This is a genomic window from Streptomyces sp. NPDC002057 (assembly GCF_040296665.1).
Taxonomy (GTDB): domain Bacteria; phylum Actinomycetota; class Actinomycetes; order Streptomycetales; family Streptomycetaceae; genus Streptomyces.
Map to the genome: position 1 here is coordinate 1 of NZ_JBEOXR010000036.1, position 56,622 is coordinate 56,622.

Consider the following 56,622-nt stretch of genomic DNA (forward strand, 5'->3'; position numbering starts at 1 on the left):
GCCCGAGCGCATCCTCGTCGGAGGCTGGGCCGGACTCCAGCTCGGCACCCGCTTCCTGGAGACCGTGACCGGATACGCGAAGGAGTACGCCCTGAGGTACCCGGCGGCCCGGGTGGCCATCTCCCTGGGCACCCTGGGCCCCGACGCGGTGACGGTCGGGGCGGCGATCCTGCCGCTCGCCGACTTCTTCGCCCGGGGCGGGCGACGCGCCGAGGCGGAGGCGGACGAGGAGCAGCCCGCCTGGGCGTCGACCGTACGGGACCGGGGCGCGCCGCGCTGAGACGCGCGGGGGCCGTCCGTACGGCACCGGGCGCGCCGCACGGAAGGACGCGGGGCAGGACGGGGAAGCGAGGCCAGGGCGGGGAAGCGGGGGGCGCGCCGGGACGGCGCACCGGCCCCACCGCCCCCGTCAGGCGACCGAACCTATGCGTCCGATCGGCTCGCGCGGGCCGTCGTGGTGGATCGGGGTGTGGGCGCCGGTGAGCGAGCGGCCGGTGCCGCCCCGGCGGTTGGCGACGATCTCGGCGCCGATCGACAGCGCGGTCTCCTCGGGGGTGCGGGCGCCGAGGTCGAGGCCGATCGGGGAACGCAGGCGGGTCAGTTCGAGCTCGGTGACGCCGACCTCGCGGAGGCGCTTGTTGCGGTCCTCGTGGGTGCGGCGGGAGCCCATCGCGCCGACGTAGGCGACGGGAAGCTTCAGGGCGGCCTGGAGGAGGGGCACGTCGAACTTGGCGTCGTGGGTGAGGACGCACAGGACGGTGCGGCCGTCGACCTCCGTGGACCGCAGGTAGCGGTGGGGCCACTCGACGACGATCTCGTCGGCGTCGGGGAAGCGGGCCGGCGTCGCGAAGACGGGCCGCGCGTCGCAGACGGTGACGTGGTAGCCGAGGAACTTGCCGACCTTGACGAGGGCGGCGGCGAAGTCGATGGCGCCGAAGACGATCATGCGGGGTGCGGGCACGGAGGACTCGACCAGGAGGGTCAGCGGCTGTCCGCAGCGACTGCCGTCCTCGCCGATCTCGACGGTGCCGGTGCGGCCCGCGTCGAGCATCGCCCGGGCCTCGCCCGCCGCGGTGCGGTCCAGCTCGGGGTGGCCGCCGAGCCTCCCCTCGTACGAGCCGTCGGGGCGGACCAGGACGGCCCGGCCCATGAGGTCCTCGGGGCCCGAGACGATGCGGGCCAGGGCCGCCGCCTCCCCCGAGACGGCGGCGGCCAGCGCGGCGGGGAAGACCCCGCCACGGACCGGGGTGACGAGGATGTCGATGATGCCGCCGCAGGTCAGACCGACCGCGAAGGCGTCCTCGTCGCTGTAGCCGAAGCGCTCGACGACGGTCTTCCCGTCGTCGAGGGCCTGGACGCACAGGTCGTAGACCGCGCCCTCCACACATCCGCCGGAGACCGAGCCGATCGCCGTGCCGTCGCTGTCGACGGCGAGGGCGGCGCCGGGCTGCCGGGGCGCGCTGCCGCCGACCGCCACGACCGTGGCGACGGCGAACTCGCGTCCCTGCTCGACCCACCGGTGCAGCTCTTCGGCGATGTCCAGCATCTCGAACTCCTCGATCTGTGTGTGGAGGGCGGTGCTACGGGCGTCAGTTGACGCCCAGCCAGCTCTCGATCGGATGGATCGCGAAGAACACGATGAAGATCGCGGTCAGGCCCCACATGAAGGCGCCCACTTCGCGTGCCTTGCCCTGCGCCGTCTTGATGACGGTGTAGGAGATGACACCGGCCGCGACACCCGTGGTGATGGTGTACGTGAACGGCATCAGGACCACGGTGAGGAACACCGGGATCGCGACGGAGCGGTCGCTCCAGTCGACGTGCTTGGCGTTCTGCATCATCATCGCGCCGATGACGACCAGGGCCGCGGAGGCGACCTCGGCGGGCACGATCGCGGTGATCGGGGTGAAGAAGAGGCAGGCCGCGAAGAACGCTCCGGTGACGACGGAGGAGAGGCCCGTGCGGGCTCCCTCGCCGACGCCGGTGGCCGACTCGACGAAGACGGTCTGGCCGGAGCCGCCGACGCCGCCGCCGATGACACCGCCGGCGCCGTCGATGAAGAGCGCCTTGGAGAGGCCGGGCATCCGGCCCTGGGAGTCCGCGAGCTTGGCCTCGGAGCCGACGCCGATGATCGTGGCCATCGCGTCGAAGAAGCCGGCGAGCACCAGGGTGAAGATGATCATCGTGATGGTGATGTAGCCGACGTCGCCCCAGCCGCTGAAGGAGACCTCGCCGATGAGCGAGAAGTCCGGCGTGGAGACGGCGCTGCCGTTGAGCTCCGGCGGGCCGGAGAACCAGGCCTTGGCCGGCAGGTCGCCGACGGCGTTCACGATGGCGGCGATGACCGTGCCCGCCACGATGCCGATCAGGATGGCGCCGGGCACGTTGCGGGCCTGGAGCGCGAAGATCAGCAGCAGGGTGAAGGCGAAGATCAGGACCGGCCAGCCGGCCAGCTCGCCGGCCGGGCCGAGGACGACCGGGCCGCCGCCGGGCGAGGGGTTCTCGTGGACGAAGCCCGCCTTGACGAAGCCGATGAGGGCGATGAACAGGCCGATGCCGATGGTGATCGCGTGCTTGATCGCCAGCGGTATCGCGTTCATGATCATCTCGCGGAGGCCGGTGACCACCAGGAGACAGATCACCACACCGTAGGCCACACACATGGCCATCGCCTGCGGCCAGGTCATGACGGCGATGACCTGCGAGGAGAGCACACCGGAGACGCTGAGACCGGCCGCGAGGGCGAGCGGGACCTTGCCCCAGAAGCCCATCAGGAGGGTCGTCGCAGCGGCGGCGAGCGCGGTGGCGGTGATGAGGGCGGGCTGGCTGAGGACGTTGCCGTCCACATCCTTGCCGCCGAGGATCAGGGGGTTGAGCAGGAGAATGTACGCCATCGCCATGAAGGTGGTGACGCCGCCGCGCACCTCCGTCGCGACGGTGGATCCTCTCTCCGAGATGTGAAAGTACCGGTCGAGCCAAGAGCGGCCGGCGGGGACGTTCGAGCCGGAGCCCGCGTCCTCAGAGGCGGTCTTGGGCTCCACAGACGACTGGGTCATGGGGCCTACTCCCAAGGTTCAAAGGGGCACCCGCATCAGACTTCGAAAGGGTTCTGATCTGGTGAAGCGCGGGATTTGGGATGCTGCGTGGGCTGCACGACCCGGGGGACGGCCCGAGGCGAACGGGGTGAATCGGTACTGCGAGGCACTGCTTGGTACTGCGACGTACTGCTCGGCACTGCGGGGTGTTGCCGGTGGTGCTGGTACTGCGGGGGGGGGACTCCGGGCGGTGCGGGCGGGGAAGTGTGACGTTCCTTGGGAGGCACGGACCGCCCGGAGAGTCCTACAGGGTGCCGGTGAGCGCCTCGGGGCGGACCGGCGTCTTGTTGAGCTCCAGGCCCGTCGCGTTCCGGATCGCCGCGAGGACGGCCGGGGTGGACGACAGGGTCGGGGCCTCGCCGAGTCCCCGCAGGCCGTACGGCGCCTTGGGGTCGGCCAGTTCGAGTACGTCGACCGGGATGGTCGGCGTGTCGAGGATCGTCGGGATCAGGTAGTCCGTGAAGGAGGGGTTGCGCACCTTCGCGGTCTTCGGGTCCACGATGATCTCTTCCATCACCGCGACGCCCAGGCCCTGGGTGGTGCCACCCTGGATCTGGCCGACGACGGAGAGCATGTTGAGCGCCTTGCCGACGTCCTGGGCGGTCGCGAGCTCGATGACCTTCACGAGGCCGAGCTCGGTGTCCACCTCCACCACCGCGCGGTGCGCGGCGAAGGTGTACTGGACGTGGCCGTCGCCCTGGCCGGTGACCAGGTCGAAGGGGACGGTCGGGTGGTGCCGGAACTCGAGTTCGAGGTCGATCGGCGCCTCCCCCTCCAGGATGTCGGCGAGGGTCGCGAGGACCTCGCCGCCGTCCGTGACGACCTTGCCGGCCTCCAGGAGGAGCTCGGCGGTCGCCCAGGCGGGGTGGTAGGAGCCGTTCTTGCGGCGGCCGATCTCCAGGACCTTCTCGCGGACGGCCTCGCAGGTGTTCTTCACCGCGCCACCGGTCATGTACGTCTGCCGGGAGGCGGACGTCGAACCGGCGGAGCCGACCTGGGTGTCGGCCGGGTGGATGGTCACCTGCGTGACGCCCAGCTCCGTGCGGGCGATCTGGGCGTGCACGGTGACACCGCCCTGACCGACCTCCGCCATGGCCGTGTGGACCATCGCGACGGGCTCGCCGTTGATGACCTGGAGGACCACGCGGGCGGTGGAGTAGTCGTCGAAGCCCTCGGAGAAGCCGACGTTCTTGATGCCGACGGCGTAGCCGACGCCGCGGACGACGCCCTCGCCGTGGGTGGTGTTGGAGAGACCACCGGGCAGCGCGCGGACGTCCGCCTGCTCACCGGCGGCGAGCCACTGCTGCTCCGGCGGCATCGGACGGGCCTTGACCCGGCGCAGGAGCTCCGCGACCGGGGCCGGGGAGTCCACGACCTGGCCGGTCGGCATGATCGTGCCCTGCTCCATGGCGTTGATCTGGCGGAACTCCACCGGGTCCATGCCCAGCTTCTTCGCGACCTTGTCCATCTGGGCCTCGTAGGCGAAGCAGGCCTGGACCGCGCCGAAGCCGCGCATCGCGCCGCAGGGCGGGTTGTTGGTGTAGAGGGCGACCGCCTCGATCTCGACGTCGTCGATCACGTACGGGCCGGCGCCGAGCGAGGACGCGTTGCCGACGACGGCCGGGGAGGCCGAGGCGTAGGCGCCGCCGTCGAGCACGATCCGCGCCTTCATGTGCGTGAGCTTGCCGTCCTTGGTGGCGCCGTGCTCGTACCAGAGCTTCGCCGGGTGGCGGTGCACGTGGCCGAAGAAGGACTCGAAGCGGTTGTAGACGATCTTGACCGGCTTGCCCGTGCGGAGCGCGAGGAGGCAGGCGTGGATCTGCATCGAGATGTCCTCGCGGCCGCCGAAGGCACCGCCGACGCCGGAGAGCGTCATGCGGACCTTCTCCTCGGGCAGGCCGAGGACGGGGGCGATCTGCTTGAGGTCCGAGTGCAGCCACTGGGTGGCGACGTACAGGTCGACGCCGCCGTCCTCGGAGGGCACGGCGAGGCCGGACTCCGGGCCGAGGAAGGCCTGGTCCTGCATGCCGAAGACGTACTCGCCCTCGACGATGACGTCGGCCCTCTTGCGGGCCTCCGCCACGTCGCCGCGGATGATCGGCTGGCGGTGCACGATGTTCGGGTGCGGGACGTGACCGATGTGGTGGTCGTCGCGGCCCTCGTGGACCAGCGGCGCGTCGGGGGCGAGGGCGGAGGCCTCGTCCGTGACGAGCGGCAGCTCCCGGTACTCGATCTTGATCTTGGCGGCCGCGCGGCGCGCGGTCTCCGGGTGGTCGGCCGCGACCAGGGCCACCGGCTCGCCGTGGTGCCGGACCTTGCCGTTGGCCAGCACCGGGGTGTCCTGGATCTCCAGGCCGTAGTGCTTCATCTCGGCCGGCAGGTCGTCGTAGGTCAGGACGGCGTAGACGCCGGACAGCGCGAGCGCCTCGGAGATGTCGATGGAGACGATCTCGGCGTGCGCGACGGTGGACCGGAGCGTCTGGCCCCAGAGCATGTCCTCGTGCCACATGTCCGAGGAGTACGCGAACTCGCCGGTGACCTTGAGGGTGCCGTCCGGGCGGAGCGTGGACTCGCCGATGCCGCCCTTGGTGTGGTTCTGGGTGACGTTCGTCGGCGTACCGGCCGGAACGGTGCGGGTGTTCTGAGCCATGGTCAGACCGCCTCTCCCTGACGGGCGGCCGCGAGGCGGACCGCGTCGAGGATCTTCTCGTAGCCCGTGCAACGGCAGAGGTTGCCGGAGAGGGCCTCACGGATGTCCTGGTCGGACGGGTCGCTCTGCCGCTCCAGGAGCTCGTCGGCGGCGATCAGCAGACCCGGGGTGCAGAAGCCGCACTGGACGGCGCCGGCGTCGATGAACGCCTGCTGGATCGGGGAGAGTTCGACGCCCTCGCCGGTCTGCGAGTCCTGACCGGGCTTGGCCTCCCACCTCTTGGCGGAGTCGAGCGAGGTGCCGCAGGCGCCGGAGGCGCAACCACTGTGCGCCTCGCGCTCCTTGGCGAAGTCGGCGAGACCTTCGACGGTGACGACCTCGCGGCCCTCGACCTGACCGGCGGCGACCAGACAGGAACAGACCGGCACTCCGTCGAGGCGGACCGTGCAGGAACCGCACTCGCCCTGCTCGCAGGCGTTCTTGGAGCCGGGCAGACCCATCCGCTCACGCAGGACGTAGAGGAGGGACTCGCCCTCCCAGACGTCGTCGGCTTCCTGCGGACGACCGTTGACCGTGAAATTGACGCGCATGGTTATGCAGCTCCCTCAAGCGTGCGGCCGGTGCCGCGGTACTGCTCCCAGGTCCAGCCGAGCTGGCGGCGGGCCATGATGCCGACGGCGTGGCGGCGGTACTTGGCGGTGCCTCGGACGTCGTCGATCGGGTTGGCGGCGCCCGAGCAGAGGTCGGCGAACTGCTTCGCGATCGACGGGGTGATGATCTTGCCGTTGTCCCAGAAGCCGCCCTCCTCCAGAGCCGCGTTCAGGAAGGCCTCGGCCTCCTTGGCGCGGATGGGGGTCGGCGCGGCGGAGCCGATGCCGGTGCGCACCGTCCGGGTCTCCGGGTGCAGGGCCAGGCCGAAGGCGCAGACGGCGATGACCATCGCGTTGCGGGTGCCGACCTTGGAGTACTGCTGGGGCCCGTCCGCCTTCTTGATGTGGACGGTCTTGATGAGTTCGTCGGGCTGGAGCGCGTTGCGCTTCACGCCCGTGTAGAACGCGTCGATGGGGATGAACCGGCTGCCGCGTACCGACTCGACCTCGACCTCGGCGCCCGCGGCGAGCAGGGCGGGGTGGGCGTCGCCGGCGGGCGAGGCGGTACCGAGGTTGCCCCCGACGCCGCCGCGGTTGCGGATCTGCGGGGAGGCGACCGTGTGCGAGGCGAGCGCCAGACCCGGCAGCTCGGCCCGCAGGTTCTCCATGATCTGGGTGTACGGAACGGCGGCGCCGAGGCGGACGTTCTCCTCGCCGACCTCCCACTCGCGCAGCAGCTCGATGCGGTTCAGGTCCAGGAGGTACTCGGGCCGCCGGTGGTCGAAATTGATCTCGACCATGACGTCCGTGCCACCCGAAAGGGGCACGGCCGTGGGGTGCTCTGCCTTGGCGGCGAGCGCCTCCTCCCAGCTGGCGGGGCGAAGGAAGTCCATGGTGGCTCTCTTCTAGTGATTCTGGTGATCGGGGGTCGTGCGCAGGGTTCCGGGGGGACGGCCGGCCCTCGTTCATGTTCATGTGCTGTTCACGCGGTGTGTGGCCTAGTACACAAGCCCAGGATCGCCCGGTGCAGTCACCGAAAACATGAAGGAGTTGGCTGGGTCCCGCCGTCGTCTTGTAGATTCGAACGAAAGGCGGGGAACAGTAACCTCGCCGTTTTCCCCTGGAAACGGTGGCACCACTCCACCGTCGACAACGGGACACCCCCATCCACTGACGAAGGAACGGCGGCGACACGATGCGGCTGCGCGCACTGCTGGAGAACGACGCGCTCGGGCTGCGCCTGCTCGGCGGCGAGGACGAGCTGGACCGCACCGTCCGCGGCGTGATGACGACGGACCTCACGGATCCCAGCCGGTACCTGTCCGGGGGCGAACTGGTGCTCACCGGTCTCGCCTGGCTGCGGGAGGCCGCCGACGCCGAGCCCTTCGTCCGGATCCTGGCCTCGGTCGGGGTCGCCGCCCTCGCGGCGGGCGAGGCGGAGCTGGGCGACATTCCCGATGATCTCGTAGCGGCGTGTTCACGCCATCGGCTGCCGCTCTTCGCGGTCAACGAGTCCGTTGCGTTCGCGACGATCACCGAGCACGTTGTTCGACAGGTCTCGGGCGAGCGGGCCGGCGACCTGGCCGCCGTGGTCGACCGGCACCGGCGGCTCATGACCTCCGGTCCGGCCGGCGGCGGGCCCGAGGTGGTCCTCGACCTGCTCGGCTCCGACCTTGACCTGCGCGCCTGGGTCCTCTCCCCCACCGGCCGCCAGATCGCGGGCGCGGGCGAGCCCCTCCCGACCGCCCTGGCCGCCACCCTCGCCGGGGAGCACCTGGCCGCCACCCGGACCGGACGGCGCGGCCCGCACCGGCTCAGCATGGGCGGGACGGCGTACTCGCTCTTCCCGATCCGCAACACCGGCCGGGGCGCCGCCCCCGCCTCCCGGGACGTGCGCGAGACGGTCCTCTCGGACTGGCTGCTCGCCGTCGAGGCGGACGCCGGGGAGTGGCCGGCCGCCCGGCTCGACCTGCTCCAGGGCGTCACCCAGCTGATCGCCGTCGAGCGCGACCGGCGCGACGCGGCGCGTACGGTGCGCCGCCGGCTCGCCCAGGAGGTCCTGGAGCTGGTGCAGACGGGCGCGGCACCGGCCGAGATCGCGGCCAGGCTGCGGGTCGCGGCCCCGGTGCTGCTGCCCGGGCTCGGCACGGCCCCGCACTGGCAGGTGGTCGTAGCGCGGGTGGACTGGGAGCAGGAGGCCGGTCAGAGCCCCGCCGTGGACGGCGGGCCGGTCGCGCAGGCGCTCCTGGAGGAGATCCTCGTCGACCCGGCGACCGTGGGCGCGGAGTCCGCCGACCGGATCGCCGTGGCGCACAGCGGTGACGAGGCGATCGCCCTGGTCCCGCTCGCCGCGGGGCCGCTGCCGGACAGCGAGGACGAGGGGCCGGCCCCCGCGCTCGGCCTGCACGCGGACGCGCTGCTCGCGGCCGTACGGACCCCGCTCTCCGCCGGTCTCGCCGACGACGGCCGGCTCACCCTCGGCGTCAGCGCGGCCGTGCACTCCGCGGAGGGCCTGCGCGGGGCCCTGGAGGAGGCCCGGCACGCCCGCCGGGTCGCCGCCGCCCGTCCGGGCCGGGTCTGCGCCGCGGGCCACCACGAGCTGGCCTCGCACGTGCTGCTGCTGCCGTTCGTCCCGGACGACGTGCGGCGCGCGTTCACGGCGCGGCTGCTCGACCCGCTGCGCGACTACGACCGGCGGCACCGTGCGGAGCTGATCCCGACCCTGGAGGCCTTCCTGGACTGCGACGGCTCCTGGACCCGCTGCGCGACCCGCCTCCACCTGCACGTGAACACGCTGCGCTACCGGGTGGGCCGGATCGAGCAGCTCACGGGCCGCGATCTGTCCCGTCTGGAGGACAAGCTCGACTTCTTCCTCGCCCTGCGGATGAGCTGAGGCCTGCCGTTCGGGATTCACCCCTTCGGGCGAGTCCGACGGAGTGACGTCCGGGCCGGTGACGGCCCGGACGCCGGAGGGCCCGGGTGCCTCGTCGGTCCCTGATCACCGGCCCGAGGGCGATCTGACGACCTGTCCGTCGCGGCGCCGGCGCCGGTGCCCCGAGCCGGCGGACTCTTGTGAAATCTTTCACCTGACCCCTTGGCCATGTACTCCCCTTCGTGCTGAGATGCGGGTCTCACTCAACAGCTCAATGGCGCGCTCGGGGAGGGCAATGTGGCGGATACCGCCATGTCTGGTTCCGAATCAAGGGGCGGAGAAGATCCGTCCCTCGCCTACGGCAAGGAGACTCCCGTGGAGACCGCCATATGGCGGCTCCGCTCCCGAGGCTGTTGGACGGACGCGGCGGCGCTGCTCGCCCCGCACGCGAACCGACCGGCCGCCGCACTCGAACGGGCCGCGCTGCTGATCGAGCGCTGCCTCTACACCGAACAGGGCTGGGCCGAGGCCGAGGAGGCGCTCCGGGCGGCCGAAGCGGTGGCCGGCACCGACGAGGAACGCGGGGCGGCGGCGTGCGAACGCGGTTACCTGGCCTACGCGTCGACGCTTCTCGGGGTGCGTGACCGGGCCGACGAGGCGCGGATGGCCCTGGGCCGGGCGGCCGCGCTGATCGCCCCCTCCGCCGAGGGCCGGCCACTGCTCGACCTGCGGCGGGGGCTCATCGCGCAGAACCTCGGCGACTCGCCCCAGTCGGCCCGCGCCGCGTACCGCAGGGCGCATGCCGGGGCCACCGCGCAGGGGGACTCGCTGCTGCTCTCCTCCACCTGGCGGCACCTCGCCGGACTCGCCCTGCGGGAAGGGGAGTTGGCGGAGGCCCGGCACGGTTTCGCGGAGTCGCTCCGCATCCGGGAGGAGCTGGGCTACCTGGTCGGTACGGCCCCGGCCCTCACCGCGCTCGCCACCACCGAGACGGAGCCGGAGGCGGGCCGTCTGCGCGCCGAGGCCCGCCGCCTCTTCCGTCTTCTGGGCGGGGTGCCGACCTGGCTCGCGAGCCAGCTGACACCGCAGACGGCGGCCTGAACTCCGGTACGTCACAGCGTTCGTGACGGTATCTCAGGGAGAGAGGTACCGCGGCACGAGGCAGATCAGGCTCTCGTCCGTGCCGATGAGCAGGGATCCGGCGCCGGTGACGGCGACCGCGCGGACCGGGGGGCCCGGACGGAAGGAGAGCGTCCGGCCGCCCTCCGGCCGGTGGAGTTCGACGAGACCGTCGGCCCAGGCGGCGGCGACCAGGGGCCCGTGCGGGGTCTCGGTCGCGTGCAGGGAGACCACCGGCGAGGGACGTTCGGCGAGGGGCGCGGGGCGCGGGTCCCGGCCCGGGGTCCAGAGCCGGACCGTCCCGTCGACGCCGCCGGAGCAGACGAACGGGGTCTCGGAGTCGACCGCCGAGACCGCCGTCACCCGGCCGCTGTGCGAGGCCGCCTGGTGCAGCCCCCGCAGACCGAAGGCGTGCACGGAGCCGAGCCGGTCCCCCACCACCACCGAGCCCGCGATCGCCGCGAGGGCGGTGCCCGGGTGGCGGGCCAGCGTCGCCGACACGGCCTCCGTGAGGCGCTCCAGGTACGGGGCGCGGGGCGCCGCCCCCCGGACCGCGTGCAGCCTTCCCCGGTCGTCCAGGAGGAGCACCGTGCCGTCGGGCGCGGGCGCGAGCGCGGTGACCCGGCCGGGGACGGTGTGGGCCAGGCGGCCCGCCGGGCTCGCGTCGGCCTCGTGCAGCAGCCGTACGGCGCCGGTGCGGTCGCCGACGAGGAGGGTTCCCTCCAGGGGGCCGCCCGCCGTGCCGAGGACGGTGACGGGGCCCGGCCAGGGCGGGGTGAGGTCGCCGCGGTGGCGGGCCCAGCGGAGCCGCCAGGGCGAGCCCTCCGCGAGCGCGGCGAGGGCGGGGCGCAGCCGGGGGTCGGCTCCGTCACCGAGCGCGGAGAGCAGCACCAGCGCCCGGTGGGACGGGGCCTGTTCGCGGCAGAGCGACTGACCGGCCCGCATCCAGGCGGCCCGCAGTCCGCCGTGGTCCTCGGCGGCGTTCTCACCGGGACGGGCGGGCGGCTCGGGTCCGTCGAGGGTGCCGGGGAGACCGGCGGCGGCGGAACCGGTGACGTACGCGGTGGTGACGAGCAGCGGGTCGGCCGTGCAGACGGCCACCGGGTCGGCGAGGTCGGGCAGCGGCCGCTCCCGCTCCGGGGCGGCGGGGTCGACGGGTTCGGCGTCGCCGTCGAGGTCCACGACGGCGACCCGGCGGTCGGTGCGCAGGGTGGCGGGGGCCGGGGTGCCGCTGCGGGCCTCGACCACGAGGCGGACCCGTCCCACCCCCGCGAGTTCGGCGATGAGGTCGGTGAGCGCGGCGGGTTCGGCGGCGGCGTGCAGATCGGTGAGGAGGAGGACGGCACGGCCGGCGGGCCGGGCGTCACTCGTGGCGAGGGCGTGGACGAGGTCGCCCGGCGACCTGGCCACCACGCCGAGACGGTCGGCGATCGTCCAGGTCGCGCCCAGCACGCTCTGCCCGGCCAGCGGGACGAGCACCCGGGGAGTGCGGCGGCGCGGCCGGCCGGCGCGCGGTCCGTGCCGGGCGAGCCAGCCGAGCAGGGCCGTCTTGCCGCTGCCGGGGGCGCCGGTGACGAGGCAGAGCCGGGGCGCCTCGGGATCGGTCAGCCAGCCGAGCAGGGCCGTGGCCTCGGCTTCCGTACCGGTGGCGGGTCGGCGTCCGTCCCATGCCGGGGACGGGGTCGCGGACGGCATGGGACACCTCACGGGCGACGCGGTGCGGGCGGCTGACGTCCACGACCTTAGTCGTCCGGGGCGCTCAGCACTCCGATCCGGTGAAGTGCTCCCGTACCAGGGTCTGTACGACGGTCAGGTCCTGGGCGATCAGGGCGTCCAGGAGGGCGGTGTGTTCGGCCGCGTCGGCGACGAGGACGCCGTGCCGGACGGCGGGAGCGCTGATCAGGGGCCACTGGGAGCGGCGGTGGAGGTCGTCGGCGACGGCGAGCAGCTGCTGGTTCCCCGCGAGGGAGAGGACGGCCCGGTGGAAGGCCCGGTCGGCCTCGGCGTAGTGGGCGCGGTCGCCCCGGGCGGCGGCGGTGGAGGTGGCCTCGGCGAGGGGGCGGAGCTCGGCCCAGCGGGCGGCCGGGACCGTGCGGGCGAGCCGCAGCATGACGGGGACCTCGATGAGCGCGCGGACCTCGGCGAGTTCGGCGAGTTCGCGCGGGGTGCGCTCGGTGACGCGGAATCCGCGGTTCGGCACGACCTCGACGGCGCCCTCGACGGCGAGCCGCTGCATGGCCTCGCGGACGGGGGTGGCCGAGACGCCGAAGCGCTCGCCGAGGGCGGGGGCGGAGTACACCTCGCCGGGGACGAGTTCGCCGCCGACGAGGGCGGTGCGGAGGGCGTCGAGGATCTGGCCGCGGACGGAGTGCCGCACGACCCGGGGTCCGGCGGCGGCCGCGGGGCCGGCGGGTTGGCCGTGGGTGTGCTCGCCCCGGACGCCCTCGGCCCGCCGGGCGGGGGGTCGTGGGGTGCGAGGGGCCCGCCCGGGGTCGTGGACGGTGTCGGCGGCGCACGGAGGCCGGCCCTCGACACGCGCCTGCTCCGGTACCCGCGTGGCGTCGCCGAGGGGCGGGGACGGCCTCTCCGTCGCCCGCTCGCGCGCTGCGCCCTGCTCCACCCGGGTCCTCCTGCGGCCTCGTGCCGGGCCCGGCTCGCGTCGCCCGGGTCCTCTGTGCACCATAGGCGAACGGACCGGCGTCAGGGGTGCGAGGGCTGCCCCCTCCGGCGTGGTCCGCCGGCCGGTGGTGAGAGGCGATCCTTATTCGGGTAAGGTAAGGCTAACCTGCTAACGATCGCGATTCGGTGGTCCCCATGACCGTCCCCGCCCTGTTGCCCGCCCCCTCGACCTCGCCTGTCGCGGCGTCCTACGCGCGCCTCGCCGAGGTCTTCCCCCATCTGCGGATAGAGGAACTCGCCCCCGGTGAGCGGCTGCCCCGCGGCGCGGGCTGGGTCGGCGCGGAGGACCTCGCGGCCGACGGAGCCGACCTCGACGCCTTCCTCGCCTGGGACAACGCGCAGGTCCTGCGCGACTACGGCACGCAGGCCCGCCCGGACGTCGTGGCCAGCTTCGGACTGCACCGGTACGCCTGGCCGGCCTGCCTCCTCGTCACCGTCCCGTGGTTCCTGCACCGCAGGGTGCCCCGCCTGCCCGCCCGGAACGTGTCCTTCCAGCGCGCGCTCGGGCAGCTGACGGTCCGGGTGGAGGAGTTCGCCTGCCTGCCGGACGACCCCGCGGCCACCCTCCCCGGCGCCCGGGTCGTCGCCGACGAGGACGCCCTGCGGGCCGAGGTGCGCGCCTCGCTCGCCGAGCACTTCGAGGCGATCCTCGACGGCTTCGGCTCCCGGATGCGGCGCGGCCGCCGCGCCCTGTGGGGCATGGCCACGGACGAGATCGTCGAGGGCCTCTGGTACATCGGCACCCTGTTCGGCGAGGAGCGGCGGGCGATGGCCGAGCTCGACCTCCTCATGCCGGGCACCGCCAAGCCGTACAAGCCGTACGCGGGCGCCGCCGGCTTCCGTGAGCTGCCGGGCACCGAGGGTCCGGACGGCGCCCCGCGCGCCACCCGCGACCGGGCGGCCTGCTGCTTCTTCTACACGCTGCGGCCCGAGGACACCTGCATCACCTGTCCGCGCACCTGCGACGCCGAGCGCGTCCGTCGGCTCACCGAGACCGTCTGAGGCTCCCGGGCGATTACGCCACCCGCACGGGTGGCGTAAATCGAACCCGATTCCCTTTCCTTGCATGGGTGTTCGACCAGATCGCACCTATTCGTATGCCGCGGGACCCCGTTGGCGTGCTCTTGCCCGGAAACCCCTTGAGCGCCGCGCGGGGTCGGCAAGTATGGGCCGCCAAACGCCCTACTGCGATGCAAGGGACACCGCATGAGACTGACCGACATATCGCTGGACTGGCTGCTTCCGGGCGGCGTGATGGTGGCCGGAGTCCTGACGGCGGTGGCGGTGCTCGCGCGCGGGAAGCGCGCCGGTGACCAGGCCGCGGCCGAGGACTCCTGGGAACGCAACGAGGAGCGCCGCAGACGCAAGGAGGCCGTCTACGGCACCGCTTCCTACGTCCTCCTCTTCTGCTGCGCCGCCGTCGCCGCGGCACTCTCCTTCCACGGACTCGTCGGCTTCGGCCGGCAGAACCTCAACCTCGCCGGGGGCTGGGAGTACCTCGTCCCGTTCGGCCTCGACGGCGCCGCCATGTTCTGTTCGGTGCTCGCGGTCCGCGAGGCCAGCCACGGCGACGCGGCCCTCGGCTCGCGCCTGCTCGTCTGGCTGTTCGCGGGCGCGGCGGCCTGGTTCAACTGGGTGCACGCACCGCGCGGTCTCGGTCACGACGGCGCTCCGCAGTTCTTCGCGGGCATGTCCCTGTCCGCCGCGGTCCTCTTCGACCGGGCCCTCAAGCAGACCCGCAGGGCCGCGCTGCGCGAGCAGGGCCTGGTGCCCCGTCCGCTGCCGCAGATCAGGATCGTCCGGTGGCTGCGGGCTCCGCGGGAGACCTTCGCGGCGTGGTCGCTGATGCTCCTGGAGGGCGTACGGACCCTGGACGAGGCCGTCGACGAGGTGCGGGAGGACCGGCGGGAGAAGGAGCAGAACCGCATCCGCAGGCGGGACCAGGTGAAGCTCGACCGGGCGCGGCTCAAGGCGATCAACCGCCAGCACCGGGCCTTCGGGCTCGGCAGGGGCGGTGGCCGTCAGGTCGAGATGGCGGCGCTCAACGCCCCGGCCGGTTCCGGTACGGGCCCGGGGCCCGGCGCGGGTTCCGGCTCCGGTTCCGCACCGGCGTCCGTCCAGGCCGCCGTCGCGGAACCCGCCATAGCGGACCCGGGACAACTGCCGCTTCGACCAAGGCCCTCCCTGCAAGCCGTCCGGGGACGTGACGCCCAGCCGGGCGAGTCCCGGACGGTGGACCTCACCGCGGAGGACGACACCCAGACCCTGCCCCGTCTCGACTCCCTGGAGCGCAAGCTCAAGGACCTGGAGCAGCAGTTCGGCTGACCGCGCCGTCCACCGCGACACACCGTCCACCGCACAGTTCGGCGGGGCCGCCTCTCAGGCGGCCCCGCCGTTCAGTTCGAACCACACCACCTTGCCCACCTCCTGGTCCTCGACTCCCCAGGAGTCGGCCAGGGCCTCGACGAGGACGAGCCCCCTGCCGTGCGTACCGTCGTCGGCGGGCGGTACGTGCGGTGGCGCGAGTCCCGGGACGAAGTCGCGGACCTCGACCCTCAGCTGTTCGGGCACGACCGTCGCGGTCACGACGGCCCCGTGCTCGGTGTGGATCAGGGCGTTGGTCACCAGTTCGCTGGTGAGCAGCTCCGCCACGTCGGAGGCGCCCGGTCCGCCCCACTTCCGCAGCAGTTCGCGCAAGGCGTGTCGCACCTCCGGCACCGCGGTGAGATCCGCGCATCCCACCTTTCTGAGAAGTTGAGTCGGCTGTCGTGCCTCCCCGGCCATATCCCCCCACCCACAGATCGCGTCGAACAGGCTCACGGGGATGCATGCCCCGCCAAATCGTCCGCATTCCCTCAGAGTCGGGGCACGTTGCGCAGGTTGGAGCGCGCCATCTGGAGCATCCGGCCCACGCCCCCGTCCAGGACGATCTTGCTGGCGGAGAGGGCGAAGCCGGTCACCATGTCGGCGCTGATCTTCGGCGGGATGGAGAGCGCGTTGGGGTCGGTGACGACGTCCACCAGGGCCGGGCCCTTGTGCTTGAAGGCGTCCTTGAGGGCGCCGCCGAGCTGTTTGGGCTTCTCGACCCGGACGCCGTAGGCACCGGCGGCGCGCGCGATGGCCGCGAAGTCGGGGTTCTTGTTCGTCGTTCCGTACGAGGGGAGTCCGGCGACCAGCATCTCCAGCTCGACCATGCCGAGCGCGGAGTTGTTGAAGACGATCACCTTCACGGGCAGGTCGTACTGCACGAGGGTGAGGAAGTCGCCCATCAGCATGGAGAACCCGCCGTCGCCGGAGAGCGACACGACCTGACGTCCCCGGTCGGTGAACTGCGCGCCGATCGCCTGCGGCAGCGCGTTCGCCATCGAGCCGTGGCTGAACGAACCGATGATCCTGCGCCGCCCGTTGGGGGTGAGGTAGCGGGCCGCCCAGACGTTGCACATGCCGGTGTCCACCGTGAACACGGCGTCGTCGTCGGCAAGTTCGTCGATCACGGAGGCCACGTACTCGGGGTGGATCGGGACGTGCTTCTCGACCTTGCGGGTGTACGCCTTGACGACGCCTTCGAGCGCGTCGGCGTGCTTCTTGAGCATCTTGTCGAGGAAGCGGCGGTCGGTCTTGGCGCGGACGCGCGGGATCGCGCAGCGCAGGGTCTCCCGGACGTCCCCCCAGACGGCGAGGTCGAGCCGGGAGCGGCGGCCGAGGCGTTCGGGCCGGACGTCCACCTGCACGATCTTCACGTCGTCGGGCAGGAAGGCGTTGTACGGGAAGTCGGTGCCGAGCAGGATCAGCAGATCGCACTCGTGGGTGGCCTCGTAGGCGGCGCCGTACCCGAGGAGCCCGCTCATGCCGACGTCGTACGGGTTGTCGTACTGGATCCACTCCTTGCCGCGCAGGGCGTGGCCGACCGGCGACTTGATCCGCTCGGCGAACTGCATCACCTCGGCGTGCGCCCCGGCCGTGCCGCTGCCGCAGAAGAGCGTCACCCTCTCGGCCTCGTCGATCATGCGCACGAGGGCGTCGATCTCGGCGTCCCCCGGACGGACGGTCGGCCGGGTGGTGACGAGCGCGGTCTCCACGGCCTTCTCCGGCGCCGGCTGGGAGGCGATGTCGCCGGGCAGCGAGACCACGCTGACGCCGCCCTGGCCGACGGCGTGCTGGATCGCCGTGTGGAGCAGCCGGGGCATCTGCTTCGGGTTGGAGATGAGTTCGCTGTAGTGGCTGCACTCGCGGAACAGCTGGTCGGGGTGGGTCTCCTGGAAGTAGCCCAGGCCGATCTCGCTCGACGGGATCTGCGAGGCGAGGGCCAGCACCGGGGCCATCGAGCGATGGGCGTCGTACAGCCCGTTGATGAGGTGCAGGTTGCCCGGTCCGCAGGAGCCCGCGCAGGCGGCGAGGCCGCCGGTGATCTGGGCCTCGGCGCCGGCGGCGAAGGCGGCGACCTCCTCGTGCCGCACCTGGATCCAGTCGATCTCACGGGTACGGCGGATGGCGTCGACGACCGGGTTGAGGCTGTCACCGACGACGCCGTACAGGCGCCGCACGCCCGCGCGGACGAGGATGTCGACGAACTGTTCCGCCACGTTCTGTTTGGCCATGGCTCCATCAACACATGGCCCGGCGGGTTACGCCTCCCAGACGCCCACCCCCGTACGGTCGTCGGCGTAGCCGGTCACCCTCAGCTGGGTGTCGGCGAGGAAGGCGGCCAGGCCGGGCGCCTCGGTCTCGCCCCAGCGGGCGGCCAGCTCGCGGGCGAGGCCCGGTTCGCCGCGCATCGGCTCGGCGAGGCCGGGCGAGGCGAGGAGCAGGGTGTCACCGGGGCGGGCGACGGAGGCGCGGAAGCGGAACGGCTCGGCGGGCGGGGGTACGGGCTCCTCCACGAGCGGCCCGGGAGCGGTCGTGATGCCGAGGTCCATGGTGAGCCGGTCGCCCTCCTCGGTCTCGGCGGCGACGTCCCGAGCGGGCGGCGAGCCGAAGCCCACGACGGGGGCGCCGGTGACGGCGGTGGGCTCGGGCAGGAGCGGTTCGATGTCCTGCCAGGCGCCGTCGCGGAGCCGGAAGAGACCGCCGCCGCCGATGCCGAAGAAGACCCGGGTGCGGCACGCGGGGTCGGCGGGGACCAGCAGGCAGCGGAGGGTCGCGGTGTACTCGTCGGGAGCGAGGCCCCGTTCGGCGGCGCGGGCGCGGAGCTTGCCGTACGTGCGGTCGGTGAGCCGGTGCAGTCCCGACTTGAGGTCGCCGCGACGGCCGGACCTGATGTCGTCGGAGAGCCGGGCGTGGCTGCGGCAGACGGCCTCGGCGATCCACTCGCAGGCGTCGGCGGCGGCGAGGTGGGCGTCCTCGGCGGCGCGGGAGCCCGCGGCGACGGCGACGAGGACGAGGGCGGTCTCGTCGTGGCCGAAGCGGGCGGTGAGCAGGGCGTCGCGGCGGGGCTCGCCCCGGTAGCGCGCGGAGTCCCCGCGCACGGAGGCGGCCCGCAGGGTGCAGGTGCCGTAGCGGGCGCCGTCGAGCACGGTGTCGGCGACCAGTTCGCCGAGCTCTCCGGGCCGGGCGACGGGAAGCGCGGTCGGCTCGGCCTCGTAGGTGGGCGGTCTGCTCCCGACGAAGCCGGTACGGGGCCGGGGCACGGGGACCTCGACGGTGAGGTCGTGCCCCGCCTCGAACCGCCCCTCGGCGCGAGGCTCTCCCGGCTCGGGCTCCGGGGGCACCGGCACCTGGACGGTGGACGCCTCGACGGGCGGGGCGACCGGGGGCGGCGGGGGCGGCGCGGGAAAGGTCTGCGGCCCTTCGGGGGGCGCCTCCCAGGGCGCCGGACCGGAGACGAGCGGCACGGAGCCGGACGTGGGCCCCGACACGGGGGCCGGACCGTCCGGCAGGTGCGGCCCGGCGGGCGCGGACGGCGGTACGGAAGGCGCGGGCGGCGGTACGGAAGGCCTGGCGGTCGGGGCCGGCGGTGAGGGCGGCGCGGCGGTGGGGACCGGCGAACCGGGAGGCCCGGCGGTCGGGGCCGGTGATCCGGGAGTCGCGGCGGTCGGGGCCGGTGGCGGTGAGGGCGGCGGTACGCGGCCCGGCGGGGGCGATGGGGCCGGTTCGGCCGCCGGGGCCCGCGGGGCCGTCGTGGCTCGGGGTGCCGTCGCGAAGTGGTCGTCGAGGGTGTCACCCGAGGCCGTCGGGGCCGTGTCCGGCGCCGACTCGTCGTAGAGCTTGTCCCACCAGTTGTCCCCCTGCTGAGTCATGCCCTTATTGTCCACCGCTCACGGCGCCCGAAAACGGGACATCGGGAAAACCGTTGCTGCGAATGGGTGGTCCGCCGGGCGGCCCCACCCCCCACGGGAAGGACGCCCGGCGGACCGGCGTGATCAGCGCACGTCGTAGGCGCGGACCACGGTCTGGGTGACGGAGTTGCCGTTGGCGTCCGTCAGTTCGGTCCTCAGGGTGACGGGCTTGCCGGTCGCGCCCGCGTGGTTCACGGTCGCGCTCCACTTGCCGCCCTGCTGAGAGACCCGCGCTTCGGTCCAGGTCGTACCACCGTCGTAGGAGTACGAGAGCTTGGCCGAGGTGAGCGCTGCGGGGGTGTAGCCCGCGTGACCCGTCGCGGTGAGGCCGATGTGCTGGCCGTCGGTCGCGGCGAGGGTCTTGAGTCCGTCCTCCGGAAGGTCGTACCGGGGGAAGAGAATCGGGATGCCCTGAGAATAGACGCTCTCGTCAAGCTTGGAGGTGAATTTCCACGCCGAGTTGACGGAGGTGGAGCGGGCCCACACCTTGCTGCCGATCTTCATGGTGTTCTGTTCGAGGGTGTACGTACCGGCTTCGGCCGGTACCTCGAAGACCCCGGACGGCCAGCCGGTCTCGCCGATGACCTCGCCGTCGCGGCTCAGGCGGAGGTTGCCGAGGTCTCCGAAGGAGCCTTGCTCGGCGTGGTGGGTGCTGTCGCCCCACATGGCGTCGGCGAAGCCGATGAGGTTGCCCTGCCGCTCGGAGACGAGGACCGGCCTGCCACCGCTGTCGCGCGGCGCGGTGGGGGCGATGACGTCGTCGTACCACCGCTCGGCGCGCTTCTCGCCGGGCCGGTAGGTGTGACGGGCGCCGATCATGATCTCCCCGAACGGGAAGCTGCTGTTGACCATCTGCTGCCAGGCGGTGTCACCGGTGGAGTAGTACTCGGTGCGGGTGCCGGGTGCCGGGACGGTCTCCATCGAGCCGAAGGAGACGCCGACGCCGTTGGGGCGGCGGGCGGCCGGGAAGTCGGTGAAGTCGGCGGTGATGCCGGCCGAGCCGTAGGTGGAGTCCGTGCGGCCGAGCCGGGCGTCGCGCACCCGGTAGTCCTTGTCGCCGCGGACCTGGCCGGTCTCGGGGAAGGCGAGGCTGTAGACGTACGGGCTCTTCGCGGTGGCCTTCCAGGCGAGGGTGACCTCGCCGGCCCTCAGCCTGTCCAGGAGCGCGGTCGCCTCGGTGGACGGGACGGAGACGACCGGCAGTCCGAGCCCGGCGAAGCCGCCCGAGGGGTACCAGCGGCCGGCGGCCGTGTGGTGGACCACGACGGCGACGGCGCCCGCGGCCTTGGCGTCCCGGGCGAGGACGCCCGCGCTGTTGGAGTCGTCGGGAAGGCGGACCAGGGCGACACGGCCCCGGACCCCGGCGGCGGCGAGTTCCGCGGGAGTGCCGGTCCCCGCGTCGACGAGGCGGGCGGAGCCCGTGCCGTCGAGGTTGTCCGAGCCGAGGGTGGCGGTCAGCGGGTGCAGGGCCAGACCGTCGGTGGTCCGCAGCGAGGTGATCTGCGGGGCGGCGGTCCGCCAGTAGCTGCCGAACTCGAAGTCGCCGTCGTGCGCGGCGCCCTCGACGGAGGCGTAGTAGCCGCGGATGGTGCGCGGGCCCGCGGCGGTGCCGGCGTGCAGCCAGGCGTCGTCCCAGGAGCGGGCGAACGCGAGCGTGGCGCCCCGGAGTTCGGAGGCCTGGTCGGTGGTCACCGACAGCTTGTGGGCCTTGCGGGCGTCGAGGACGACCGTGGTGTCCTTCCTCAGCTCCAGCTGCGGCCGGCCGAGGTAGCTGAGCGAGTCGTTCAGCCTGGCGCCCTCGCCCGCGTCGGGCGTGGCGACGAAGGAGGAGAGGAAGTAGGCGCCGGGGCGCAGGCGGTAGACCTGGTCGGCGGATCCCTCGTTGAAGCGGCGCTCGCCGCTGGCGTCGTCGGTGCCGATGACGTCGAGGGAGGAGGCGCCGGAGGCGGGCCTGCCCTGACGGTCGATCAGCTTGACGCGGAGGGTGACGGTCTCGGGCTCCACGTAGAGGGAGAAGGGGGTCGAGACGTGGACGCCGCCCTTGCCGGTGGCGAGCACGCGGCCGGTGACGTCGCCGTACTGGGCGCGGTCGAGGCCGGCGGCGGGGTCGAGCTCCAGCGGGACCCTGACGGTGGCTCCGGCCGGGACGGTGACGGTGCGCTTGCCGAGGCGCGCGACCGAACTCCGCACGCGGGAGCCGTCGTTGCCGGTGACCTTCTCGACGGCGAGGTTCAGGGTGACCGGGGCGCCGGAGGTGTTGGTGTACGGGAGGGAGACCGTGGTGCGGTCGCTCCTGTCCTGCGGCCAGTTGAAGGTGCCGCCCTGGACGGCGGAGGCGCCGAGGACCTTCTGGTCGATCGCGGCCTTGACGTCGAGGCGGCCGCCGCCGACCTCGCGGACGTCGCCGGGGAGGTCGCTCTCGGCGGAGGAGACGAGGGCGGCCTTGACCTGCTGGGCGGTCCAGTCGGGGTGGCGCTGCTTGACGATCGCGGCGGCGCCCGCGACGTGCGGGGTCGCCATCGACGTGCCGGACATGGACTGGTACGCGTAGACGCCCCGGCCGCCGGCGGCGGCGGCGGAGATGGCGACGCCGGGCGCGGCTATCTCGGGCTTGAGGGTGTGGGTGACGATCGTCGGGCCGCGGCTGGAGAAGTACGCGGTGGAGTCGTCGCGGTCGGTGGCGCCGACGGTGAGCACGCTGGGCGCGCAGCCGGGCGAGGAGACCGTGTTGAGGGTCGGCCCGGCGTTGCCGGCGGCGATGACGAACAGCGTGCCCTCGTTCCGGGCGAGCTCCTCGGCCGCGACGCTCATCGGGTCGGTGCAGTCGGTGGGGACGGGGCTGCCGAGGCTCATGGAGACGACGTCGGCGCCCTGCGCGACGGCCCACTCCATGCCCGCGATGATCCAGGAGGCGGCGCCGGAGCCGGAGTCGTTGAGGACCTTGCCGTTGAGGAGGGCCGCGCCGGGGGCGACGCCCTTCTTCTTTCCGCCGCTCGCCGCGCCGGAGCCGCCGACGGTGGAGAGGGTGTGGGTGCCGTGGCCCTGGCGGTCGCCGGCGGTCTCGGAGTCGGTGAAGTTCTCCGAGGCGGTGACCCGGCCCTTGAGGTCGGGGTGCTCGGCGTCGGCGCCGGTGTCGAGGACGGCGACCTTGGTGCCGGTTCCGTCGTAGCCGGCGGCCCAGGCCTCGGGGGCGTGGACCTGGCGGGTCGAGCGCTCCAGGGTGGCCTGGACCTTGCGGTCGAGCCAGAGCTTCTTGATCCCGGCGGCGGAGCGGGCCGCGGGGGCGTCGAGCTCGGCCCAGAACGTGGCGGCCTGCTTCTTCTCCGCGGTGAGCGCGACACCGCCGACGGTCCTGAGGACCTGGCCGCGCTTGGCGCCGCGCGGGGCGGCGGGGACGGAGCGGGCGAGGTCGGAGCCGTAGACCGCGATGAGGGGCAGCGTCGTGGTGGCGGCGTCGTCGTAGCCCTGGCGGACGAGCCCGGTGACGTTGAAGAGCTCCTCGTCGACGCGTCCGGCGGCGAGCGCGGCGGTGGCGTCCTCGGGGTAGACGTACAGGTCCTGGCCGGAGCGGCGGGTCTGGACCAGGGGGACGGTGCCGTCCTCGCGGGGCAGGGCCGTGGCGGCCGGGTTTCCGTCGGCGTCGCGGGTGACCACGACGCGGTCCCCGGTGACGAGGGTCACCGTGGCGGCCCGGTCCCCGGCGCGCGCCGAGGCCTCGCCGCCTACCAGCGGTCGCTTGCCGGCCGTGTCGTCCTGCGGCGCATTCGCCATGGACGGCGCGACCGCGGTGACGGCCAGGACGGCGGCGGTCGCCGCCCCCAGGGCCGTACGCGAAATCGGGCGCATCGCTCTCCCCATCTGATTCCGGAAAAAGGGCACAAGGCACCCGTCTCCGGAGGCTGTTGGTGCTGCGGTGGCGCCACATTGGCAGAGGTGAGGGCGGTACAGGGATGATGGGCAAGGCGGGAATACGCCGTGGCCGTTTCCCGCCAGGTCACCAACGGAACGAATGCCTCCGGTGAATGTCCCGGGAAGATCCGGGGCGCACCGCCGGAGGTACGGCGAGGGGTGGGGCATCCATGCTGGGAGCGATAGGACTCGACGAGCGCCAGGAGTCCGCGTACCGGGCGCTGGTCGCGCTGGGCGCGGCCGAGGTGACCGACCTCGCGCACCGGCTCGCGCTGCCCGAGCAGGACACCGAGCGCGCGCTGCGCCGCCTCGAGTCGCAGGGGCTCGCCGCCCAGTCCTCGGCCAGGACCGGCCGGTGGGTGGCGGCGCCGCCCGGGGTCGCCCTGGGCGCGCTGCTCACCCAGCAGCGGCACGAACTGGAGCAGGCGGAGCTGACGGCGAAGCTGCTCGCCGAGGAGTACCGGGCGGAGGCGGCGGAGGCGGCCGTCCACGACCTGGTGGAGGTGGTGACCGGCGCGAGCGCCGTCACCCACCGCTTCCTGCAGCTCCAGCTGGGCGCGCAGGAGGAGGTCTGCGCCCTGGTGACGGGCAAGCCGATCGCGGTCTCCGGCATGGAGAACGACGCGGAGGAGCAGGCCGCCGGGCGGGGGGTGCGCTACCGGGTGGTGATCGAGCGTGAGGTGCTCACGCTCCCCTCCGGGCTGCTCGAACTCTCGGCGGCGCTCGGCCGTGAGGAGAGGATCCGGGTCGCGGACCGGGTTCCGACGAAGCTGGTGGTCGCCGACGGGAACCTGGCGATGGTGCCGCTGACCGGGCGGGGCGCGGAGCCGGCGGCGATCGTCGTGCACGCGAGCGGGCTCCTCGAATCGCTGATGGGCCTGTTCGAGTCGGTGTGGCGCGAGGCGCTGCCGCTGAGACTCGGGGCGGGCGCGCAGATCACCGAGGACGAGGCGCCGGGCCCGGACGTGATGGACCTGGAGATCCTGTCGCTGCTGCTCGCCGGGATGACGGACGCGAGCGTGGCGAAGCAGCTGGACCTGGGGCTGCGGACGGTGCAGCGGCGGGTGAAGGGGCTGATGGAGCTGACCGGGGTGACGACCCGTCTGCAGCTGGGCTGGCACGCGTACGAGAAGGGCTGGGTCGCCCGGGGCTGAGACCGGCCCCGCGGGCCTGTTTGCCGTAGGCGACCGAGCGCGGGGCCGTGTGCCGTACGCGACCGAGCGCGGGGCCTGTGTGCCGTACGCGACCGAGCCCGGGCGGACCACCGGGCGGCCCGGACGCGACCGAGCCCGGAACGCACCCCGTATGCCGCGCGCGACCTGCGGGGACGCCGGTTGTGGGGGACCCTGGCTGCGTGGGTGTGTGGCAGCTCCTGATGATCGCGACGGTGATGCTGCTCGGCCTGTTCGGGGTACTGGCCCCCGGCGTGCCGGGGACGTGGCTGGTGTGGGCGGCGATGCTCTGGTGGTCGCTCCACGAGCGGACCGACCTCGCCTGGATCCTGCTGGCCTCCACGACCGGGCTGCTGCTCCTCACCCAGGTGGTCGTCTGGCAGCTGCCGCCCCGCCGCTTCCGGGGCGTGGGCATCACCCGGCGGATGGTGACGTACGCCGGGGCGGGCGCGTTCCTGGGGTTCCTCCTGATCCCGGTCGTCGGCGCGATCCCGGGCTTCGTCGGCGGGATCTACCTCTCGGAACGGCTCCGGCTCGGCGGCCACGGCCAGGCCGGGGCGGCGACCAGGACGGTGATGCGGGCGGCCGGCACGAGTGTGCTGGTCGAGCTGTTCGCCTGTCTGCTGATCGTGGGGGCGTGGGCGGGCGCGGTGTTCGGGGGCTGAGATCCCCCGGACGGCCCAGGCCTCCGGGGTCCTAGGACCCCGGAGGGAGCCGGAATCCGTCCCCCTGCCGATCCCCCGCGCACCCCGGCGGCGGGATGCTGGACGTATGAGGGATTTCGAAGGCTTCGACGAGGCGGAACGCGCCTATCTCACGGGCGGCCGGCAGCTCGCCCGGATGGCCACCGTCGACCCGTCCGGTCAGCCGCAGGTCAACCCGGTGGGCTTCTTCCCGCAGGAGGACGGCACCGTCCTGGTCGGCGGGCTCGCCATGGGCCGTACGAAGAAGTGGCGCAACCTGCGGGAGAACCCGAAGGTGGCGCTGGTCGTCGACGACCTCGCGAGCGTCCGCCCCTGGCGGGTGCGGGGCGTCGAGATCCGGGGCGAGGCGGAGCTCCTCGTGGGTCCGCACGCGCTGGGCCCGCACTTCAGCGAGGAGGTCATCAGGATCCGTCCGCGCCGGATCCACAGCTGGGGGCTGGACGCGGCCCCCGGGGCGGAGTCCTGAGGTAGCGGGCGGCGTAGGAGCGCCAGGGGCGCCACTCCTCCGCGTCAGGTCCGCCCGGCGGGGCCACGTCCGGGTCGCCGAGGGCCCGCATCCGGATCAGGGCGGCGGCCCCGGCGCTCACGCCGGGTACGGCGAGGAGGGCGGCCTCGGCCTCGTCGCGGTCGGCGCCCGGGTCGAGGCGTACGGCTCCGTCGGCGAGCGCGCGGGCCAGCGGTCCCGCGACGGGGTGGCCGGTCAGGGCCCGGGGCTCGGGGAAGACATGGGTGAGGGTGCCGCAGGCGGTGGCCAGCGGGGTGCCGTGCGGCTCGACGAGCCGGGCCGCCTCGGCCGCGCCGAGAACGGTCCGCAGGGCGAACTCCTCCGGTTCGGCCGTGCCCGGCGACCGCACGCCGGGCCGGGCGGCCACCTCGGCGGCGAGCCCGGGCGACGCCCCGAGGCGCTCGGCGACCGCGTACGGGTCGGCGTCCAGGTCGAAGAGGCGGCGCAGCCGGTGCACGGCGGTGGTCAGGTCCCGCAGCTCCGTGAGGTGGATCCGGGCGTCGAGCCAGCGTCCGGCGGAGCGCTCGTCGACGGAGACCACGCCGGTGCCGTACGGGAGGCGGAGCGTGCGCCGGTAGGTGCGGGCGCCGGGGGGGCCGACGACCTCCTCCACGCGGGGCACGGCCTCGGCCGCCAGCAGGTCGAAGACCTCGCCGGCCCCGTACGGGCCCCGGTGGGCGAGCCGCAGCGGGACCCCGGCGGCGAGCGCGGTCCGGGCTCCCGCGCCGCTGCCCGCCTCGGCGCGCAGGTCGGTGGGGGTGCGGGCGTAGACGGCGCGGATCGTCTCGTTGAACTGGCGGACGCTGGCGAAGCCGGCCGCGAAGGCGATCTCGGTCACCGGGAGACCGGTGGTCTGGAGCAGCAGGCGCGCGGTGTGCGCCCGCTGGGCGCGGGCGAGCGCGACGGGCCCGGCGCCGAGCTCGGCGGTGAGCTGGCGCTGGACCTGGCGGGTGCTGTAGCCGAGGCGTCCGGCGAGGCCGGGCACGCCTTCGCGGTCGACGACGCCGTCGCCGATCATCCGCATGGCGCGCCCGACGACATCGGCCCGTACGTCCCAGGCGGCGGAGCCGGGGACGGCGTCCGGCCGGCAGCGGCGGCAGGCCCGGAAGCCGTGGCCCTGGGCGGCGGCGGCCGTCGGGAAGAAGGCGACGTTCTGCCGTTTGGGGGTGACGGCGGGGCAGCTGGGGCGGCAGTAGATCCCGGTGGTCCGGACGGCGAAGAAGAACTCTCCGTCGAACCGCGCGTCCCTGCTGCTGACCGCCTCGTAGCGGGTGTCGTCGTCCCTCACGGGTTCCAGTGTGCGGCCGCCGACCGACCGGGGCTCGCGGTTTTCGGACACCGTGCCCCGGGGTGCGTGGTGCCGGACCCCACGCGCGCCCCCGGGGTCGCGGGACCCCGGGGGCGCGCGTACGGGCTAGCTCAGCCGGCCACTGCGCTTGAACTCTCCGGCGGCGCGGCCCGCGTCCCCCTTGCGCTTCCAGTCCTTACGGATCTCGTTGCGCAGGCGGGCGTCGGTCTTGGCCACGAGCCGCTGGTTCTCGCGCAGGAGCTTGCGGAAGCTCTCCAGCCGGCGCACGGGCAGGGTGCCGTCGTCGATGGCCGCGAGCACCGCGCAGCCCGGCTCCGCCTCGTGGGCGCAGTCGGGGAAGCGGCACTGCCCGGCCAGCTCCTCGATCTCCGAGAAGACCTGGCCGACGCCGGTCTCGGCGTCCCAGAGGCCGACGCCGCGCAGCCCGGGGGTGTCGATGAGGACTCCCCCGCCCGGCAGCACGAAGAGGTTGCGGGTGGTGGTGGTGTGGCGGCCCTTGCCGTCGACGTCACGGGCCGCCTGGACGGTCATGACGTCGTGGCCGACGAGCGCGTTGGCGAGGGTGGACTTCCCGGCGCCGGAGACGCCGAGCAGCACGGTCGTGCCGCCGGCGACCACCGCGGCGAGCACGTCGAGTCCCTCGCCCGTGGCCGAGCTGAGGGGCACCACCCGCACGCCGGGGGCGACGGTCTCGACGTCGTCGACGAGGTAGGACAGCCCGACGGGATCGGGCACGAGGTCCGCCTTGCTGAGGACGACGGTCGGCTGGGCGCCGGACTCCCACGCCAGGGCGAGGAAGCGTTCGATCCGGCCGAGGTCCAGCTCGACGGCGAGCGAGACGGTGATGACGGCGTGGTCGACGTTGGCCGCGAGGATCTGGCCCTCGGACCGCTTGGAGGAGGTGGACCGCGCGAACGCGGTCCGGCGCGGCAGGCACGCCCGTACGTATCGGGGGTCGCCGACGCCCTCGGGGTCGACGGCGGCCCAGTCACCGGTGCAGACGACCCGGAGCGGATCGTGCGGGGTCACGAACGCCGTGTCGGCGCGCACGATCCCGTCGGCGGTCGCGACGTCGCACTGACCGCGATCGACCCGGACGACCCGTCCGGGGACGAGCCCCTGGGCGGCGTACGGCGCGAAGGCGGCGGCCCAGCCGGAGTCCCAGCCGTGGGCGTCGAGCAGCGAGGAGGAAGAGGTGACGGGGGAAAGCGGGAAAGACAAGGGGGACCCTTCACAGGGGTGGCCCCGGCACTGTGGGTGAGAAGAGTGAGGTCAGCCGGTGGCCACGGAGGTGGTGTGGATGAACTTCTGCGTGAGGGCAAGGCCCGTCGTGACGACAGCCATCGGTCACACCTCCTGTGGGTCTTCTCGCGTGGATCTTCGCGATCTCGTACGGGGAAAACCGTAGCGGCACCGCTTCGGCGGGCGCCACCGGTTTTTCTCGGGATGCCGGCGGGGGCGGTCGGCCGCCCCCGCCGGGGTCAGCGGGGGGTCAGCAGGCGCGGTAGCGGTACGAGCCGCCGGGGGCGCTCACGTCGAGGTCGCGCTGGACGACGGAGAGCTTGGCGCCCCAGCCGGAGCAGGCCCTGCTGTAGCCGGTGCCGGTGTACTCGATGACGTAGACCCGGTTGGCGTACGCCGCCGCGAACGCCTCGCACTCCTGGTACTGGCCGCACTCCTCGGCCACCGCGAAGTCGAAGCCGATCGTCTTCCGCTCGGGCAGCAGGTCGGTCGTGTTCTTCTGGCCGATGGCGAGTCCGGCGGCGTGGGCCCGCTGGGCCAGGAGCCGGGCGAAGGCGGCGTTGTGCTGCTTCGTCAGCCGGTTGCCGGACCGCTCGTAGGAGTCGAGGTTGTCGGGCTCGACGGCCTGGAAGCCGCTCTTGGCGCAGCCGTCGATCCAGGCGCCGACGATCTTCGCGAGCCGGTTCCGCTTGTCCGCGGTGGAGGTGTCGAGGAGCACCTCGCCCCAGTCCTCGTCCTGGACGGGCTTCCTGGAACGATCCCGGAGCAGCAGGTCGGGCTGGTTCCGCTGCCACCAGTCGAGCGCGTCCGGCTGGGTCTGGAAGGCGTTGACGTAGCAGATGTTGTAGAGCCCGGCGGCGGGCTTGGCCGTGCGGTCCCGCGAGACGATCCCGACGTTCTTCGGCGGGGTGTAGGCGCTGCCGATCTGGTAGTCGAACTGCCGGTTCGCGGTCGGCGGGGTCACCTTCGCGGCGACCGCCCTGACGGGAGCGGAGGCCTTCGCCGTGGGGGGCTCGGCGCCGCCGCCCGAGGCGGAGGCCTGGGTGAACAGGACACCGGCGCCGAGCGCGGTGACGACACCGGCGGCCAGCGCGGCCCGGGTGGACTTCCTGCGGTGGAACGGGGTGGGGGAATGCTTCGGCACACGTTCTCCAGCACGAGGAGCGAATGGATGTCCGTAGCCTGCTCGTTCGATCGTGAGGAATTTATGAGGCGCCCGGACGGGCGTGGCGTGCCTGTCCCGCCGGTCCCAGGGCGAGCAGGAACACCGCCCCTCCCCCGGGCCTCGGGCGGGCGGTGAGCGTCCCGCCGTGCGCTGCGGCGATCTCCCGGACCAGGGACAGGCCGATGCCCGAGCCGCCCCCGCGCGAACGGAACCGTTCGGTCAGTTCGGGCAGCTCCTCGGCCGCCACGCCCGGCCCCCGGTCGGCCACGGCCACCGTGTGGCCGCGCACGCTGACGTCGATCTCCGCGCCGCCGTGCGGATCGCCCGGGGAGCGCCCGTGGCGCAGGGCGTTGTCGAGGAGGTTGCGCACGGCGACGCGCGTCAGGGCGGGGTCGGCGTCCACCACCGCCTCGTCCAGGCGCAGCGTCAGCGTGAGCCGGGCGGGCGGCAGCTCGCCGCAGGCGTCCTCGACGAGTTGGTCGAGGCGCAGCGGCACCGGACTGAAGGAGGCGGCGGAGTCCTGGAGCCGGCCCCGGGTCAGCACGTTCTCCACGACGTCGGTCAGCCGGTCGGTGGCGCGTCGGATGCGCGGCAGATGGGTGGGCAGGTTCCCCGGGTCCGTCCCCGCCACGTCCATCGAGCTCCGCATGATCGCCACGGGGGTGCGCAGCTCGTGCGCGGCGTCGGCGAGCAGCCGCTCCTGGGCCTCCAGGGCCTGCCACGCGGGCCGCAGGCTGCGCCCCGACAGCAGGTGGCCGGTGAAGGCGGCGAGGAGGGTGAGCACCCCGGAGCCGGTGAGGACCGCGTACGTCAGACGGGTGTGCTCGGCCATGCGCAGGCCCGGGTCCCCGATGACGACGACGGCGCCCGTCGTCTCCTGGGTCTCGTCGTGGTAGAAGGGCCGCGCCACGGCGTAGGCGGTCCGGTCGCCGGCGGGGACCTCCTCGCGGAGGGTGACGTCCTCGTCCATGGCGGTACGGGCCAGGGCGGCGATCCGTTCGTCGGAGACGGCGACGGACCGGCTGCCGGAGGTGAAGACCCGGTCGAGGGCGCCGGGGCCGGCCGCCCGCGCCCCGGCTCCCGCGGGCCGCTCGGTGTCCGCCCGGGGTCCGGCTCCCGCGGGCCGCTCGGTGGCCGCCCGGGGTCCGGCGGAGCCCGGGCGGCCGGGGCCGGAGTCCGCGACGCCGGTGGCGGACGCGCCGATCCTGGTGGGCCGGAGCAGGACGAAGACCTGGTGGCGGCCCCGGGTGGACTCGTCGTCGCGGAGGCCGTCGAGCTGGACGCCCTCGTCGGTGTAGTAGATCAGCGAGGTGCTGACGGTCGCGTGCCGGCGCATCTCGTCGAACTCGGCGGCCTGCCAGGAGCGGCCGTCCGTGTGGATCACCAGCCAGGACAGCACGCTCACCCCGACGAGGGTGGTGAGCGTGTACGCGAGGGTGAGCCGCAGCTGCAGTCGGCGCAGTCTGCGCCGCGGCCCGGCGGCCCGGTCCCGGTCGGTCACGCGCTGCCCTCGGCCGGGCCGCCCAGCAGGAACCCGTGGCCCCGGACGGTCCGGATCAGCGGTGGGGAGCCGAGCTTGCGGCGGAGTCCGGCCATCACCGCGTCGACCACGTTGGACACCGGGTCGGCCATCTCGTCCCAGCAGTGCTCGACGAGCGCGGTGCGGGTGACGACGTTCTGCCGGTGGACCAGGAGGTGGTGCAGGACGGCGTACTCCTTGGGGGTCAGCGAGAGCAGGATCCCGTTCCGGCGGACCTCCCTGCGGGCGCCGTCGAGTTCGAGGTCCGCGTGGGTGAGGTGGACGGGCAGGCGGCCCGGGGCGCGCCGGGCGAGGCTGCCGACGCGCATGACCAGCTCGACCATGGCGAAGGGCTTGGCGAGGTAGTCGTCGGCTCCCGCGCGGAAGCCCTCGACCCGGTCCGGGAGGGCGTGGAGGGCGGTCAGACAGAGGACGGGGGTGGACCAGCCCGCGCGGCGGCGGGCGTCGAGCGCGCGGAGGGTGTCCCCGGAGGGGACGAGCCGGTCCAGGACGACGCAGTCGTACTCCGTGAGGTCGAGCAGGTAGTCCGCCTGCGGCCAGTCGGCGACCGCGTCGACGGCGTATCCGGCGTCCTTCAGGCCGGCCTCGACGAGCTCGCGGAGGTCGGTCTCGTCCTCGACGAGGAGTACGCGCATCTGGTGCCGCCTTGCGGTTTCGCGCCGACGCCCCGGGGGCGCAGGCAGGACGAGCGCCCCGCGGAGGGGCGGCCGCGACGGCCGCGAGGAGCGGGACGGGAAGTCATATTAATCAGGCCAGTCGAACGGATCTTCACGGTGCGTGGCCGGATTCCGCCGGAGGGCCGGTCGGCCGGACGGGCGACGGGGCAGGGACCGCCGGTCGGCCGCACGGGCGGCGGGACAGCGCAGCGGTCCGCCGTCACGGGCGGCGGGGCGGCACAGTCGGTCCGCCGCTCGCACGGCGCCGGGGCCGCCGTCGGGGCCCGGAGGCCGACGTCCGTTTCGTTCAAGACCCGTCGGGAACGCCGTGCCTACCGTGGCGTCATGGACACAGCACCTGACCCCACCCCCCGTCTCGACCTCGTCGGCGTCGTCGTCTCCGACATGGCCGCCTCGCTCGCCTTCTACCGCCGCCTCGGCCTGGAGATCCCGGACGACGCCGACTCCGCCCCGCACGTGGAGGTGGCGCTGCCCGGCGGGTTGCGGATCGCCTGGGACACCGAGGAGGTCGTGCGCTCCTTCGACCCCGGGTGGCAACGGCCCGAGGGCGGGAACCGGATCGAGCTCGCCTTCCGGTGCGCCTCGCCGGGGGCCGTGGACACGGTGTACGGGGAGCTGGTCGCCGCCGGGTACCGGGGGCATCTGAAGCCCTGGGACGCCGTCTGGGGCCAGCGCTACGCCGTGGTCCTCGACCCGGACGGGTCAGGGGTCTCGCTGTTCGCCGACGCCGCCACGGACGCCGCATAGGCCCCCGGGGTCGTACCGGCGAGCGCGCGGGTCTCGCGGACGAGGTGGGCCTGGTCCGCGCAGCCCGCGCGGAGCGCGGCCTCGGCCTGGGGCACGCCGGCCAGGACCAGGGCGAGGGCGCGCTGGAGCCGGAGGACGCGGGCGAGGGTCTTGGGACCGTACCCGAAGGCGTCCAGCGAGCGCCGGTGCAGTTGCCGGGCGCCGAGCCCGACCGCGTCGGCCGTCTCGGCGACCGCCCGGCCCGCCGCGAGCCGCGCCACGACGGCCCGGAGCAGCGGGTCGGGCGCGGGGGCCCCGGCGGCCCGGCGGCGTACGAGCGCGTCCAGGGCGGCCGCCGGGTCGGGGGCCTCCGTGATCCGTTCGCCGAGCCGTCGCGCCTCGGCCTCGCCCCAGAGGGCGCCGAGGGCGATCCGCCGGTCGCGGAGTTCGTGGGCCGGTACGCCGAGGAAGCCGGGCGCGTCACCGGGGGCGAAGCGGATTCCGGCGTACCGCGCGGCGGTCTCGGCCGGCGGGTACGCGTGGGTGTCGGGTCCGGCGACGAGGAGGTGGCCTTCGGCCCAGATCAGGTCCATGCAGCCGTCGGGCAGGACCGGCCGGGTGCCCTCCGTGGCGGGGGCGGCGGTCCGGGTCCACAGGACGGCTCCGTCGAGCAGGGCGGGGCGCTCCTCGTACACCCCTCCAACCTAGCGGTACGGCCTCAGTCCTTCTCCCAGCCGGAGTGGAGGCGGGCCTTCACGTCGTCCGGGGGCAGGAACCTCGACCAGCGCTCGGGGAACTCGGAGGGCATGTCCGGGTCGTCCTCGTCGACGTCGTCCGCCTCGGCCCGGACCCGGGCGACGAGCTCCGCCGCCTGCACGGCGCGGGCCCGCTCGTTGGCCTCGCGGGCCGCGGCCGTGGCGACGGAGGGCCAGACGCGGTCGATGGCCGCGTTCACGGCGGCGCCGACGAGGACGGCGAAGGCCGAGATGCCGATCCAGAGGAGGACGGCGATGGGGGCGGCGAGGGAGCCGTAGATCGTCGGGCCCTCGACCTGGCTGGTGAGGTAGATGCGCAGCAGGAAGCTGCCGAGCACCCACATCCCGAGCGCGACGAGGGCGCCGGGGATGTCCTCGATCCAGGGCGATCTCACCGGCACGGACACGTGGTAGAGCGTGGTGAGGAAGGCGATGGAGAGCAGGATGACGGCCGGCCAGTACAGGACGGACACGACCTCCGTGCCCCACGGGACGAGCTCGACCACCCGGTCGGGGCCGACGACCGCGAGGGGCAGCACGACGGCGCCGATGAGCAGGGCCACGATGTACAGCAGGAAGGCGAGCAGCCTGGTCTTCACGATGCCGCGGTGGCCGTCGAGTCCGTACATGACGGTGATGGTGTCGATGAAGACGTTCACCGCGCGCGAGCCGGACCAGAGGGCGATGGCGAAGCCGAGGGAGATCAGGTCGGCCCGTTTGCCCTGGGTCACGTCGTCCAGGATCGGTTTGGCGATGTCCTCGACGCCCCGGTCGGAGAGGACCGTTCCGGCGGCGCGGAGGATGTTCTCCTGGATGCTCGCCACGGTGTCCGTGTTCGTCCAGTCGTCGGCGTAGCCGAGGAGGGCGATCAGACCGAGGAGCAGCGGCGGCAGGGACAGCAGGGTGAAGAACGCGGCCTCGGCGGCGAGGCCGAGGATCCGGTACTCGATGCACGAGTTGACGGTGTCCTTGAGGAGCAGCCAGACCATCTTCCGCTTCGAGACGTTGCGGTAGAGGACGCGCGCGCGGTGGAGCCTGCTCCAGGGCCGCCGCTCGGGCCGTTCGGGTGTTTCGCTTGCTGCCTGCACCTGCTTACCGTATCGGCATGGCAGCGACCACCCACACCGTGACCAACCAGCCTCCTCCCCTGGTGGGACACGACGTCTTCACGAGCGATCGGGCGCTGGCGGAGGCGGTCGAACGGCACCTCGCGCCGGAGGTCCTGACGGAGGCCCGGGAGGAGCTGGTCGTCCTCGGCCGGGCCGCCGGTTCGGCGCAGGTCCAGGAGTGGGGGGCGCGCGCGAACGAGAACCCGCCGCGGCTGCGGACCCACGACCGGTACGGCCACCGCGTCGACGAGGTCGACTTCGACCCTGCCTGGCACCGGCTGCTCGGCAAGTCGGTGGAGGCCGGACTCACCGACGCGTGGGGCCGTCCGGGTGGTCATGTGCGGCGGGCCGCCGGGTTCCTGGTCATGTCCCAGGTGGAGGCGGGGCACGGCTGTCCCGTGTCGATGACCCACGCCGCCGTGCCCGCGCTCCGCACCGAGCCGGAGCTCGCGGAGGTCTGGGAGCCGGCGGCCACCTCGCACGTGTACGAGCGGGCGCTGGGCACGGTCGCGGAGAAGCCGGGCGTCCTGCTCGGGATGGCCATGACGGAGAAGCAGGGCGGCAGTGACGTCCGGGCGAACACGACGGAGGCGCGCCCGCTCGCGGCCGACGGGGAGTACGCCCTGACGGGGCACAAGTGGTTCTGTTCGGCCCCGATGTCGGACGCCTTCCTGGTCCTGGCACAGGCCCCGGCGGGCCTCACCTGCTTCCTGGTGCCCCGGGTCCTCGCGGACGGTTCGCGCAACGCCTTCGCGATCCAGCGGCTCAAGGACAAGCTGGGGAACCGTTCGAACGCCTCCGCCGAGGTGGAGTTCGACGGGACGACGTGGGCGCGCCGGGTCGGCGAGGAGGGGCGCGGGCTGCGCTCGATCATGGGCATGGTCGCGGCGACGCGGCTGGACTGCGTCCTCGGTTCGGCGGCGCTGATGCGGCAGGCGGTGGCGCAGGCCCTGCACCACTGCGCGTACCGCGACGCGTTCGGCGGGCCGCTGATCGAGAAGCCGCTGATGCGGAACGTCCTCGCCGACCTGGCCCTGGAGTCGGAGGCGGCGACGGTCCTGGCCATGCGTCTCGCATCAGCCCAGGACGCCGCCGAGACCGCCGGCGGCAGCGAAGCCGAACGGGAGCGCGCTTTGCTCCGTATGGCCGTGCCGGCGGCGAAGTACTGGGTCACCAAGCGGTGTACGCCGATGGTCGCGGAGGCCCTGGAGTGCCTGGGCGGCAACGGGTACGTGGAGGAGTCGGGGATGCCCCGGCTGCTGCGGGAGTCGCCGCTCAACTCGGTCTGGGAGGGCTCGGGGAACGTGCAGGCGCTCGACGTGGTGCGGGCGCTGCGGACCGAGCCCGCCGCGCTCGACGCGCTGCTGCGGGAGGTCGGGGCGGCGCGGGGCGCGGACCACCGGCTCGACCGGGCGATCCGGGGGCTCCTGGTCGAACTGGCGGACCTGGAGGGGATCGAGGCGCGGGCGCGGCGGCTGACGGAGCGGCTGGCGCTCGTCCTCCAGGGGGCGCTGCTGGTGCGGTGGGCGCCGCCGGAGGTCGCGGACGCGTTCTGCGCGGCGCGGCTGGGCGGGGACGGGGGCGCGGCGTTCGGGACGCTGCCGCACACCCTGGACCTGCGGGCGCTGGTGGAACGGGCGCGGGTGGAGGCCTGAGGGAGACGACCGGGCGCGCGCCGGGGTCGCGGGCGGAGGCCTGAGGGAGACGACCGGGCGCGTCCGCGGAGAGGGCGACCGGGCGCGCGTCCGAGGGGCGTGCGCCGGGGTCGCGGGAAGCTGTCCCGCGCGCACCAGGGGTGGACCGCAGGGGGTCGGCGCGCGCGGAAAAGCGGGGGTGGTGCTGCGCCGACACGGCACCACCCGCCGCTCTCACCAGCTTCCCCCAGGGGGCCCCTCGGCGAACAGAGTTGCAAAGGGTTGCAGGATTACCCGAACCGGGCCTCGCCGGGCGGTTCCGAACGGCACGATGGGCACCGACACTCCGGACATCTGCCCTGTGCAGAACCGATACAGCACCCCGGGTGGCTGGGAGAGACCGATGAAGAACACGCAGCTCGACATGAAGCGCCTCGCCACCATGGACGCCGCCCAGGCCACTCGGCTGCTGCACCGGGTCCGCGAGGAGACCCTGGCGGGCCGTACGCCTCCGATCGCCCCCCGCCCCGTGATCGACGCGTCCTGGCAGCGGATGGCCCGGCTCGGGCTCGACCCCGACCAGGGCACGAACAGTGTGCTGCTGCAGCGGGACGAGCTGGAGGAGCGGCGCAGGACCACGCTCCTCTCCGAGGTCATGCAGACGCTGAGCCGCGGACTGGCCGGCATCGCCGACACCTCCCTGCAGATCATGGTGGTCACCGACGAGCACGGCCGGGTGCTGTGGCGGCAGGGGAACCTCTCGGTCCTGCGGCAGGCGAACGGCATCTGTCTGGAGGAGGGCGCGGCCTGGACCGAGCACGCCACCGGCACCAACGCGGTCGGGACGGCCCTCGCCATGGGGCGGGCGGTGCAGGTGCACTCCGCCGAGCACTACCTGCACACGCTCCACAACTGGACCTGCGCCGCCGCGCCCGTGCACGATCCGCGCGACCGGCGGCTGCTCGGCATCCTGGACGTGAGCGGCCCCGCGTCCACCTTCCATCCGGCGATGCTGGCCCTGGTCGGTTCGGTGGCCCAGCTCGCCGAGGCGGAGATGCGGGAGCGGCACCGCGGATCGGTGGAGCGGCTGCGCGCGGTCGCCGCGCCGATCCTCTGCCGGGTGGGGGGCCGGGCGATCGCCGTGGACACCCACGGCTGGACGGCGGCGGTGACGGGGCTCGCGCCGGTGGACCGGATCCCGCTGCCGAAGTCGTTCCGGTCCGGCCGGATGTGGCTGCCCTCGCTCGGGGTGTGCGCGGTGGAGCCGCTGCCCGGCGGCTGGCTGCTGCGGGTCGAGGAGGAGACGCCGACCGAGGAGCCGGGCGCGGCGGCGGCGAGCCGGGTGGTGCTCGACCTGAGCCGGCCGCGCCGCTGGACGGTGTCCGTCTCGGGGGCGGCGGGCAGCTGGCAGCAGGAGCTGAGTCCCCGGCACGCGGAGCTCCTCTATGTACTGGCGGTGCACCGGGACGGGCGGACGGCCGCGGAGCTGGCGGACGACGTCTTCGGGGACCGGACGCGGACGGTGACCGTACGGGCGGAGATGTCCCGGGTGCGCCGGAACCTGGCCGGGGTCCTGGCGCACCGCCCGTACCGCTTCCGCGAGGAGGTCGCGGTGGAGGTCCTGCGCCCGGAGCGCCCGGCGGACCTGCTGCCCCACTCGCTGGCGCCGGCGGTACGGGCGGGGGCGCCCGGGTAGCGGCCCGGTCCGGACGTGTCCACCATGCGGACGGCCGTCCTGCCGGGGGCCCGCGGGGCGGGGCCCGCTATGGGAATCCGGCGCTCCGCATGATGCGATGACCCCATGAGCATCACTCTCACCACCTGGTCCCTCGAACAGACCTCGCCGGCCGACCTGGTCCCCGCCACCCCGCCGGAGGGCGACGACATCGCGGTCCGGCGCGCCGAGGTGCCCTCGGCGGAGTTCAGCCGCTTCCTCTACACCGCGGTCGGCGGCGACATCCGCTGGGCCGACCGGCTGTCGCTGACCTACAAGCAGTGGCAGGAGATCGTGGAGAAGCCGGGCGCCGAGATCTGGGTGGCGTACGACAGGGGGACGCCGGCCGGGTACGTGGAGCTGGACCCGCAGGACGACGGCACGGTGGAGATCGTCTACTTCGGCCTGATCCCGGCCTTCCGGGGACGCCGCATCGGCGGCCACCTCCTCTCGTACGGGGTGGCCCGGGCCTGGGACCTGGCCGAGCGGTGGCCGGAGCGCGAGGCGACGAAGCGCGTCTGGCTGCACACCTGCTCGCTCGACGGGCCGCACGCCATGGCCAATTACGAGCGGCGCGGCTTCCGGCTGTTCGACACCAAGGTCGAGGAGACCGAGGAGACCGAGACGCCCGGTCCGTGGCCGGGCGCCCACGCCTGAGTCCACCGAGAACCACCGAAGGGGCCCTGGTCAGGGCCCCTTTCGCGTGACCCACACCACACCATCTCGACAAGCGAGACGACTATGTCCGCATCCTGGACGATGCTGGACTGGGTCCAAAGTCCCATGACACGCTTCCGTCATGTCTGGAACTGGAATTGCCTTGGTGAGTCGGCGGCACGTCGACCTGGGCCGTATGTCCAGCGCCATCTGTCCGGTGCGCTGAGAGAACCAGCACCGCCGCGATCTCCTTTCAGTACGACTCTGCCCCGCCCTGCTGCGCACTGACGCGCCACCCTCCGACCTGAGCGCCAGTGTGCAGGTCAGAGCCGCCCTCTCGCAGTCCCGAAGGACAAAACGCCATGGCCGCCACCCCGGAAAACCCCACCCCCGCCGCCGCCCGCCGCAAGGCCGGGCGCCACCGTGGCGAGGGTCAGTGGGCCGTGGGGCACTTCACCCCCCTGAACGGCAATGAGCAGTTCAAGAAGGACGACGACGGTCTCAACGTACGGACACGTATTGAGACGGTCTACTCGAAGCGCGGTTTCGACTCCATCGACCCCAACGACCTGCGCGGACGCATGCGCTGGTGGGGCCTCTACACCCAGCGCAAGCAGGGTCTGGACGGCACCAAGACGGGCGTTCTGGAGCCGGAGGAGCTGGACGACGAGTACTTCATGCTCCGCGTCCGCATCGACGGCGGCCGGCTGACCACCGAGCAGCTGCGGGTCATCGGCGAGATCTCCGAGGAGTTCGCCCGGGGCACGGCCGACATCACCGACCGGCAGAACGTCCAGTACCACTGGATCCGCATCGAGGACGTGCCCGAGATCTGGAACCGCCTGGAGGCGGTCGGCCTGTCCACCACCGAGGCCTGCGGCGACACCCCGCGCGTCATCCTCGGCTCCCCCGTGGCCGGCATCGCGGCGAACGAGATCATCGACGGCACGCCCGCCATCGACGAGATCTACCGCAGGATCGTCGGCAACAAGGACTTCTCCAACCTGCCCCGCAAGTTCAAGTCCGCGATCTCCGGCTCGCCGCTCCTCGACGTGGCGCACGAGATCAACGACATCGCCTTCGTGGGCGTGCACCACCCGGAGCACGGCCCCGGCTTCGACGTCTGGGTCGGCGGCGGTCTCTCCACCAACCCCAAGCTCGGCGTCCGCCTCGGCACCTGGGTCTCCCTCGACGAGGTCCCGGACATCTACGAGGGCGTCATCTCGATCTTCCGCGACTACGGCTACCGCCGGCTGCGCAACCGCGCCCGCCTGAAGTTCCTCGTCGCCGACTGGGGCCCGGAGAAGTTCCGCCAGGTCCTGGAGGACGAGTACCTCCACCGCAAGCTGACCGACGGCCCCGCCCCCGAGCAGCCCGCCGGCCGCTGGCGCGACCACGTCGGTGTGCACCGGCAGAAGGACGGCAGGTTCTACGTCGGCTTCGCGCCCCGCGTCGGCCGCGTCGACGGCGCCACCCTGACGAAGATCGCCGCCGTCGCCGAGGCCCACGGCTCCGGCCAGGTCCGCACCACCGCCGAGCAGAAGATGCTCGTCCTCGACGTCGAGGAGGCGCAGGTCGAATCGATCGTCGCCGCTCTGGAGGCGCTGGACCTGCGCGTCACCCCCTCGCCGTTCCGGCGCGGCACCATGGCCTGCACCGGCATCGAGTTCTGCAAGCTCGCGATCGTCGAGACCAAGGCGCGCGGCGCCTCGCTCATCGATGAACTGGAGCGCCGCGTGCCGGAGTTCGACGAGCCGCTGACGATCAACATCAACGGCTGCCCAAACGCCTGCGCCCGCATCCAGGTCGCGGACATCGGCCTCAAGGGACAGCTGGTCCTGGACGACGAGGGCAACCGCGTCGAGGGCTACCAGGTGCACCTGGGCGGCGCGCTCGGCCTGGAGGCCGGCTTCGGCCGCAAGGTCCGCGGCCTCAAGGTCACCGCGACCGAGCTCCCCGACTACGTGGAGCGGGTCCTCAAGCGCTTCCAGGCGGAGCGCGAGACCGGCGAGCGCTTCGCCACCTGGGCGGCCCGCGCCTCCGAGGAGGCGCTGTCATGAGCGAGCGTGCCGCACCGTTCCACTGCCCCTATTGCGGCGACGAGGACCTGCGTCCGAACGAGCAGGGTCACGGCGCCTGGGAATGCGCCGCGTGCAGCCGAGCCTTCCAGCTGAAGTTCCTGGGGCTGCTCGCCCCCGGGACTTCGGGCAACACCCCTGGAAGGGACGAGATATGACGATCGCCCAGGACGTCACCACGGCCGACCTCAAGGCACTCGCCGAACAGGCCGGCCGCGATCTAGAGGACGCCTCCCCGCTGGAGATCCTCCGGTGGGCCGCCGACGCCTTCGGCGAGGACTTCTGCGTCACCTCTTCCATGGAGGACGCGGTCGTCGCCCACCTCGCCTCCCGGGTCCGGCCCGGCGTGGACGTCGTCTTCCTGGACACCGGCTACCACTTCGAGGAGACCATCGGCACCCGCGACGCCGTGGACGCCGTCATGGACGTCCACGTCATCACCCTGACGCCGCGACGGACCGTGGCCGAGCAGGACGCCGAGCACGGTCCGAGGCTGCACGACCGCGACCCCGACCTGTGCTGCGCGCTGCGGAAGGTCAAGCCCCTGGAAGAGGGCCTGACCCGCTACCGCGCCTGGGCGACGGGCCTGCGCCGCGACGAGTCCCCGACCCGGGCGAACACCCCGGTCGTCGGCTGGGACGAGAAGCGCCGCAAGGTCAAGGTCTCCCCCATCGCCCGCTGGACGCAGGACGACGTCGACGCGTACGTCACGGAGCACGGCGTCCTCACCAACCCGCTCCTCATGGACGGGTACGCCTCCGTCGGCTGCGCCCCCTGCACCCGCCGCGTCCTGGAGGGCGAGGACGCCCGCGCCGGACGCTGGGCGGGCCGGGGCAAGACCGAGTGCGGACTGCACGGCTGATGACGACGACCCCCCACCCCTCTTCAGAGACCTCCCGGGAGAACCACGTGACCGGTGCCACCATCTGGCTCACCGGCCTGCCGAGCGCCGGCAAGACCACCATCGCGTACGAGCTGGCGGGCCGGCTGCGCGACGAGGGCCACCGTGTCGAGATCCTCGACGGCGACGAGATCCGCGAGTTCCTCTCGGCGGGCCTCGGCTTCACCCGCGAGGACCGGCACACCAACGTGCAGCGGATCGGCTTCGTCGCCGAACTGCTCGCCTCGCACGGCACGCAGGTCCTGGTCCCGGTCATCGCGCCGTACGCCGACAGCCGCGAGGCCGTCCGCAAGCGGCACCACGCCGAGGGCACCGCCTTCGTCGAGGTGCACGTGGCCACGCCGGTGGAGGTCTGCTCCGTCCGTGACGTGAAGGGGCTCTACGCCAAGCAGGCCGCGGGCGAGATCAGCGGGCTCACCGGCGTCGACGACCCGTACGAGGCACCCGAGACGCCCGATCTGCGGATCGAGTCCCAGAACCAGACCGTGCAGGAGTCCGCGGCGCAGCTCCACGCGCTGCTCACCGAGAAGGGTCTGCTGTGACCACTGTCGCTCATGTCCACGACACCACGGGCAGCCCGTTCGCGCTGTCGCACCTGGACTCCCTGGAGTCCGAGGCCGTCCACATCTTCCGTGAGGTGGCGGGGGAGTTCGAGCGGCCGGTGATCCTCTTCTCCGGCGGCAAGGACTCCATCGTCATGCTGCACCTGGCGCTGAAGGCCTTCGCCCCGGCGCCGGTCCCCTTCACGCTGCTGCACGTCGACACCGGACACAACTTCCCCGAGGTCCTGGAGTACCGCGACCGCGTCGTCGCCCGGCACGGCCTGCGGCTGCACGTCGCCTCCGTGCAGGAGTACATCGACGCCGGCAAGCTGCGCGAGCGCCCCGACGGCACCCGCAACCCGCTGCAGACCGTGCCGCTGACCGAGGCGATCCAGCAGCACCGCTTCGACGCCGTCTTCGGCGGCGGTCGCCGCGACGAGGAGAAGGCCCGCGCCAAGGAGCGGGTGTTCAGCCTCCGCGACGAGTTCTCGCAGTGGGACCCGCGCCGCCAGCGCCCCGAGCTGTGGCAGCTCTACAACGGCCGGCACGCGCCCGGCGAGCACGTCCGGGTCTTCCCGCTCTCCAACTGGACCGAGCTCGACGTCTGGCAGTACATCCAGCGCGAGAAGATCGACCTCCCGGAGATCTACTTCGCCCACGAGCGCGAGGTGTTCGCCCGCGCCGGCATGTGGCTGACGGCCGGCGACTGGGGCGGCCCCAAGGAGTCCGAGACGGTCGAGACGCGGCTGATCCGCTACCGCACCGTCGGTGACATGTCCTGCACCGGCGCCGTCGACTCCGACGCCACCACGCTGGACGCCGTCATCGCCGAGATCGCCGCCTCCCGTCTCACCGAGCGGGGCGCGACCCGCGCCGACGACAAGATGTCCGAGGCCGCGATGGAAGACCGCAAGCGCGAAGGGTACTTCTAATGAGCACGTCCACCGAGCAGCTGTCCGAGCAGCTGGCGGCCACCACCCTGCTGCGCTTCGCCACCGCCGGCTCCGTCGACGACGGCAAGTCCACCCTGGTGGGCCGGCTCCTGCACGACTCCAAGTCGGTCCTCGCCGACCAGCTGGAGGCCGTGGAGCACGCCTCGCGCTCCCGGGGCCAGGAGGCGCCCGACCTGGCGCTCCTGACCGACGGTCTGCGGGCCGAGCGCGAGCAGGGCATCACCATCGACGTGGCCTACCGCTACTTCGCGACGCCCCGCCGCCGCTTCATCCTCGCCGACACCCCCGGGCACGTGCAGTACACCCGGAACATGGTCACCGGCGCCTCCACCGCCGAACTGGCCGTGGTCCTCGTCGACGCCCGCAACGGCGTCGTCGAGCAGACCCGCCGGCACGCCGCCGTCGCCGCGCTGCTCCGCGTCCCGCACGTGGTCCTGGCCGTGAACAAGATGGACCTGGTCGACTACCGGGAGCCCGTCTTCGCCGCGATCGCCGAGGAGTTCACGACGTACGCCTCCGAGCTCGGCGTCCCGGAGATCACCGCGATCCCGATCTCGGCGCTCGCCGGCGACAACGTCGTGGAGCCCTCCGCGAACATGGACTGGTACGGCGGCCCGACGGTCCTCGAACACCTGGAGACCGTCCCGGTCAGCCACGACCTGAGGGCCTGCCACGCGCGGTTCCCCGTGCAGTACGTGATCCGCCCGCAGACCGCCGAGCACCCCGACTACCGGGGCTACGCCGGTCAGATCGCGGCCGGTGCCTTCCGGGTCGGCGAGCAGGTCACCGTCCTGCCCTCGGGGAGGACCTCCACGATCGCCGGCATCGACGCGCTCGGCGAGTCGGTGGACATCGCCTGGGCCCCGCAGTCGGTCACGATCCGGCTCGCCGACGACATCGACGTCTCGCGCGGCGACCTGCTCGCCCCGAGCGGTGACGCACCGGCCACCACCCAGGACATCGAGGCGACGGTCTGCCACGTGGCGGACCATCCCCTCGCCGTCGGCCAGCGGGTGCTGCTCAAGCACACCACCCGCACGGTCAAGGCGATCGTCAAGGAGATCCCCTCGCGGCTGACCCTGGACGATCTCTCCCAGCACCCGGACCCGGGTCAGCTGGTCGCCAACGACATCGGCCGTGTCGTGGTGCGCACGGCCGAGCCGCTCGCGCTCGACGCGTACGCGGATTCGCGCCGTACCGGTTCGTTCCTGCTGATCGACCCGGCGGACGGCACCACGCTCGCGGCGGGCATGGCGGGCGAGTCCTTCGCCACCGCCAAGGCCGTCGCGGTCGTCGCGGACGAGGAAGGGTGGGACTTCTAGATCATGGTCACCGACATCTACTCGACCTTCGCGAAGGAGGGTGGCCGCGTAGGCAGCGGCACCCTCGGCAGCGGCCAGGGAGGGGTGGCGCGATGTGCGCGATGACGTACGCGCACCGCATGCGCGCCCACACCCCCCACGAGCTGTACCCGCCCCTGCCACACCGCCGAAGACGTGCGTCATGAGACCACGTGTCGAGAGGAAAGCCTCCCGTGTCTGCCAACGGAAACTCCCGCACCACCCGTAAGACGCTGCGCCGCAGCATCGTCGCCGCCGCCGCGCTGCCGCTCCTGGTCGGCGCCCTCGCCTCCTGCGGCTACGGTGCCGACGCGAAGAAGGACGAGTCCGCGGACAAGAAGGCTCCCGTCGCCGCCGACGCGAAGAAGCTCTCCGCCTCCGAGGTCCGGCTCGGCTACTTCCCGAACCTGACGCACGCCACCGCGCTGATCGGCGTCCAGGACGGCCTCATCCAGAAGGAACTCGGCGCCACGACGCTGAAGCCGCAGACCTTCAACGCCGGCCCGTCCGAGATCGAGGCGCTCAACGGCGGCTCTCTCGACATCGGCTTCATCGGCCCCTCGCCCTCCATCAACGCGTACGTCAAGTCCAAGGGCAAGAACCTGCGGATCATCTCCGGCTCCGCCTCCGGCGGCGTGAAGCTGGTCGTGAACCCGAAGAAGATCAAGACCCTGGACGACCTCAAGGGCAAGAGGATCGCCACCCCGCAGAAGGGCAACACGCAGGACGTCGCCCTCCTCAACTGGATCGCCGAGAAGGGCTGGAAGGTCGACCCCGAGTCCGGCAAGGGTGACGTCTCCGTCGTCCGCACCGACAACAAGGTCACCCCGGACGCCTTCAAGTCCGGCTCCATCGACGGCGCCTGGGTGCCGGAGCCGACCGCTTCCAAGCTGGTCTCCCAGGGCGGATCCGTCCTCCTGGACGAGACCAGCCTGTGGCCCGACAAGAAGTTCGTGATCACGAACATCATCGTGTCGCAGAAGTTCCTGACGGAGCACCCGGACGTGGTCGAGGCCGTGCTGAAGGGCACGGTGAAGACCAACGAGTGGATCAACGCCAACCCGGACAAGGCGAAGACCTCCGCCAACGAGGCGCTGAAGGCCCTCAGCGGCAAGTCCCTGGACGCCAAGGTCATCGACCCGGCGTGGCCGAGCATCGCGATCACGAACGACCCGCTGGCCGCGACGCTGAAGACCCAGTCCGAGTGGGCCGTCAAGGCCGAGCTGATCAAGCAGCCCGACCTGGCCGGGATCTACGACCTGACGCTCCTCAACAAGGTGCTCAAGGCCGCCGGTCAGCCCGAGGTCTCCGACGCCGGTCTCGGCGTCAAGTAACCGAGCCACGTCCGAGAATCCGTAACCCCAGGAGGTGACGACCATGGCCACGACGCTCGCCAAGGCTGCCGACGGCACCGTAGCGGAGCAGACGCACGCCGCCCGGATCGAGCACGTCTCGAAGTCCTTCTCCGGCCCGGCCGGTACCCAGCTCGTCCTGGACGACGTCAGTCTCGACGTCGCGCCCGGCGAGTTCGTCACCATCCTGGGGGCATCGGGGTGTGGCAAGTCCACCCTGCTGAACCTCGTCGCCGGACTCGATCGGCCGACCCAGGGGTCCATCGCGACCCCGGGCGGCCGGCCGGCCCTGATGTTCCAGGAGCACGCCCTCTTCCCGTGGCTGACCGCGGGCAAGAACATCGAACTCGCCCTGCGGCTGCGCGGGGTGCCCCGGGCCGAGCGGAAGCCGGAGGCCGAGCGGCTGCTCGAACTGGTCCGGCTCGGCGGCGCGTACGGCAAGCGGGTGCACGAGCTGTCCGGCGGCATGCGGCAGCGCGTGGCCCTGGCCCGGGCGCTGGCCCAGGACAGCCAGCTGCTGCTGATGGACGAGCCGTTCGCGGCCCTGGACGCCATCACCCGCGACGTGCTGCACGGCGAGCTCACCCGTATCTGGGAGGAGACGAACCTCTCCGTCCTGTTCGTCACCCACAACGTGCGCGAGGCCGTGCGCCTCGCGCAGCGGGTGGTCCTGCTCTCCTCCCGGCCCGGCCGGGTGGCCAAGGAGTGGACCGTGGGGATCCCGCAGCCGCGCCGCATCGAGGACGCGGACGTGGCCGAGCTGTCCCTTGAGATCACTGAACACCTGCGTGGGGAGATCCGCCGCCATGGCCAGCACTGACACCGCCGCGACGGCCAAGAAGGACGATCTCGCCGGCCTGGAGGCCGGACTGGACGCCCTGGACGCGGTCGAGATCCGCCGGACCCCGGTCCGCGAGGTCCTCGTCAAGAAGGTCCTCCCGCCCACCCTGGCCGTCGCCCTGGTCCTCGCGGTCTGGCAGATCCTCGTCTCCGCGGGGATCACCGAGGAGACCAAGCTGCCCGCGCCGTCCGCGGTGTGGGCCGGCCTGACCGACATGTGGCTCCAGGGCACCCTGCTCGAAGTCATCTGGACCAGCGTCTCCCGGGGCCTGGCAGGCTTCCTGCTCGCCCTCGCCATCGGCACCCCGCTGGGACTGCTCGTGGCCCGGGTGAAGTTCGTGCGCGCCGCGATCGGCCCGATCCTCTCCGGTCTGCAGTCGCTGCCCTCGGTGGCGTGGGTGCCGCCGGCGGTCCTCTGGTTCGGTCTGAACGACGCGATGATGTACACGGTGATCCTGCTGGGCGCCGTCCCCTCCATCGCCAACGGTCTGGTCTCCGGTGTGGACCAGGTCCCGCCGCTGTTCCTGCGGGCCGGCCGCACCATGGGCGCCACCGGCCTCAAGGGCACCTGGTTCGTGGTCCTTCCGGCCGCGCTGCCCGGCTACCTGGCGGGTCTGAAGCAGGGCTGGGCGTTCTCCTGGCGCTCGCTGATGGCCGCGGAGATCATCGCCTCCTCCCCCGACCTGGGCCTCGGCCTCGGCCAGTTGCTGGAGAACGGCCGCAACAACATCGACCTGCCCGGCGTGTTCCTGGCGATCCTGCTGATCCTGGTCGTCGGCATCGCCATCGACCTGCTGATCTTCAGCCCGCTGGAGCGGTGGGTGCTCCGCAGCCGCGGCCTCCTGGTGAAGTGAGCTCTGAACCGACCGTGAACCGCCCCGTCCTTCTCGTCATCGCCCACGGCAGCCGTGACCCGCGGCACGCGGCGACCGTCCAGGCGCTGGTGCGCCGGGCCGGCGCGCTGCGGCCGGGGCTGCGGGTGGAGACGGCGTTCCTGGACTTCAACCTGCCGTCGGTGGCGGGCGTGCTCGACCGGCTCGCCGCCGACGGGGTGCGGGACGTGGTGGCGCTGCCGCTGCTGCTGACCCGGGCCTTCCACGCGAAGGCCGACGTCCCCGCCGTCCTGCGGCAGGCCCCTCCGTCGCTGCGGATCCACCAGGCGGAGGTCCTCGGCCCCTCGCCGCTGCTGATCGCCGCGGTGGAGCGGCGGTTGTACGAGGCCGGGCTCACGCCCGGCGACAAGAGCGCGACCGGGGTCGTCCTGGCCTCGGCGGGCTCCACCGACCCGGAGGCGATCGCGGTGATCGCAGAAACGGCGCGGGAGCTGCGGCGCACCGGTTGGTGCTCCGTGCGGCCCGCGTTCGCCTCCGCATCCCTCCCCCGTACGGAGGACGCCGTGCGGGCGCTCCGTGCCGAGCCGGGCGTCCGGCGGGTGGCCGTCGCCCCGTACGTGATCGCCCCGGGCCGCCTCCCGGACCGCATCGCGGCGGGCGCGGCCGGGGCGGACGTCCTGGCCGGCGTCCTGGGCCCGTCGCCCGAGCTGGCCTCGCTGCTCCTGGAGCGGTACGACGGGGCGCGGGTGGCGCGCCGTCAGGTCGCCCGGACGGCCTGAGCGGGATTTTGGAAAAGCGAGCAACATCACGGCATCATGCGTACATCCATGGAGCCCTCTCGTGCGTCTTCTGTGAGCCGGGTCCATGTGGATCCGGAGGACATCGATTCCTATCAAGGGCAGAAGACTTTGATCACTTCGACACTGGGCGTGCGGAGCGCGGTGACCGCCACGGTCACGGCCTCGGTCGTCCTGGCCGGCGGCCTGTTCACGGGCCAGGCGTATGCCGCCGCGCCGCCGCCCGTTCCCACGATCACCGCTCCGGGCGGCTTCGTCATGAACAACGCGACGGCCAGGACGCTGTACTCGAAGACCGCGGACACCCGCCGCTCGACCGGCTCGACCACCAAGATCATGACGGCGCAGGTGGTGCTGGCGCAGAAGAACCTCAACCTGGACGCCAAGGTCACCGTCGACAAGTCGTACAGCGACTACATCGTCGCGAAGAACGCCTCCTCGGCCCGGCTCATCGTCGGTGACAAGGTGACGGTCCGCCAGCTCCTCTACGGTCTGATGCTGCCCTCGGGCTGCGACGCGGCCTACGCGCTGGCCGACAAGTTCGGCACCGGCACCACGCGGGCCGCGCGGGTGAAGTCGTTCATCGGGAAGATGAACACCGAGGCCAAGCGGCTCGGCATGACGAACACCAAGTTCGATTCCTTCGACGGAATAAGCAATGGGAGCAACTACTCGACTCCCCGCGATCTGACGAAGCTCGCGAGCAGTGCGATGAAGAACTCCACCTTCCGCTCCGTGGTCGCGACGAAGTCGACGAAGCAGAAGGTGACGACGAAGACCGGTGGCTACCGGTACATGTCGTGGAGCAACACCAACAAGCTCCTCAGCACCTACAGCGGCGCGATCGGCCTGAAGACCGGTTCGGGTCCGCAGGCCAAGTACTGCCTGGTCTTCGCCGCCACGCGTGGCGGCAAGACGGTCGTCGGCACGGTGCTCGCCTCGTCCAGCGAGACGAACAGGGCCGCCGACGTCAAGAAGCTGCTGGACTACGGCTTCAAGAAGTAGGCACCCCCGGCTGCCTCCCGTTCGCGGGAGGCAGTCCGGCGAGGGCGCGGGGCGCGGGCCCTCGTTCTAGCCGAAGTCGAGTCCGCCCGTGCGGGTCCGCTTGAGTTCGAAGAGGTCCGGGTGGCCGGCGAGGACCCGGAAGCTGTCGAAGAGTTCCGCGGCCCGGGTGCCGCGCGGGATGGCCCGCAGGACCGGGCCGAACCAGACGGTGCCGTCGACGTGGAGCGTCGGGGTGCCGACGTATCCCCCAGCCTCGGGGTCCCGGCCGGCGTCGTGGCTGCGGCGCACGGCCTCGTCGTGGGCCGGGTCGTCGGCGGCCGCGGCGAGTGCGGCGGGGAGTCCGAGTTCGGCGAGCGACTCGGCGATCACCGCGGGGAAGTCCTTCCGCTTCTGCTCGTGGATGCGGGTTCCGTACGCGGTGTAGAGCGGGCGCAGGATCGCGTCGCCGTGCTCCGCCGCGGCGGCGACCGCGACCCGGACGGGGCCGAGGGAGGCGTCGACGAGTTCGCGGTACCAGTCGGGCAGGGTGTTGCCCTCGTTGTGGACGTACAGGCTCATGACCTTGAAGCGGAGGTCGACGTCCCGTTCGCGCTCGACCTCCAGGATCCATCGGGAGGTGATCCAGGCGAAGGGGCAGGCGGGGTCGAAGTAGAAGTCGACGGCGGGGCGCGGCTCGGGCTCGGTGGTCGTCACGGCTCGAATCTAGCCAGCGAGTGGCCTGCCCCTGTGGTCCAATCGGGAGCCCCTGGGCTGGGCCACTCGGGCTCTCAGTCCTCCCGGGTCATCTCCACCAGCTTGCGCACCGTGTTCCAGTTGCGGGCGGTGACCACCAGGCCCTTGAAGACGGACGGACGGCTGACGACGTCGCCCAGTCTGGAGCGGCCGAGGCCGTCGGGGACGTGGAGGTAGAGGACCCGGTCGCCGAGGGCGAAGGCCTCGGGATGGAAGGCCTCCTGGTCGATCGCGGCGAAGCGCGCGGGGTCCGCGGGGCCGGAGAGGTAGAAGGCGTGGAGCTGCTTGCCGTCGAGGTCGGCGGCGGGGAAGGGGCAGGCGTCGGCGACGGCCGCGAGGTAGTAGCCGTCGCGGACGAGGCAGTCGACCCGGAAGCCGAAGTGGCTCTCGATCGCGTCCTCGACCTCGGTGGTGAGCCCGTCCTCGCCGGCGGTCGAGTCGGTGGTGAAGACGGCGTTGCCGCTCTGCAGATAGGTGCGGACGTGCCGGTGCCCGAGCCCTTCGAGGACGGAACGGAGTTCCGGCATCGGGACCTTGCGGTGCCCGCCCACGTTGATGCCGCGGAGCAGGAGCGCGTATGTCTGCGTCATGGGCCCAGCCTAGGCGGGCCACCGCGCCTCGTGGGGGGCGGCGCGGTGGCCGGTTCGAACACTGTCCGATCAAGGGTGGCCGGGAGAAGCCCCTTCACTCATCTGTGACTTATTCAACAAGGTTTCGTAATGACGAACCTCTCGCGACCCGATCATTTGCGCTGATAGCGGGCGAGCACCCGGTTGCCGTCCTCCACCAGGCGTTCCCGGAGTTCGGCGGCGTCGATGGCGCCGCTGTAGTACTCCTGGAAGGCCGGGGTCGCCACCTTGTCCTTCCACTCCGGGTATCCCCGCACCGCCTGCGCCGGGGCCGGCCGCAGTCGCGCGGCCACCGCCGCCCCGGTCGCCCAGCCGTCCCGGGCGGTGTGCAGGGAGGGGTCGGCGAGCGCCGCCGTACCGGTGGGCAGCATCCAGTCGCCGCGTGCGAGCCGCACCATGTTCCCGGGGCGCAGGAAGAAGTCGAGGAACTCCGCCGCCTCCTTCTTGTACGGGCTGTCCGCGGCGATGGACAGGGTCTGCGGGGAGACGCCCTGGGTGAGTCCCGCGCTCCCGGCGGGGGCGGGCAGCACCGTCCACTCGAAGCCCTTCGGGGCCTGCTGCGCGATCTGCTGCCGGTAGGCGAAGCCGAGCGGGACCATGGCGTACTTGCCGGCGAAGAAGCCGGGCAGGGTGTCGGAGCCGCCGCTGCCGAGCGTGGTGCGCGGCGCGGTGCGGTCGACGACGACCTGGTCGCGCAGGGTGCCGGGGACGACGGCGTCCTCCTCGGTGAAGCGGACGGTCACCCGGCCGTCGGCCTCGCGGTGGAAGAGCCGGCCTCCGGCCGAGAGACCGAGGTTGAGGCTGACCGAGACGGGTTCCTTGAGCGGCCAGGCGACGGCGTACCGGCCGGGTCCCATGCTCCGGGTGAGCTCCTGGGCGACCTGCCGGAACTCGGTCCAGCTCCAGGGGCTCGCCGGGGTGGGGACGCGGACGCCGGAGGATTCCAGGATCGCGCGGTTGGCGATGAGCACGCGCGGTTCCTGGAGGAACGGCACGCCGTAGATCCCGTCGCCGAAGGTGGTGGTCTCCCAGCTGCGGGCGGGGATGTCGGCCCTGAGCCGCTCGGAGAGGAGCGGACGGAGGTCGGCGAGGTCGCCGCCGTAGGCGAAGTCGGCCAGGTCGTCGGAGGCGTCGTGGATGATGTCGGGCGCCTCGCCGCCCTCGAAGGAGGTGAGGAGCTGGTCGTGGACGGAGTCCCAGCTGCCCTGGATGTAGTCGATCTGGACGCCGGGGTGGGTGGCGTTCCACTCCGCCACCAGCTGCCGGTTGGCGTCGACGGACTCCTTCTGCCAGGCGAGGGACTGGAAGCGGAGCCGTACGACCCCGTCGTCGGGCCCCTCGTCCCCGGCGGTGCAGCCGGTGAGGAGCAGGGCGAGCGCGGTGGCGAGGACAGCGATCCGTCGTCTCACGACTTCACCGCCCCGGCCAGCATGCCGCCGGTGATCCGTCTCTGCAGGAGGGCGAAGACCACGAGCGAGGGCAGGGTGGCGAGGAAGGCCGCGGCGGCCAGCGGGCCGAGGTCGGCGACGCCCTCGGCGCCGAGGAAGTGGGTGAGGACGACCGGCAGGGTCTGCTTCTCGGCGCTCTTGAGCAGCACGAGCGCGAAGAAGAACTCGTTCCACGCGGTGACGAAGGCGAAGAGCGCGGTGGCGACGATGCCGGGGACCAGCAGTGGTGCGGTGACGGAGACGAGGGTGCGGAGCCGGCCCGCGCCGTCGACGGCGGCGGCCTCCTCCAGTTCGGCGGGGACGGCCCGGACGTATCCCATCAGCATCCAGAGGGCGAAGGGCAGCGACCAGACCACGTAGACCAGGACGAGGCCGAGGACGCTGTTGATCAGGTGCAGGTTCTTGAGGATCAGGAAGAGCGGGATGATCACCAGGACGAACGGGAACGCCTGGCTGATCACCACCCAGCCGGTGGCCGCGCCCGCGAGCCTGCCCCGGTGGCGGGCCGTCACATAGGCGAGCGGGGTCGCGACGGCGACCGCGATCACGGCGGCGGAGGCCGCGGCGACCAGGCTGTTGGCGGCGGCCCTGAGCAACGGCTGCTCGTCGAAGGCCTGGCGGAAGTTGGCGAGCGTGGGGTCCTTCGGGATCCAGGTCGGGTGCAGCGAGGCCAGCTCGGGGGCGGGCTTGAAGGCGGTGGAGACCAGCCAGAGGAAGGGGAGGGCGAGGAAGGCCAGGTACCCGAGGAGGGCGAGGTACTGGCCGATCCGGGCGGGTCGGCTCGTCCGGAGGGCGCTCACCGGTCCTGGTCCCCTTTCAGACGGCGTACGAGGGAGAGGGCGATGAGCACCGAGACGGCGGCGACCATCACGCAGCCCATCGCGGCGGCGTAGCCGAACTGTCCGTACCGGAAGGCCTCCTCGTAGGCGAAGAGCATGGGGAGCCGGGTCCGGCCGCCCGGCCCGCCGTTGGTCAGGACGTAGACCAGGGCGAAGGAGTTGAAGTTCCAGATGAGGTTGAGGGCGGTGATCGCGAGGGCCACCGGTCTCAGCGCGGGCCAGGTGACGGCGCGGAAGCGGCGCCAGGCTCCGGCGCCGTCGAGGGCGGCGGCCTCGTGGAGCTCGCGCGGGGTGTTCTGGAGTCCGGCGAGCAGGGCGACGGTGGTCTGCGGCATGCCGGCCCAGACGCCGACGACGATGACGGCGGGGAGGGCGGTGGCGAGCCCGGAGAGCCAGTCGCGGCCCTCGCCGAGGCCGAGGCCGCGGAGGGTCTCGTTGAGGATGCCGGCGTCGGGGTTGTAGACGAGCCGCCACATGATGCCGACGACGACCTCCGGCATCGCCCAGGGGACGATGGCGAGGGCCCGGGCCAGCCAGCGGAGGCGGAGTTCCTGGTTGAGGAGGAGGGCGAGGCCGAGGGCGAGCAGGAACTGGGGGACGGTGACGCCGACGGCCCAGACCACGCCGATGCGGAACGAGTCCCAGAAGAGGGTGTCGTGCAGCAGGTCCTGGAAGTTGAGGGTGCCCACCCACCGGGTGTCCGAGGTGCGGCCCGACTGGGCGTCCGTGAAGGCGAGCGCGATGCCGTAGAGCAGCGGGCCGACGCTGAGCACCAGGATCGGCAGGAGCGCGGGGAGCACCAGGAACCAGGCGCCGAAGTCGGGGCCGCGCGGGCGTGTCCCGTGGGCGGCGCGCGGGGTGCGCGTCCCGCCCGGCCGCTTCGTCGCGGTCACCGCGCCCATCGGTCCGACCCCCGTCCGCCTTCTCCCGGGCCGCGTCCGGGGGACACCCGGCGCCGCCGTGGAACCCCGTCATGGTCCTGACCGACCGGAGGGCCGTCAAGGCGACCTGCGCGGTGAACTGCGCGGATGCGAGACTTTGGCTCGATCACGTGGGTGGCGGCAGAGGTAGGGAGAGGGCGATGGACGAGGCGCGGGCGCGGGAGATCCTGGCCGCGGCGGGGTTGCCGGTCGCGGAGGCGCGACTGCTGGCCCTCGGGGAGAACGCGGTCTTCGCCGTGGGGGATCTCGCCGTGAAGGTGGGCCGGGACGCCGAGGTGTTCGAGCGGGCCGAGCGGGAGCTGGCCCTCGCCGCCTGGCTCGCCGAGGCGGAGGTCCCGGCCGTGCGGGCCGCCGAGGAGAAGGCACGTCTGGTCGACGGGCATCCGGTCACCCTCTGGCACCGGCTCCCCGAGGCCGTGCGGCCCGCGGAGCCCCGTGATCTCGCGCCGCTGCTGCGGCGGGTGCACGCCCTGCCGGAGCCGGTGGGCTTCACGCTGCCGCGCCGTGAGCTGCTCGGCGGGGTCGAGCGGTGGCTGCGGCTCGCGGGGGACGCGATCGACCCGGCCGACGCGGCCTTCCTCCGCGAGCGCCGCGATGCCTTCGCCCCGGCGGCGGCCGCGCTCGCTCCGCACCTGACGCCGGGCCCGATCCACGGCGACGCCCTCCCCCGGAACGTGCTCGTCGGGCCCGACGGCCCGGTCCTGATGGACCTGGAGACCTTCTCCTCCGACCTGCGCGAGCACGATCTCGTGGTGCTCGCGCTCTCCCGGGACCGGTACGGCCTGGACCCGGCCGCCTACGAGGCCTTCACGGAGGGGTACGGCTGGGACGTGCGGGAGTGGGAGGGGTGCGCGGTGCTGCGCGGGGCGCGGGAGACCGCGAGCTGCGCGTGGGTGGCGCAGCACGCGCCGACGAACCCGAAGGCGCTCGCCGAGTTCGAGCGGCGGGTGGGCTCGCTGCGGGACGGCGACCCCGAGGTGCGCTGGTACCCGTTCTGACATCATGGGCAGCTGACCGAACCGGTGGGACAGGACGGGGTGTTGGGATGCGCGTGGAACTCTCCGAGGTGACGCTCGACGTCGAGGTGGCCGGCGAGGGACCGGCCGTGCTGCTGGTGCACGGCTTCCCCGACAGCCACCGTCTCTGGCGCCATCAGGTCCCGGCGCTCACGGCGGCGGGCTTCCGGTGCGTCACCCCGACGCTGCGCGGCTTCGGCGCCTCGGACCGTCCCGAGGGCGGTCCGGAGGCGTACCACCCGGCCAAGCACGTCGGCGACCTGCTGGAACTCCTCGCCCGCCTGGAGATCGACCGGGTCCATCTGGTGGGCCACGACTGGGGTTCGGGAGTGGCCCAGGGCATCGCGCAGGTCGTGCCGGACCGGGTGGCGAGCGCCACGCTGATGTCGGTGGGTGACATCACGGCGATCCTCGGCGCCGGCTGGGAGCAGCGGCAGCGTCTGTGGCACCTGACGATGTTCCAGCACGAGGGAGCCGAGGAGTGGCTCTCCCGCGAGGACTTCGCGCGGCTGCGTGACATGCTCGGCGAGCACCCCGACGTCGAGGAGGTCCTGGAGCCGCTGCGCGCTCCGGGCGCGCTGACCGCCGCCCTGAACATCTACCGGGCGGGGCTGCCGATCGAGGTCCAGCTGGCCGCGCCGGTGGCGCTCCCCCCGCTGTCCGTCCCGGTCATGGGCGTCTGGTCCACCGGCGACCGGTTCCTCACCGAGCGGCAGATGACGGACACCGGTGCGCACGTCTCCGGTCCCTGGCGCTACGAGCGCGTGGAGGACGCGGGCCACTGGCTCCCGCTGGACCAGCCGGGGAAGGTGAACGACCTGCTGCTCTCCTTCCTCAAGGAGAACTCCTGAGGGTCCCTCACACGGCGGCCGCGACCGCCTCGCGCAGGGGCCACGTGGCGTCGACGACCGCCTCCGTGTCGCCCTTGCGCCGCAGGAAGGCCTGGAAGTTCTCGGCCCAGAGGCGGTACCAGCCGATCTGGCGCTCGTGGAGTTCGGCCGGGTCCAGCTCGGCGACCTCGGGGTGCCGCTCGGCTATCGCGACGGCGACCCGGACGGCGGCGAGCGCGTCGGCGGCGGCCTGGTGGGCGGCTTCGAGGACCACCCCGTACTCCCCGCAGACCGCTTCCAGGTTCCGCTTGCCGCGCCGGTAGCGGTCGACCGCCCGGTCGATGGTGTACGGGTCGACGACGGGGCCGATGGGGGCGCCGCCGAGCCGCTCGGTGAGCGAGGGCAGTCCGTGGCGGCGCAGCTCGGCGGAGAGCAGCGTCAGGTCGAAGGAGGCGTTGTACGCCACGACCGGCACGCCGTCCTCCCAGTACGCGGCGAGCGCCTTCGCGATCTCGTCGGCGACCTCGCGCACCGGGCGGCCCTCGGCGGCCGCGCGCTCGGTGCTGATGCCGTGGATCGCGGAGGCCTGTTCGGGGATGCGGATCCCCGGGTCGGCGAGCCAGTCGCGCCGGCGCGTGACCTGTCCCCCGCCGCCGACCTCGATGATCGAGGCCGTCACGATACGGGCCTCCAGCGGTTCGGTGCCGGTCGTCTCCAGGTCGAAGCCGACCAGCGTTTCGCCGTGCCAAGCCATCGGGTCCTCCTTACGTGATCTCCCCCGTGGTGCTGACCACCCTCGCACGCACCACTGACAACGCCCCCGGACGCCCCCGTCGGGGGTCAGGAGACGGGCCGGGAGTCGAGCCAGACGGACTCGAATTCCTCCCGGTATGTCTCGAAAAGTCCGTGATCGCCGTCACGGAGGCCCTGTCCGTGGCGCACCACGTTCCGCCCGCCGCCGCGCAGGACGAGCACCGGCGCCTCCATGCCCCGGGCCCGGCGCAGATAGGACTGCACGACGCCGACCCCGTCCGGGCCGTCGCCGTCCACCAGGTAGGCGGTGAAGCGCGGGGTCTCGTCGAAGACGTGGATCTGGAAGGCGCCCGGGTCGCGGAGCTTGGAGCGGACCCGGCGCATGTGGAGGATGTTCATCTCGACCGAGCGGCTCAGCTCGCCCTTCTTCAGGCCGAGTTCGCGCTCACGGCGCTTGACCGCGCTGCTCGCGGGGTTGAGGAAGAGCAGCCGGGTCCGGCAGCCGGACTCGGCGAGCCGGACCATGCGGCGCCCGGAGAAGTTCTGCACGAGCAGATTGAGGCCTATGCCGGTGGCGTCGAGGCGGCGGGCCCCGCCGAAGAGGTCCTCGGCGGGCAGCTGCCGCTGGAGGCGGACCCGGTCGGGGTGGACGGAGACCACGTCCGCGTACCGGTCCCCGACGAGGTCCTCGACCG

The 56,622-nt window shown here is 72.9% G+C and carries 50 protein-coding genes and 1 pseudogene (1 of these 51 only partly in view); 26 read left to right on the forward strand and 25 right to left on the reverse strand.

Translation table 11 applies throughout. From position 1 onward, the window contains the following. Positions 1–280: pseudogene (locus tag ABT129_RS25050) on the forward strand (sugar kinase); the annotation flags it as partial. Positions 281–409: 129 nt separating this feature from the next. On the opposite strand, the gene ABT129_RS25055 reads toward ABT129_RS25050, so the two are convergent. The 5 genes from ABT129_RS25055 to ABT129_RS25075 form a co-directional block, all read right to left on the reverse strand. Beyond that, the gene (locus ABT129_RS25055) at positions 410–1,546 is read right to left on the reverse strand and encodes an XdhC family protein (RefSeq protein WP_351905653.1); all 1,137 of its coding nucleotides are present in this window, start codon (positions 1,544–1,546) and stop codon (positions 410–412) included. A 43-nt stretch (positions 1,547–1,589) separates the two neighbouring features. Further along, the gene (locus ABT129_RS25060; protein WP_351905656.1) at positions 1,590–3,056 is read right to left on the reverse strand and encodes an NCS2 family permease; all 1,467 of its coding nucleotides are present in this window, start codon (positions 3,054–3,056) and stop codon (positions 1,590–1,592) included. Between the two features lie 283 nt (positions 3,057–3,339). Beyond that, positions 3,340–5,745 carry a xanthine dehydrogenase subunit D gene (gene pucD / locus ABT129_RS25065; RefSeq protein WP_351905659.1) on the reverse strand — a complete coding sequence of 802 codons (2,406 nt, stop codon included), beginning with the start codon at positions 5,743–5,745 and terminating at the stop codon, positions 3,340–3,342. 2 nt (positions 5,746–5,747) lie between these two features. After that, positions 5,748–6,335: a (2Fe-2S)-binding protein gene (locus ABT129_RS25070; RefSeq protein WP_351905662.1), complete on the reverse strand. Its 588-nt coding sequence runs from the start codon at positions 6,333–6,335 to the stop codon at positions 5,748–5,750. A gap of 2 nt (positions 6,336–6,337) precedes the next feature. Beyond that, the gene (locus tag ABT129_RS25075; protein WP_351905665.1) at positions 6,338–7,228 is read right to left on the reverse strand and encodes an FAD binding domain-containing protein; all 891 of its coding nucleotides are present in this window, start codon (positions 7,226–7,228) and stop codon (positions 6,338–6,340) included. Between the two features lie 302 nt (positions 7,229–7,530). Between ABT129_RS25075 and ABT129_RS25080 the strand changes: the two genes are divergently transcribed. Together ABT129_RS25080 and ABT129_RS25085 are read left to right on the forward strand one after the other, a co-directional pair. Further along, entirely contained in the window at positions 7,531–9,228 is a 1,698-nt protein-coding gene (locus tag ABT129_RS25080) for a PucR family transcriptional regulator (RefSeq protein ID WP_351905668.1), read from the forward strand. 276 nt (positions 9,229–9,504) lie between these two features. After that, entirely contained in the window at positions 9,505–10,308 is an 804-nt protein-coding gene (locus tag ABT129_RS25085) for a hypothetical protein (protein ID WP_351905671.1), read from the forward strand. Between the two features lie 33 nt (positions 10,309–10,341). Here ABT129_RS25085 and ABT129_RS25090 read toward each other — a convergent pair whose 3' ends face one another. Continuing rightward, the gene (locus ABT129_RS25090) at positions 10,342–12,021 is read right to left on the reverse strand and encodes a hypothetical protein (RefSeq protein ID WP_351905674.1); all 1,680 of its coding nucleotides are present in this window, start codon (positions 12,019–12,021) and stop codon (positions 10,342–10,344) included. 64 nt (positions 12,022–12,085) lie between these two features. Next, positions 12,086–12,946, reverse strand: coding sequence for a GntR family transcriptional regulator (locus tag ABT129_RS25095; RefSeq protein WP_351905676.1), 861 nt, complete (start codon positions 12,944–12,946; stop codon positions 12,086–12,088). 194 nt (positions 12,947–13,140) lie between these two features. On the opposite strand from ABT129_RS25095, the gene ABT129_RS25100 reads away from it, so the two are divergent. Both ABT129_RS25100 and ABT129_RS25105 read left to right on the forward strand, forming a co-directional pair. Further along, complete coding sequence (locus tag ABT129_RS25100; protein ID WP_351905679.1) at positions 13,141–14,007, forward strand: (2Fe-2S)-binding protein; 867 nt, start codon at positions 13,141–13,143, stop codon at positions 14,005–14,007. A 204-nt stretch (positions 14,008–14,211) separates the two neighbouring features. Beyond that, positions 14,212–15,330: a DUF2637 domain-containing protein gene (locus tag ABT129_RS25105; protein WP_351905682.1), complete on the forward strand. Its 1,119-nt coding sequence runs from the start codon at positions 14,212–14,214 to the stop codon at positions 15,328–15,330. A gap of 54 nt (positions 15,331–15,384) precedes the next feature. On the opposite strand, the gene ABT129_RS25110 is transcribed toward ABT129_RS25105, so the two are convergent. The 4 genes from ABT129_RS25110 to ABT129_RS25125 all read right to left on the reverse strand — a co-directional run bounded on the left by ABT129_RS25110 (position 15,385) and on the right by ABT129_RS25125 (position 23,126). Beyond that, positions 15,385–15,789: an ATP-binding protein gene (locus tag ABT129_RS25110; RefSeq protein WP_351905685.1), complete on the reverse strand. Its 405-nt coding sequence runs from the start codon at positions 15,787–15,789 to the stop codon at positions 15,385–15,387. A 71-nt stretch (positions 15,790–15,860) separates the two neighbouring features. Then, positions 15,861–17,603, reverse strand: coding sequence for a pyruvate dehydrogenase (locus tag ABT129_RS25115; RefSeq protein ID WP_351905688.1), 1,743 nt, complete (start codon positions 17,601–17,603; stop codon positions 15,861–15,863). 27 nt (positions 17,604–17,630) lie between these two features. Beyond that, positions 17,631–19,241 (reverse strand): protein phosphatase 2C domain-containing protein, encoded by a 1,611-nt coding sequence (locus tag ABT129_RS25120; RefSeq protein ID WP_351905691.1) that lies wholly within the window; start codon positions 19,239–19,241, stop codon positions 17,631–17,633. A gap of 123 nt (positions 19,242–19,364) precedes the next feature. Further along, on the reverse strand, positions 19,365–23,126 hold the full coding sequence (locus ABT129_RS25125) for a S8 family peptidase (RefSeq protein WP_351905694.1): 3,762 nt from the start codon (positions 23,124–23,126) through the stop codon (positions 19,365–19,367). A 233-nt stretch (positions 23,127–23,359) separates the two neighbouring features. Between ABT129_RS25125 and ABT129_RS25130 the strand changes: the two genes are divergently transcribed. The 3 genes from ABT129_RS25130 to ABT129_RS25140 all read left to right on the forward strand — a co-directional run bounded on the left by ABT129_RS25130 (position 23,360) and on the right by ABT129_RS25140 (position 25,531). Continuing rightward, a complete protein-coding gene (locus ABT129_RS25130) occupies positions 23,360–24,343 on the forward strand; it encodes a helix-turn-helix domain-containing protein (protein WP_351905697.1) in 984 nt (327 codons plus the stop codon). A gap of 200 nt (positions 24,344–24,543) precedes the next feature. Continuing rightward, positions 24,544–25,026, forward strand: coding sequence for a DUF456 domain-containing protein (locus ABT129_RS25135; protein ID WP_351905700.1), 483 nt, complete (start codon positions 24,544–24,546; stop codon positions 25,024–25,026). 106 nt (positions 25,027–25,132) lie between these two features. Continuing rightward, a complete protein-coding gene (locus ABT129_RS25140; protein WP_351905703.1) occupies positions 25,133–25,531 on the forward strand; it encodes a PPOX class F420-dependent oxidoreductase in 399 nt (132 codons plus the stop codon). Here ABT129_RS25140 and ABT129_RS25145 read toward each other — a convergent pair. From ABT129_RS25145 to ABT129_RS25165, 5 genes are all read right to left on the reverse strand, one after another. Continuing rightward, a complete protein-coding gene (locus ABT129_RS25145) occupies positions 25,467–26,858 on the reverse strand; it encodes a bifunctional transcriptional activator/DNA repair enzyme AdaA (protein ID WP_351905706.1) in 1,392 nt (463 codons plus the stop codon). The two genes, ABT129_RS25140 and ABT129_RS25145, sit on opposite strands and share 65 nt — an antisense overlap. Positions 26,859–26,984: 126 nt before the next feature. Further along, on the reverse strand, positions 26,985–28,100 hold the full coding sequence (gene rsgA / locus ABT129_RS25150) for a ribosome small subunit-dependent GTPase A (protein WP_351905709.1): 1,116 nt from the start codon (positions 28,098–28,100) through the stop codon (positions 26,985–26,987). A gap of 271 nt (positions 28,101–28,371) precedes the next feature. After that, positions 28,372–29,265 carry an endo alpha-1,4 polygalactosaminidase gene (locus ABT129_RS25155; RefSeq protein ID WP_351905712.1) on the reverse strand — a complete coding sequence of 298 codons (894 nt, stop codon included), beginning with the start codon at positions 29,263–29,265 and terminating at the stop codon, positions 28,372–28,374. 61 nt (positions 29,266–29,326) lie between these two features. Further along, the gene (locus tag ABT129_RS25160; protein ID WP_351905715.1) at positions 29,327–30,787 is read right to left on the reverse strand and encodes a sensor histidine kinase; all 1,461 of its coding nucleotides are present in this window, start codon (positions 30,785–30,787) and stop codon (positions 29,327–29,329) included. After that, the gene (locus tag ABT129_RS25165) at positions 30,784–31,461 is read right to left on the reverse strand and encodes a response regulator transcription factor (RefSeq protein WP_351905718.1); all 678 of its coding nucleotides are present in this window, start codon (positions 31,459–31,461) and stop codon (positions 30,784–30,786) included. The genes ABT129_RS25160 and ABT129_RS25165 overlap by 4 nt, the downstream gene beginning before the upstream one ends. 366 nt (positions 31,462–31,827) lie before the next feature. Between ABT129_RS25165 and ABT129_RS25170 the strand changes: the two genes are divergently transcribed. Continuing rightward, entirely contained in the window at positions 31,828–32,250 is a 423-nt protein-coding gene (locus ABT129_RS25170; RefSeq protein WP_351905720.1) for a VOC family protein, read from the forward strand. Here the strand turns inward: ABT129_RS25170 and ABT129_RS25175 are convergent. Next, the gene (locus ABT129_RS25175; protein ID WP_351905723.1) at positions 32,178–32,924 is read right to left on the reverse strand and encodes a helix-turn-helix domain-containing protein; all 747 of its coding nucleotides are present in this window, start codon (positions 32,922–32,924) and stop codon (positions 32,178–32,180) included. The genes ABT129_RS25170 and ABT129_RS25175 overlap by 73 nt on opposite strands. 23 nt (positions 32,925–32,947) lie before the next feature. Beyond that, the gene (locus tag ABT129_RS25180; RefSeq protein ID WP_351905726.1) at positions 32,948–34,072 is read right to left on the reverse strand and encodes a YihY/virulence factor BrkB family protein; all 1,125 of its coding nucleotides are present in this window, start codon (positions 34,070–34,072) and stop codon (positions 32,948–32,950) included. A gap of 17 nt (positions 34,073–34,089) precedes the next feature. Between ABT129_RS25180 and ABT129_RS25185 the strand changes: the two genes are divergently transcribed. From ABT129_RS25185 to ABT129_RS25255, 15 genes are all read left to right on the forward strand, one after another. Then, a complete protein-coding gene (locus ABT129_RS25185; RefSeq protein ID WP_351905729.1) occupies positions 34,090–35,748 on the forward strand; it encodes an acyl-CoA dehydrogenase family protein in 1,659 nt (552 codons plus the stop codon). 382 nt (positions 35,749–36,130) lie between these two features. Then, complete coding sequence (locus tag ABT129_RS25190) at positions 36,131–37,423, forward strand: GAF domain-containing protein (protein ID WP_351905732.1); 1,293 nt, start codon at positions 36,131–36,133, stop codon at positions 37,421–37,423. Between the two features lie 105 nt (positions 37,424–37,528). Continuing rightward, complete coding sequence (locus tag ABT129_RS25195; protein WP_351905735.1) at positions 37,529–38,098, forward strand: GNAT family N-acetyltransferase; 570 nt, start codon at positions 37,529–37,531, stop codon at positions 38,096–38,098. A 142-nt stretch (positions 38,099–38,240) separates the two neighbouring features. Beyond that, on the forward strand, positions 38,241–38,324 hold the full coding sequence (locus tag ABT129_RS25200; protein ID WP_349817346.1) for a putative leader peptide: 84 nt from the start codon (positions 38,241–38,243) through the stop codon (positions 38,322–38,324). A gap of 136 nt (positions 38,325–38,460) precedes the next feature. Next, positions 38,461–40,158 (forward strand): nitrite/sulfite reductase, encoded by a 1,698-nt coding sequence (locus tag ABT129_RS25205; protein WP_351905738.1) that lies wholly within the window; start codon positions 38,461–38,463, stop codon positions 40,156–40,158. Beyond that, the gene (locus tag ABT129_RS25210) at positions 40,155–40,334 is read left to right on the forward strand and encodes a hypothetical protein (RefSeq protein WP_351905741.1); all 180 of its coding nucleotides are present in this window, start codon (positions 40,155–40,157) and stop codon (positions 40,332–40,334) included. Before ABT129_RS25205 ends, ABT129_RS25210 begins: the two co-directional genes overlap by 4 nt. Further along, positions 40,331–41,038, forward strand: a complete 708-nt coding sequence (locus ABT129_RS25215) for a phosphoadenylyl-sulfate reductase (RefSeq protein ID WP_351905744.1) — start codon at positions 40,331–40,333, stop codon at positions 41,036–41,038. The genes ABT129_RS25210 and ABT129_RS25215 overlap by 4 nt, the downstream gene beginning before the upstream one ends. After that, positions 41,038–41,619 carry an adenylyl-sulfate kinase gene (gene cysC, locus ABT129_RS25220; protein ID WP_351905747.1) on the forward strand — a complete coding sequence of 194 codons (582 nt, stop codon included), beginning with the start codon at positions 41,038–41,040 and terminating at the stop codon, positions 41,617–41,619. The genes ABT129_RS25215 and cysC overlap by 1 nt, the downstream gene beginning before the upstream one ends. Further along, positions 41,616–42,551 (forward strand): sulfate adenylyltransferase subunit CysD, encoded by a 936-nt coding sequence (gene cysD, locus ABT129_RS25225; RefSeq protein ID WP_351905749.1) that lies wholly within the window; start codon positions 41,616–41,618, stop codon positions 42,549–42,551. The genes cysC and cysD overlap by 4 nt, the downstream gene beginning before the upstream one ends. After that, positions 42,551–43,894 (forward strand): sulfate adenylyltransferase subunit 1, encoded by a 1,344-nt coding sequence (locus ABT129_RS25230; RefSeq protein ID WP_351905752.1) that lies wholly within the window; start codon positions 42,551–42,553, stop codon positions 43,892–43,894. The genes cysD and ABT129_RS25230 overlap by 1 nt, the downstream gene beginning before the upstream one ends. Positions 43,895–44,106: 212 nt before the next feature. Beyond that, entirely contained in the window at positions 44,107–45,246 is a 1,140-nt protein-coding gene (locus ABT129_RS25235; RefSeq protein ID WP_351905755.1) for an aliphatic sulfonate ABC transporter substrate-binding protein, read from the forward strand. A gap of 43 nt (positions 45,247–45,289) precedes the next feature. Next, positions 45,290–46,084 carry an ABC transporter ATP-binding protein gene (locus ABT129_RS25240; protein ID WP_351905758.1) on the forward strand — a complete coding sequence of 265 codons (795 nt, stop codon included), beginning with the start codon at positions 45,290–45,292 and terminating at the stop codon, positions 46,082–46,084. After that, complete coding sequence (locus ABT129_RS25245; RefSeq protein ID WP_351905761.1) at positions 46,071–46,958, forward strand: ABC transporter permease; 888 nt, start codon at positions 46,071–46,073, stop codon at positions 46,956–46,958. Before ABT129_RS25240 ends, ABT129_RS25245 begins: the two co-directional genes overlap by 14 nt. 14 nt (positions 46,959–46,972) lie before the next feature. Then, positions 46,973–47,716 (forward strand): sirohydrochlorin chelatase, encoded by a 744-nt coding sequence (locus ABT129_RS25250; protein ID WP_351905854.1) that lies wholly within the window; start codon positions 46,973–46,975, stop codon positions 47,714–47,716. A gap of 132 nt (positions 47,717–47,848) precedes the next feature. Further along, positions 47,849–48,739 (forward strand): D-alanyl-D-alanine carboxypeptidase family protein, encoded by an 891-nt coding sequence (locus ABT129_RS25255; RefSeq protein WP_502981899.1) that lies wholly within the window; start codon positions 47,849–47,851, stop codon positions 48,737–48,739. Between the two features lie 66 nt (positions 48,740–48,805). Here ABT129_RS25255 and ABT129_RS25260 read toward each other — a convergent pair whose 3' ends face one another. The 5 genes from ABT129_RS25260 to ABT129_RS25280 form a co-directional block, all read right to left on the reverse strand. Continuing rightward, positions 48,806–49,432, reverse strand: a complete 627-nt coding sequence (locus ABT129_RS25260; RefSeq protein WP_351905764.1) for a DsbA family protein — start codon at positions 49,430–49,432, stop codon at positions 48,806–48,808. 74 nt (positions 49,433–49,506) lie between these two features. Next, positions 49,507–50,061 (reverse strand): DUF1697 domain-containing protein, encoded by a 555-nt coding sequence (locus ABT129_RS25265; RefSeq protein ID WP_351905767.1) that lies wholly within the window; start codon positions 50,059–50,061, stop codon positions 49,507–49,509. 152 nt (positions 50,062–50,213) lie between these two features. Further along, positions 50,214–51,509 (reverse strand): ABC transporter substrate-binding protein, encoded by a 1,296-nt coding sequence (locus ABT129_RS25270; RefSeq protein ID WP_351905770.1) that lies wholly within the window; start codon positions 51,507–51,509, stop codon positions 50,214–50,216. Beyond that, positions 51,506–52,348 carry a carbohydrate ABC transporter permease gene (locus ABT129_RS25275; RefSeq protein WP_351905773.1) on the reverse strand — a complete coding sequence of 281 codons (843 nt, stop codon included), beginning with the start codon at positions 52,346–52,348 and terminating at the stop codon, positions 51,506–51,508. The genes ABT129_RS25270 and ABT129_RS25275 overlap by 4 nt, the downstream gene beginning before the upstream one ends. Then, positions 52,345–53,289 (reverse strand): carbohydrate ABC transporter permease, encoded by a 945-nt coding sequence (locus ABT129_RS25280; protein WP_351905776.1) that lies wholly within the window; start codon positions 53,287–53,289, stop codon positions 52,345–52,347. The genes ABT129_RS25275 and ABT129_RS25280 overlap by 4 nt, the downstream gene beginning before the upstream one ends. 179 nt (positions 53,290–53,468) lie before the next feature. Here ABT129_RS25280 and ABT129_RS25285 point away from each other — a divergent pair, with 179 nt between their 5' ends. Together ABT129_RS25285 and ABT129_RS25290 are read left to right on the forward strand one after the other, a co-directional pair. Next, positions 53,469–54,326, forward strand: a complete 858-nt coding sequence (locus ABT129_RS25285; protein ID WP_351905779.1) for a phosphotransferase enzyme family protein — start codon at positions 53,469–53,471, stop codon at positions 54,324–54,326. A gap of 47 nt (positions 54,327–54,373) precedes the next feature. Beyond that, positions 54,374–55,195 carry an alpha/beta fold hydrolase gene (locus tag ABT129_RS25290; RefSeq protein ID WP_351905782.1) on the forward strand — a complete coding sequence of 274 codons (822 nt, stop codon included), beginning with the start codon at positions 54,374–54,376 and terminating at the stop codon, positions 55,193–55,195. Positions 55,196–55,202: 7 nt separating this feature from the next. Here ABT129_RS25290 and ABT129_RS25295 read toward each other — a convergent pair whose 3' ends face one another. Further along, positions 55,203–55,928 (reverse strand): 3'-5' exonuclease, encoded by a 726-nt coding sequence (locus ABT129_RS25295; protein ID WP_351905785.1) that lies wholly within the window; start codon positions 55,926–55,928, stop codon positions 55,203–55,205. An 86-nt stretch (positions 55,929–56,014) separates the two neighbouring features. Further along, positions 56,015–56,622: the final stretch of a DUF5919 domain-containing protein gene (locus ABT129_RS25300; protein ID WP_351905788.1), read on the reverse strand. It continues 676 nt past the right edge of the window; 608 of the gene's 1,284 nt are visible here — the last part of the coding sequence; its start codon lies beyond the right edge, outside the window; the stop codon is at positions 56,015–56,017.

What these genes read in the sequence shown, in the direction of transcription:
- ABT129_RS25055 (WP_351905653.1), bottom strand. Translation starts at nt 1,546, where the DNA reads ATGCTGGACATCGCCGAAGAGCTGCACCGGTGGGTCGAGCAGGGACGC.
- ABT129_RS25060 (WP_351905656.1), bottom strand. Translation starts at nt 3,056, where the DNA reads ATGACCCAGTCGTCTGTGGAGCCCAAGACCGCCTCTGAGGACGCGGGC.
- pucD (WP_351905659.1), bottom strand. Translation starts at nt 5,745, where the DNA reads ATGGCTCAGAACACCCGCACCGTTCCGGCCGGTACGCCGACGAACGTC.
- ABT129_RS25070 (WP_351905662.1), bottom strand. Translation starts at nt 6,335, where the DNA reads ATGCGCGTCAATTTCACGGTCAACGGTCGTCCGCAGGAAGCCGACGAC.
- ABT129_RS25075 (WP_351905665.1), bottom strand. Translation starts at nt 7,228, where the DNA reads ATGGACTTCCTTCGCCCCGCCAGCTGGGAGGAGGCGCTCGCCGCCAAG.
- ABT129_RS25080 (WP_351905668.1), top strand. Translation starts at nt 7,531, where the DNA reads ATGCGGCTGCGCGCACTGCTGGAGAACGACGCGCTCGGGCTGCGCCTG.
- ABT129_RS25090 (WP_351905674.1), bottom strand. Translation starts at nt 12,021, where the DNA reads ATGCCGTCCGCGACCCCGTCCCCGGCATGGGACGGACGCCGACCCGCC.
- ABT129_RS25100 (WP_351905679.1), top strand. Translation starts at nt 13,141, where the DNA reads ATGACCGTCCCCGCCCTGTTGCCCGCCCCCTCGACCTCGCCTGTCGCG.
- ABT129_RS25105 (WP_351905682.1), top strand. Translation starts at nt 14,212, where the DNA reads ATGAGACTGACCGACATATCGCTGGACTGGCTGCTTCCGGGCGGCGTG.
- ABT129_RS25110 (WP_351905685.1), bottom strand. Translation starts at nt 15,789, where the DNA reads ATGGCCGGGGAGGCACGACAGCCGACTCAACTTCTCAGAAAGGTGGGA.
- ABT129_RS25115 (WP_351905688.1), bottom strand. Translation starts at nt 17,603, where the DNA reads ATGGCCAAACAGAACGTGGCGGAACAGTTCGTCGACATCCTCGTCCGC.
- ABT129_RS25120 (WP_351905691.1), bottom strand. Translation starts at nt 19,241, where the DNA reads ATGACTCAGCAGGGGGACAACTGGTGGGACAAGCTCTACGACGAGTCG.
- ABT129_RS25125 (WP_351905694.1), bottom strand. Translation starts at nt 23,126, where the DNA reads ATGCGCCCGATTTCGCGTACGGCCCTGGGGGCGGCGACCGCCGCCGTC.
- ABT129_RS25130 (WP_351905697.1), top strand. Translation starts at nt 23,360, where the DNA reads ATGCTGGGAGCGATAGGACTCGACGAGCGCCAGGAGTCCGCGTACCGG.
- ABT129_RS25140 (WP_351905703.1), top strand. Translation starts at nt 25,133, where the DNA reads ATGAGGGATTTCGAAGGCTTCGACGAGGCGGAACGCGCCTATCTCACG.
- ABT129_RS25165 (WP_351905718.1), bottom strand. Translation starts at nt 31,461, where the DNA reads ATGCGCGTACTCCTCGTCGAGGACGAGACCGACCTCCGCGAGCTCGTC.
- ABT129_RS25170 (WP_351905720.1), top strand. Translation starts at nt 31,828, where the DNA reads ATGGACACAGCACCTGACCCCACCCCCCGTCTCGACCTCGTCGGCGTC.
- ABT129_RS25185 (WP_351905729.1), top strand. Translation starts at nt 34,090, where the DNA reads ATGGCAGCGACCACCCACACCGTGACCAACCAGCCTCCTCCCCTGGTG.
- ABT129_RS25190 (WP_351905732.1), top strand. Translation starts at nt 36,131, where the DNA reads ATGAAGAACACGCAGCTCGACATGAAGCGCCTCGCCACCATGGACGCC.
- ABT129_RS25195 (WP_351905735.1), top strand. Translation starts at nt 37,529, where the DNA reads ATGAGCATCACTCTCACCACCTGGTCCCTCGAACAGACCTCGCCGGCC.
- ABT129_RS25200 (WP_349817346.1), top strand. Translation starts at nt 38,241, where the DNA reads ATGTCTGGAACTGGAATTGCCTTGGTGAGTCGGCGGCACGTCGACCTG.
- ABT129_RS25205 (WP_351905738.1), top strand. Translation starts at nt 38,461, where the DNA reads ATGGCCGCCACCCCGGAAAACCCCACCCCCGCCGCCGCCCGCCGCAAG.
- ABT129_RS25210 (WP_351905741.1), top strand. Translation starts at nt 40,155, where the DNA reads ATGAGCGAGCGTGCCGCACCGTTCCACTGCCCCTATTGCGGCGACGAG.
- ABT129_RS25215 (WP_351905744.1), top strand. Translation starts at nt 40,331, where the DNA reads ATGACGATCGCCCAGGACGTCACCACGGCCGACCTCAAGGCACTCGCC.
- cysC (WP_351905747.1), top strand. Translation starts at nt 41,038, where the DNA reads ATGACGACGACCCCCCACCCCTCTTCAGAGACCTCCCGGGAGAACCAC.
- ABT129_RS25230 (WP_351905752.1), top strand. Translation starts at nt 42,551, where the DNA reads ATGAGCACGTCCACCGAGCAGCTGTCCGAGCAGCTGGCGGCCACCACC.
- ABT129_RS25240 (WP_351905758.1), top strand. Translation starts at nt 45,290, where the DNA reads ATGGCCACGACGCTCGCCAAGGCTGCCGACGGCACCGTAGCGGAGCAG.
- ABT129_RS25245 (WP_351905761.1), top strand. Translation starts at nt 46,071, where the DNA reads ATGGCCAGCACTGACACCGCCGCGACGGCCAAGAAGGACGATCTCGCC.
- ABT129_RS25265 (WP_351905767.1), bottom strand. Translation starts at nt 50,061, where the DNA reads ATGACGCAGACATACGCGCTCCTGCTCCGCGGCATCAACGTGGGCGGG.
- ABT129_RS25280 (WP_351905776.1), bottom strand. Translation starts at nt 53,289, where the DNA reads ATGGGCGCGGTGACCGCGACGAAGCGGCCGGGCGGGACGCGCACCCCG.
- ABT129_RS25285 (WP_351905779.1), top strand. Translation starts at nt 53,469, where the DNA reads ATGGACGAGGCGCGGGCGCGGGAGATCCTGGCCGCGGCGGGGTTGCCG.
- ABT129_RS25290 (WP_351905782.1), top strand. Translation starts at nt 54,374, where the DNA reads ATGCGCGTGGAACTCTCCGAGGTGACGCTCGACGTCGAGGTGGCCGGC.
- ABT129_RS25295 (WP_351905785.1), bottom strand. Translation starts at nt 55,928, where the DNA reads ATGGCTTGGCACGGCGAAACGCTGGTCGGCTTCGACCTGGAGACGACC.